The organism is Streptomyces sp. CNH189 (assembly GCF_000527195.1).
In genome coordinates this window covers 55,335-110,535 of sequence record NZ_AZUS01000005.1, presented here as the reverse complement: position 1 = coordinate 110,535, position 55,201 = coordinate 55,335, and the positions used below count along the sequence as shown (strand labels likewise).

The 55,201-nt window shown below is 72.5% G+C and carries 57 protein-coding genes and 1 tRNA gene (2 of these 58 only partly in view); 24 read left to right on the top strand and 34 right to left on the bottom strand.

Annotated features, from left to right (window positions below; genetic code table 11):
* Positions 1-402, top strand: partial view of a GNAT family N-acetyltransferase gene (locus B100_RS0109125; RefSeq protein ID WP_024884135.1) — the 3' portion only. It extends 165 nt beyond the left edge of the window; only the last 402 of its 567 coding nucleotides appear in the window; its start codon lies beyond the left edge, outside the window; it ends in the stop codon at positions 400-402.
* Here B100_RS0109125 and B100_RS0109120 read toward each other — a convergent pair.
* The gene (locus B100_RS0109120; RefSeq protein WP_024884134.1) at positions 399-1,811 is read right to left on the bottom strand and encodes a M1 family metallopeptidase; all 1,413 of its coding nucleotides are present in this window, start codon (positions 1,809-1,811) and stop codon (positions 399-401) included. The genes B100_RS0109125 and B100_RS0109120 overlap by 4 nt on opposite strands.
* A gap of 50 nt (positions 1,812-1,861) precedes the next feature.
* Here B100_RS0109120 and B100_RS0109115 point away from each other — a divergent pair, with 50 nt between their 5' ends.
* Positions 1,862-2,362: a hypothetical protein gene (locus tag B100_RS0109115; RefSeq protein WP_024884133.1), complete on the top strand. Its 501-nt coding sequence runs from the start codon at positions 1,862-1,864 to the stop codon at positions 2,360-2,362.
* Between the two features lie 42 nt (positions 2,363-2,404).
* Here the strand turns inward: B100_RS0109115 and B100_RS0109110 are convergent, their stop codons facing one another.
* The gene (locus B100_RS0109110) at positions 2,405-3,082 is read right to left on the bottom strand and encodes a pentapeptide repeat-containing protein (protein ID WP_037722554.1); all 678 of its coding nucleotides are present in this window, start codon (positions 3,080-3,082) and stop codon (positions 2,405-2,407) included.
* Positions 3,083-3,235: 153 nt separating this feature from the next.
* On the opposite strand from B100_RS0109110, the gene B100_RS0109105 reads away from it, so the two are divergent.
* The 3 genes from B100_RS0109105 (at position 3,236) to B100_RS0109095 (ending at position 6,383) form a co-directional block, all read left to right on the top strand.
* Positions 3,236-4,393, top strand: coding sequence for an FAD-dependent oxidoreductase (locus B100_RS0109105; RefSeq protein ID WP_024884131.1), 1,158 nt, complete (start codon positions 3,236-3,238; stop codon positions 4,391-4,393).
* A gap of 64 nt (positions 4,394-4,457) precedes the next feature.
* Positions 4,458-5,432, top strand: a complete 975-nt coding sequence (locus B100_RS0109100; protein ID WP_024884130.1) for a zinc-binding dehydrogenase — start codon at positions 4,458-4,460, stop codon at positions 5,430-5,432.
* 54 nt (positions 5,433-5,486) lie between these two features.
* On the top strand, positions 5,487-6,383 hold the full coding sequence (locus B100_RS0109095; protein WP_486585610.1) for an aminoglycoside phosphotransferase family protein: 897 nt from the start codon (positions 5,487-5,489) through the stop codon (positions 6,381-6,383).
* A 50-nt stretch (positions 6,384-6,433) separates the two neighbouring features.
* On the opposite strand, the gene B100_RS0109090 is transcribed toward B100_RS0109095, so the two are convergent.
* A tRNA-Thr gene (locus B100_RS0109090) sits at positions 6,434-6,510 on the bottom strand.
* Positions 6,511-6,578: 68 nt separating this feature from the next.
* Positions 6,579-6,995, bottom strand: a complete 417-nt coding sequence (locus B100_RS0109085; protein WP_024884128.1) for a DUF3224 domain-containing protein — start codon at positions 6,993-6,995, stop codon at positions 6,579-6,581.
* 93 nt (positions 6,996-7,088) lie between these two features.
* Between B100_RS0109085 and B100_RS0109080 the strand changes: the two genes are divergently transcribed.
* The 4 genes from B100_RS0109080 to B100_RS0109065 all read left to right on the top strand — a co-directional run bounded on the left by B100_RS0109080 (position 7,089) and on the right by B100_RS0109065 (position 11,052).
* Positions 7,089-8,123, top strand: a complete 1,035-nt coding sequence (locus tag B100_RS0109080; RefSeq protein WP_024884127.1) for a WYL domain-containing protein — start codon at positions 7,089-7,091, stop codon at positions 8,121-8,123.
* 136 nt (positions 8,124-8,259) lie between these two features.
* Positions 8,260-9,348 (top strand): sn-glycerol-3-phosphate ABC transporter ATP-binding protein UgpC, encoded by a 1,089-nt coding sequence (locus B100_RS0109075; protein ID WP_024884126.1) that lies wholly within the window; start codon positions 8,260-8,262, stop codon positions 9,346-9,348.
* A 183-nt stretch (positions 9,349-9,531) separates the two neighbouring features.
* Entirely contained in the window at positions 9,532-9,990 is a 459-nt protein-coding gene (locus B100_RS0109070; protein WP_024884125.1) for a hypothetical protein, read from the top strand.
* 330 nt (positions 9,991-10,320) lie between these two features.
* Positions 10,321-11,052, top strand: coding sequence for a nucleotidyltransferase family protein (locus tag B100_RS0109065; protein WP_024884124.1), 732 nt, complete (start codon positions 10,321-10,323; stop codon positions 11,050-11,052).
* Between the two features lie 117 nt (positions 11,053-11,169).
* Here B100_RS0109065 and B100_RS0109060 read toward each other — a convergent pair whose 3' ends face one another.
* The 6 genes from B100_RS0109060 to B100_RS0109035 form a co-directional block, all read right to left on the bottom strand.
* A complete protein-coding gene (locus tag B100_RS0109060) occupies positions 11,170-12,819 on the bottom strand; it encodes a DoxX family membrane protein (RefSeq protein WP_078540770.1) in 1,650 nt (549 codons plus the stop codon).
* Positions 12,820-12,937: 118 nt separating this feature from the next.
* A complete protein-coding gene (gene rlmB, locus B100_RS0109055) occupies positions 12,938-13,879 on the bottom strand; it encodes a 23S rRNA (guanosine(2251)-2'-O)-methyltransferase RlmB (RefSeq protein WP_024884122.1) in 942 nt (313 codons plus the stop codon).
* 149 nt (positions 13,880-14,028) lie between these two features.
* Positions 14,029-15,429, bottom strand: coding sequence for a cysteine--tRNA ligase (gene cysS / locus B100_RS0109050; RefSeq protein WP_024884121.1), 1,401 nt, complete (start codon positions 15,427-15,429; stop codon positions 14,029-14,031).
* A gap of 147 nt (positions 15,430-15,576) precedes the next feature.
* A complete protein-coding gene (gene ispF, locus B100_RS0109045) occupies positions 15,577-16,071 on the bottom strand; it encodes a 2-C-methyl-D-erythritol 2,4-cyclodiphosphate synthase (protein ID WP_024884120.1) in 495 nt (164 codons plus the stop codon).
* Positions 16,061-16,837 (bottom strand): 2-C-methyl-D-erythritol 4-phosphate cytidylyltransferase, encoded by a 777-nt coding sequence (gene ispD, locus B100_RS0109040; RefSeq protein ID WP_024884119.1) that lies wholly within the window; start codon positions 16,835-16,837, stop codon positions 16,061-16,063. The genes ispF and ispD overlap by 11 nt, the downstream gene beginning before the upstream one ends.
* Before the next feature lie 353 nt (positions 16,838-17,190).
* On the bottom strand, positions 17,191-17,673 hold the full coding sequence (locus B100_RS0109035) for a CarD family transcriptional regulator (RefSeq protein WP_003953493.1): 483 nt from the start codon (positions 17,671-17,673) through the stop codon (positions 17,191-17,193).
* Positions 17,674-18,396: 723 nt separating this feature from the next.
* Between B100_RS0109035 and B100_RS0109030 the strand changes: the two genes are divergently transcribed.
* On the top strand, positions 18,397-19,098 hold the full coding sequence (locus tag B100_RS0109030; protein WP_024884118.1) for a copper chaperone PCu(A)C domain-containing protein: 702 nt from the start codon (positions 18,397-18,399) through the stop codon (positions 19,096-19,098).
* An 85-nt stretch (positions 19,099-19,183) separates the two neighbouring features.
* Here B100_RS0109030 and phoP read toward each other — a convergent pair whose 3' ends face one another.
* The gene (phoP, locus tag B100_RS0109025; protein WP_467449331.1) at positions 19,184-19,855 is read right to left on the bottom strand and encodes a two-component system response regulator PhoP; all 672 of its coding nucleotides are present in this window, start codon (positions 19,853-19,855) and stop codon (positions 19,184-19,186) included.
* Positions 19,856-19,860: 5 nt separating this feature from the next.
* On the bottom strand, positions 19,861-21,147 hold the full coding sequence (gene phoR, locus B100_RS0109020) for a two-component system sensor histidine kinase PhoR (RefSeq protein WP_024884116.1): 1,287 nt from the start codon (positions 21,145-21,147) through the stop codon (positions 19,861-19,863).
* A gap of 216 nt (positions 21,148-21,363) precedes the next feature.
* On the opposite strand from phoR, the gene phoU reads away from it, so the two are divergent.
* Both phoU and B100_RS37220 read left to right on the top strand, forming a co-directional pair.
* Positions 21,364-22,065 carry a phosphate signaling complex protein PhoU gene (phoU, locus tag B100_RS0109015; protein ID WP_024884115.1) on the top strand — a complete coding sequence of 234 codons (702 nt, stop codon included), beginning with the start codon at positions 21,364-21,366 and terminating at the stop codon, positions 22,063-22,065.
* Between the two features lie 215 nt (positions 22,066-22,280).
* Positions 22,281-22,436, top strand: a complete 156-nt coding sequence (locus tag B100_RS37220; RefSeq protein ID WP_006133908.1) for a hypothetical protein — start codon at positions 22,281-22,283, stop codon at positions 22,434-22,436.
* Positions 22,437-22,505: 69 nt separating this feature from the next.
* Here B100_RS37220 and B100_RS0109005 read toward each other — a convergent pair whose 3' ends face one another.
* Positions 22,506-23,840, bottom strand: a complete 1,335-nt coding sequence (locus tag B100_RS0109005) for an MFS transporter (RefSeq protein WP_024884114.1) — start codon at positions 23,838-23,840, stop codon at positions 22,506-22,508.
* A 202-nt stretch (positions 23,841-24,042) separates the two neighbouring features.
* On the opposite strand from B100_RS0109005, the gene B100_RS0109000 reads away from it, so the two are divergent.
* Complete coding sequence (locus B100_RS0109000; protein ID WP_024884113.1) at positions 24,043-24,804, top strand: phosphoglyceromutase; 762 nt, start codon at positions 24,043-24,045, stop codon at positions 24,802-24,804.
* A 79-nt stretch (positions 24,805-24,883) separates the two neighbouring features.
* Here the strand turns inward: B100_RS0109000 and B100_RS0108995 are convergent, their stop codons facing one another.
* The 6 genes from B100_RS0108995 to B100_RS0108970 form a co-directional block, all read right to left on the bottom strand.
* Complete coding sequence (locus tag B100_RS0108995; protein WP_024884112.1) at positions 24,884-25,285, bottom strand: DUF6336 family protein; 402 nt, start codon at positions 25,283-25,285, stop codon at positions 24,884-24,886.
* Positions 25,286-25,434: 149 nt separating this feature from the next.
* Positions 25,435-27,285 carry an Ig-like domain repeat protein gene (locus B100_RS0108990; protein ID WP_486585609.1) on the bottom strand — a complete coding sequence of 617 codons (1,851 nt, stop codon included), beginning with the start codon at positions 27,283-27,285 and terminating at the stop codon, positions 25,435-25,437.
* Positions 27,286-27,704: 419 nt separating this feature from the next.
* Positions 27,705-27,956: a hypothetical protein gene (locus tag B100_RS0108985; RefSeq protein WP_024884110.1), complete on the bottom strand. Its 252-nt coding sequence runs from the start codon at positions 27,954-27,956 to the stop codon at positions 27,705-27,707.
* A gap of 227 nt (positions 27,957-28,183) precedes the next feature.
* Positions 28,184-29,182 (bottom strand): type I glyceraldehyde-3-phosphate dehydrogenase, encoded by a 999-nt coding sequence (gene gap / locus B100_RS0108980; protein WP_024884109.1) that lies wholly within the window; start codon positions 29,180-29,182, stop codon positions 28,184-28,186.
* A gap of 114 nt (positions 29,183-29,296) precedes the next feature.
* Positions 29,297-30,250 carry a helix-turn-helix domain-containing protein gene (locus tag B100_RS0108975; RefSeq protein ID WP_024884108.1) on the bottom strand — a complete coding sequence of 318 codons (954 nt, stop codon included), beginning with the start codon at positions 30,248-30,250 and terminating at the stop codon, positions 29,297-29,299.
* Between the two features lie 145 nt (positions 30,251-30,395).
* Positions 30,396-30,818, bottom strand: a complete 423-nt coding sequence (locus B100_RS0108970; protein ID WP_024884107.1) for a DUF2000 domain-containing protein — start codon at positions 30,816-30,818, stop codon at positions 30,396-30,398.
* Between the two features lie 49 nt (positions 30,819-30,867).
* On the opposite strand from B100_RS0108970, the gene B100_RS0108965 reads away from it, so the two are divergent.
* Positions 30,868-31,695: an AraC family transcriptional regulator gene (locus tag B100_RS0108965; RefSeq protein ID WP_051489955.1), complete on the top strand. Its 828-nt coding sequence runs from the start codon at positions 30,868-30,870 to the stop codon at positions 31,693-31,695.
* Positions 31,696-31,746: 51 nt separating this feature from the next.
* Here the strand turns inward: B100_RS0108965 and B100_RS0108960 are convergent, their stop codons facing one another.
* The 3 genes from B100_RS0108960 to mshA form a co-directional block, all read right to left on the bottom strand.
* Positions 31,747-32,553: a hypothetical protein gene (locus tag B100_RS0108960; protein ID WP_024884105.1), complete on the bottom strand. Its 807-nt coding sequence runs from the start codon at positions 32,551-32,553 to the stop codon at positions 31,747-31,749.
* 118 nt (positions 32,554-32,671) lie between these two features.
* A complete protein-coding gene (locus B100_RS0108955) occupies positions 32,672-33,190 on the bottom strand; it encodes a type III secretion system chaperone family protein (RefSeq protein ID WP_024884104.1) in 519 nt (172 codons plus the stop codon).
* A complete protein-coding gene (gene mshA / locus B100_RS0108950) occupies positions 33,183-34,520 on the bottom strand; it encodes a D-inositol-3-phosphate glycosyltransferase (RefSeq protein WP_024884103.1) in 1,338 nt (445 codons plus the stop codon). The genes B100_RS0108955 and mshA overlap by 8 nt, the downstream gene beginning before the upstream one ends.
* Positions 34,521-34,739: 219 nt before the next feature.
* Here mshA and B100_RS0108945 point away from each other — a divergent pair, with 219 nt between their 5' ends.
* The 3 genes from B100_RS0108945 to B100_RS0108935 all read left to right on the top strand — a co-directional run bounded on the left by B100_RS0108945 (position 34,740) and on the right by B100_RS0108935 (position 38,546).
* Entirely contained in the window at positions 34,740-35,561 is an 822-nt protein-coding gene (locus B100_RS0108945) for an SAM-dependent methyltransferase (protein WP_106966970.1), read from the top strand.
* A 205-nt stretch (positions 35,562-35,766) separates the two neighbouring features.
* Positions 35,767-36,891 (top strand): C40 family peptidase, encoded by a 1,125-nt coding sequence (locus B100_RS0108940; RefSeq protein ID WP_024884101.1) that lies wholly within the window; start codon positions 35,767-35,769, stop codon positions 36,889-36,891.
* A gap of 293 nt (positions 36,892-37,184) precedes the next feature.
* A complete protein-coding gene (locus tag B100_RS0108935) occupies positions 37,185-38,546 on the top strand; it encodes a fused response regulator/phosphatase (protein WP_024884100.1) in 1,362 nt (453 codons plus the stop codon).
* A 227-nt stretch (positions 38,547-38,773) separates the two neighbouring features.
* Here the strand turns inward: B100_RS0108935 and B100_RS0108930 are convergent, their stop codons facing one another.
* The 3 genes from B100_RS0108930 to B100_RS0108920 form a co-directional block, all read right to left on the bottom strand.
* Positions 38,774-39,106 (bottom strand): DUF2516 family protein, encoded by a 333-nt coding sequence (locus B100_RS0108930; protein WP_078540800.1) that lies wholly within the window; start codon positions 39,104-39,106, stop codon positions 38,774-38,776.
* Between the two features lie 194 nt (positions 39,107-39,300).
* Complete coding sequence (locus B100_RS0108925) at positions 39,301-39,948, bottom strand: hypothetical protein (RefSeq protein WP_024884098.1); 648 nt, start codon at positions 39,946-39,948, stop codon at positions 39,301-39,303.
* Between the two features lie 77 nt (positions 39,949-40,025).
* A complete protein-coding gene (locus B100_RS0108920; protein WP_024884097.1) occupies positions 40,026-40,535 on the bottom strand; it encodes a helix-turn-helix domain-containing protein in 510 nt (169 codons plus the stop codon).
* A gap of 135 nt (positions 40,536-40,670) precedes the next feature.
* Here B100_RS0108920 and B100_RS0108915 point away from each other — a divergent pair, with 135 nt between their 5' ends.
* The 4 genes from B100_RS0108915 to B100_RS0108900 all read left to right on the top strand — a co-directional run bounded on the left by B100_RS0108915 (position 40,671) and on the right by B100_RS0108900 (position 43,688).
* A complete protein-coding gene (locus B100_RS0108915; protein ID WP_486585608.1) occupies positions 40,671-41,030 on the top strand; it encodes a hypothetical protein in 360 nt (119 codons plus the stop codon).
* A gap of 89 nt (positions 41,031-41,119) precedes the next feature.
* Positions 41,120-42,007 (top strand): GNAT family N-acetyltransferase, encoded by an 888-nt coding sequence (locus tag B100_RS0108910; RefSeq protein ID WP_024884095.1) that lies wholly within the window; start codon positions 41,120-41,122, stop codon positions 42,005-42,007.
* 53 nt (positions 42,008-42,060) lie between these two features.
* On the top strand, positions 42,061-42,990 hold the full coding sequence (locus B100_RS0108905; protein WP_024884094.1) for an aminoglycoside phosphotransferase family protein: 930 nt from the start codon (positions 42,061-42,063) through the stop codon (positions 42,988-42,990).
* 80 nt (positions 42,991-43,070) lie between these two features.
* Positions 43,071-43,688 (top strand): DinB family protein, encoded by a 618-nt coding sequence (locus B100_RS0108900; RefSeq protein WP_024884093.1) that lies wholly within the window; start codon positions 43,071-43,073, stop codon positions 43,686-43,688.
* Positions 43,689-43,701: 13 nt separating this feature from the next.
* Here B100_RS0108900 and B100_RS0108895 read toward each other — a convergent pair whose 3' ends face one another.
* The 4 genes from B100_RS0108895 to B100_RS0108880 form a co-directional block, all read right to left on the bottom strand.
* Entirely contained in the window at positions 43,702-44,538 is an 837-nt protein-coding gene (locus B100_RS0108895) for a carbohydrate ABC transporter permease (RefSeq protein ID WP_024884092.1), read from the bottom strand.
* Positions 44,535-45,602, bottom strand: coding sequence for a carbohydrate ABC transporter permease (locus B100_RS0108890; RefSeq protein ID WP_037722535.1), 1,068 nt, complete (start codon positions 45,600-45,602; stop codon positions 44,535-44,537). The genes B100_RS0108895 and B100_RS0108890 overlap by 4 nt, the downstream gene beginning before the upstream one ends.
* Before the next feature lie 2 nt (positions 45,603-45,604).
* The gene (locus B100_RS0108885; protein WP_024884090.1) at positions 45,605-46,900 is read right to left on the bottom strand and encodes an ABC transporter substrate-binding protein; all 1,296 of its coding nucleotides are present in this window, start codon (positions 46,898-46,900) and stop codon (positions 45,605-45,607) included.
* A 92-nt stretch (positions 46,901-46,992) separates the two neighbouring features.
* Complete coding sequence (locus tag B100_RS0108880; protein WP_024884089.1) at positions 46,993-48,219, bottom strand: aminotransferase class V-fold PLP-dependent enzyme; 1,227 nt, start codon at positions 48,217-48,219, stop codon at positions 46,993-46,995.
* A gap of 225 nt (positions 48,220-48,444) precedes the next feature.
* On the opposite strand from B100_RS0108880, the gene B100_RS0108875 reads away from it, so the two are divergent.
* On the top strand, positions 48,445-49,140 hold the full coding sequence (locus B100_RS0108875; protein ID WP_024884088.1) for a FadR/GntR family transcriptional regulator: 696 nt from the start codon (positions 48,445-48,447) through the stop codon (positions 49,138-49,140).
* 14 nt (positions 49,141-49,154) lie between these two features.
* Here the strand turns inward: B100_RS0108875 and B100_RS0108870 are convergent, their stop codons facing one another.
* Complete coding sequence (locus B100_RS0108870; protein WP_024884087.1) at positions 49,155-51,263, bottom strand: aminoglycoside phosphotransferase family protein; 2,109 nt, start codon at positions 51,261-51,263, stop codon at positions 49,155-49,157.
* A gap of 277 nt (positions 51,264-51,540) precedes the next feature.
* Entirely contained in the window at positions 51,541-52,413 is an 873-nt protein-coding gene (locus B100_RS0108865; RefSeq protein WP_024884086.1) for a winged helix-turn-helix domain-containing protein, read from the bottom strand.
* 171 nt (positions 52,414-52,584) lie between these two features.
* Between B100_RS0108865 and B100_RS0108860 the strand changes: the two genes are divergently transcribed.
* Complete coding sequence (locus tag B100_RS0108860; protein WP_486585607.1) at positions 52,585-52,770, top strand: hypothetical protein; 186 nt, start codon at positions 52,585-52,587, stop codon at positions 52,768-52,770.
* On the opposite strand, the gene B100_RS0108855 is transcribed toward B100_RS0108860, so the two are convergent.
* Together B100_RS0108855 and B100_RS0108850 are read right to left on the bottom strand one after the other, a co-directional pair.
* Positions 52,761-53,486: an HAD-IA family hydrolase gene (locus tag B100_RS0108855; protein WP_024884084.1), complete on the bottom strand. Its 726-nt coding sequence runs from the start codon at positions 53,484-53,486 to the stop codon at positions 52,761-52,763. The two genes, B100_RS0108860 and B100_RS0108855, sit on opposite strands and share 10 nt — an antisense overlap.
* Positions 53,487-53,515: 29 nt before the next feature.
* Complete coding sequence (locus B100_RS0108850) at positions 53,516-54,400, bottom strand: winged helix-turn-helix domain-containing protein (RefSeq protein ID WP_078540765.1); 885 nt, start codon at positions 54,398-54,400, stop codon at positions 53,516-53,518.
* Between the two features lie 203 nt (positions 54,401-54,603).
* Between B100_RS0108850 and B100_RS0108845 the strand changes: the two genes are divergently transcribed.
* Complete coding sequence (locus B100_RS0108845) at positions 54,604-54,792, top strand: hypothetical protein (protein ID WP_024884082.1); 189 nt, start codon at positions 54,604-54,606, stop codon at positions 54,790-54,792.
* 59 nt (positions 54,793-54,851) lie between these two features.
* On the opposite strand, the gene B100_RS0108840 is transcribed toward B100_RS0108845, so the two are convergent.
* On the bottom strand, positions 54,852-55,201 hold the end of the coding sequence (locus B100_RS0108840; protein WP_078540764.1) for a GntR family transcriptional regulator. Its footprint extends 565 nt past the window's final position; only the last 350 of its 915 coding nucleotides appear in the window; the start codon falls outside the window, past its right edge; it ends in the stop codon at positions 54,852-54,854.

The window sequence follows — 55,201 nt, the reverse complement described above, 5'->3', positions numbered from 1 at the left end:
CGGGAGCTGGCCGACCCGCACACGGAAGTCCTGCTCGCCCGCGGCGAGGGGCTCCTCGTAGGGATCGCCGTCACCCTCGCGGTCCACCCCGACCCCGCCGACCCCGATCCGTGGATCGGTCTGCTGATGGTGGACGCGAGCCTGCGGGGCCGGGGCCACGGCCGCCGCCTCGCGGAACTCGTCGAGGACCGCCTGCGCGCGGCCGGCCGTACCGCCGTACGCCTCGCCGTGCTGGACGACAACACCACGGGCCTCGCCTTCTGGACCGCCCTCGGCTACACGGCGGTCGACCACCGCCGGGACCACCGCCTCGGCCGCCCGTGCACGGTCCTGCGCAAACCGCTCACCGCCCCCGCCACGGCACCGGACCCCGCCTCCGGCCCCGCGCCGGGCCCCGCCTAGGACGCGTCCGCCGGCCGCCCGCTCCCGTGCAGCCACTCCTCCCAGACCCGGGAGAAGTCCTTGTCCGGCACCGACTCCTCGACGTACGCCGTGAAGTCGCCGGTGTCCGCGTTGCCGTGCCGGTGTTCCGCCGCCCAGCCGCGCAGCAGCCGGCCGAAGGCGTCGTCACCGGCGGTCCTGCGGACCATGTGCAGGACCATCGCGCCCCGCCAGTAGACGGGGGTGGCGGAGATGTGCGCCGCGTCCGGCGGGTCGGCGGGCGGGAAGGACCACAGCGCCGCGTTGGTCCCCGCGTCCGGGAAGTACGAGCCGGCGTACAGGCGGTCGAAGGTGCGCTGCGCGCTGTCGCCGCCGTGGTCCTCCTCCCACAGCCACTGCGCGTACGTCGCGAACCCCTCGTTGAGCCACATGTCCCGCCAGGTCGCCGGGGTGACGGAGTCGCCGTACCACTGGTGGGCGATCTCGTGGACCAGCAGGGCCGTGTCGGGGGCGCCGGGGAAGACGGGGCGGTTCTGCGTCTCCAGCGCGTACCCGGCGTCCCCCGGGCGTTCGACGATGGCGCCCGTGGAGGAGAACGGGTACGGCCCGAACCGCCGCTGCCCCCACTCCACGACCTCCGGGAGCAGGCCCACCGTCGCGCGGCCGGCCGCCGCCTGCTGCGGGTCGACGGCCGTGAACACCGGCAGCCCGCCGGGCGTCTCCCCTCGGTGGACGTCGTACCGGCCGATCGCCACGGTCGCCAGGTAGCTCGCCATCGGTTCGGCGGTGCGCCAGCGGTACGTCGTGCGGCCGTCCTTCGTCTCCTCACCGGCCGGCTCCCCGTTGGACACCGCCCGCAGCCCTTCCGGGACCGTGACGGCCAGGGCGTACGTGGCCTTGTCGGAGGGGTGGTGGTTGCCCGGGAACCAGGCCGTCGAGCCCACCGGCTGGCCCAGCGCCAGCGCCCCGTCGGCGGTGGGCAGCCAGCCCTCCTGGGAGCCGTCGGGGTCGGTGACGGTCTCAGGGGTGCCGGAGTAGTGGACGACGACCCGGAAGCGGGCGTCCCGGTCGAGTGCGTCGCGCGGCCGGACAGTCAGCTCCTGGCCGTCGCGGCTCCAGCGGGCGGCGGTGTCGTCGACGCTGACGGCGTCGACGTCGAGGCCCTGGAGGTCGAGGTTGAGCGCGGTGAGGTCCTCGGTGGCCCGGGCGTCGATCGCGGCGGTGCCGGTGAGGCGGCGGTCACCGGGGGCGTAGGCGAGGTCGAGGTCGTAGTGGGTGACGTCGTAGCCGCCGTTGCCCGCCTCGGGGAAGTACGGGTCGCCGGCACCGGACCGACCGGCCCCCTCGGGCTCGGAGCCGCTCCCGCACGCGGTCAGTGCCACCGCGAGCAGGGCGGCGGCGACGCTGCGGCGGGGGCGGGCGGTGCGCACGTCGGGATCCTATGGCGGGCGGGGCGCCGGACCGTGACACCATCACCCACGTGCTCGACATCGGTTACGCCCTCTCCAACCGCTTCCCCGACCCTCCGCAGACCGACTACCGCCGCGTGGACGTCCACGCCCTGCGGCACGACCTGTTCTGCGGCGACGTCTACCTCGCCGACACCGAGTCGGACCGAGAGCTGTCCACAGCCTGGGGATGGGTGCCGGTGCTCGACTTCGCGTGGGCGCTGTGCGACATCGTGGAGCGCGTCGACCGGGACCCGGCGGGCTCGCGCGCCTCGCGGCCGCAGCACGCCGAGCTGGACTTCACCGAGTCCACCGACCGGCTGCTGTTCGAACGCCGCTTCGGTTGGGTGGACATCGAGGCGGAATGGCTGCCGGCGTCCGAGCCCCCGCTGACCTTCTCCCACGCCGAACTGCGCCGCGAGGCCCGCGACTTCCTGCACGACCTGCTGGCCGACCTGACCGACCTGCACGACGACCTCGGCGAGAACCCCGCCGTCTGGACCCTCCAGTCCCGCTACCCCCGGCTCCCCTGACGGCCCCGACCCCCGGTGCCCCGGGGCCCCCGGTTGCCTCCCTCATCCCTCCACGGCGATCCCCAGTTCCGCCGCCAGGAAGGGGGCCAGGTCCAGCAGCTGGCCTGTGCTGATCACCGCCCCGGACAGCCGGTCCACCCCGCGCGCGATCTCCAGCGAGGACGCGCGTCTGAGGTCGACGTCCTTCAGCACGGCACCGGAGAGGTCCACGCCCTTCAGCGTGCAGTCGACGAACTCCACGCGCTCCAGCCGGGCCCCGCCGAAGTCCGGCTCCACCAGCACGCAGCCCTCGAAGACCACGTCCTTGAGCACGGCCGCGCGCAGATTCAGGAAGTCGATCTTCCCGCCCCGGACCACGACCCGCTCCAGCGCCGCCCCGTGCAGCTGGGTGCCGCCGAGCCGCGCGTCGGTCAGCTCGACGTCCCGCAGGGTCGCCCGGGAGAGGTCGGTGCCCACCCCTCGGACCCCGCTGAGCACCGAGTCCAGCACCCGCGCCCGGGACAGCCGCGCCTCGTCCAGCGCGCATCCCCGCAGCGCGCAGTCCATGAAGCGGGCCCCTCCCCCGTCCTGGCCGGCGAGGTCCGCGCCGTCGAACTCCAGCCCGTCGTAGTCGCCGTCCGGCTCCAGCCCGCCCCCGTCGTAGCGCTCCAGCGCGGGCAGCCTCAGCTCCGGCCGCCGCGCCGCCCGCACCTTCGCCTCGCCCGCCGCTCCACGCACCATGCCGCCCATGCTGCACCCCGCCACTGACAACCGGCCCGACCTGCGAGAACGGCCCGTGTGTCACATCCGGCGGCCGTCCGGCGTCCTGGATACGCATGCCGGAGCAGGCCCGCCCCGGCACCCGCCCGAGCCCGACCGAGGGAGAACCCAGCCATGCACCACATCACCGTCGTCGGCGGCGGCTTCGCCGGTCTCACCGCGGCCGTCTCCGCCGCCGAGGCGGGCGCCAAGGTCACCCTGTACGAGGCCCACGACACCCTGGGCGGCCGCGCCCGCACCGCCGACGGCCCCTACCGCACCAACGAGGGCCCGCACGCCCTCTACAACGGCGGACCGCACTGGACCTGGCTGCGCCGGCGCGGCCTCCTCGGCCCGCTCGCCCCGCTGCCGCCCCGGGAGGCGGCCCGGCTGCGGCTGCGCCACCGGGGCGCCCTGCGCCGCACCCCGCCGCTCGCGATGCTGAGGCTGTTGCGGCCGGGCCTGCGGGCGCCCGTCGACGCCGACTTCCTCACCTGGGCCACCGGGATGGCCGGTGAGGAGGGCGCGCGGGCCGCCGCGCACTACTCGGCGGTCGCGCTGTTCCACCACGACCCGGGCTCCCTGTCCGCCGCGTTCGTGCACGAGCGGCTGCGCCGGGCCACCAAGCTGCCGCCGGAGGCGCACTACCCACGCGGCGGCTGGGGCGCGCTGATCGACCGGATGGCCGCCCGCGCGTGGAACCTGGGGGTGCGGATCGAGACGCTGTCCCGCGTCGACACCCTGCCCACCGGCGCCCCGGTGGTCGTCGCCACCTCCCTGGAGGCAGCCCGCCGCCTCCTCGGCGACCCCTCGCTGACCTGGCCGAGCGGCCGTACCGTCCTCGTCGACCTGGCGCTGCGCACCCGGCGCGGCGACGCGTTCGCCGTGTCCGACCTCGACGCGCCCGGCTGGCTGGAGCGGTTCACCGCACAGGACCGCACCCTCGCCCCGGCCGGCGAACAACTGATCCAGGGGCAGATCCCCGTCGCCCCGGGCGCGTCGAAGGCCGACGGCACCGCCCGCGCTGAGGAGCTGCTGGACCTGGCGTTCCCGGGCTGGCGGGAGCGGGTCACCTGGCGGCGCGAGGCGCTGGCGGACGGCCGTACCGGAGCCGTCGACCCGCCGGGCACCACCTGGCGCGACCGGCCCGCCGTCGACCGCGGGAACGGAGTCTTCCTCGCCGGTGACCGGGTCGCCGCGCCGGGCGTGCTCTCCGAGGTGTCCTTCTCGAGCGCCCTGACGGCCGTCTCCCTCGCCCTCGGCCGGACGACGCTTGACCTCAAGCGGGCTTGAGGTCACACCGTGGAGGCCACGGCGGCGCACCGGGCGCCCCGCGACCGTCCCCTGGGGGATCACCATGCACGCCGTACGACTGCACACTTTCGGCCCCGCCGAGAACCTCACGTACGAGCGGGTCGAGGACCCGGTGCCGGGCCCGGGCCAGGTCCGCGTCAGCGTCCGGGCGGCCGGGGTGCACCTGCTCGACACGGTCCTGCGCGAGGGCATGCGGGGTCCCGGCCCCGCGCCGGCCGAGCTGCCGACGATCCCCGGCCGTGAGATCGCCGGAGTGGTCGAGGCGCTCGGCCCGGACGCCCCCGCCGACTGGCTCGGCAGGCGGGTCGTCACCCACCTCGGTTTCGCCCCCGGGGGCTACGCCGAGCTGGCGGTCGCCGACGCCGGGCGGCTGCACGAGGTCCCGGAGCACCTGGACTTCGCCGAGGCCGTCGCCATGATCGGCACGGGGCGCACGGCGATGGGGATTCTGCGGTTCGCCGAGCCGGGCCCCGGTGACGTGGTCGCCGTACCGGCCGCCGCGGGAGGCCTCGGCACCCTCCTCGTGCAGTACGCCCGGAACGCGGGCGCGACCGTGATCGGTCTCGCCGGGGGACCGGAGAAGACGGCCCTGGCCGAGAAGGCCGGCGCCTCCCCCGCCGTCGACTACACCGCACCGGACTGGCCCGAGCGGCTGGCGGAGTACCGGGGCGGGCTCACCCTCGTGTACGACGGCGTGGGCGGGGACGTCGCCCGCGCCCTGGTCGGCATGCTGGCGCCGGCAGGGCGGCACCTCGTCTTCGGCTGGTCGTCACAGGGCATCCGCAGCGACAGCCCGTACCTCGTGGAGGGCGTCTCGGTGAACGTCCTCGGCCCCGAGATGATGCGCCGCGCAGGCGGCCCGGACCCGATGCGCACGCTGGAGTCCCGCGCCCTCGCCGAGGCGGCCGAGGGCCGGCTCACGCCCGCCGTGCACCGCTTCCCGCTCGCCCGCGCCGCCGACGCCCACCGCGCCCTGGAGAACCGGGGCACGACCGGCAAGGTCGTCCTGGAGCCGTAGCGGTCATGGGCCGCCCGGGAAACCGGGCGCGCCGGGCCCCCGTACGGCACTACCGTGCCAGGTGTGATCGACATCCCCGCGGAACTCGCCGAGTCCCAGGTCAAGTTCAACAAGGAGGCCGGCCGGGCGTTCATCGCCGCCCTGCCGGACCTCGCCGCCGGCTTCCTGGACCGCTGGGAACTGCGCCTGGCCGGGGCGCCCATGCACGGCGTGAGCGCCCTCGTCCTCCCCGTCGACCGCGCCGACGGCACACCGGCGGTGCTGAAGCTCCAGATCCGCGACCACGAGAGCGAGGGCGAGCCGGTCGCCCTGCGCCTGTGGAACGGCGACGGGGCGGTCCGCCTGCTCGACCACGACGAGCCGACCGGCACCATGCTGCTGGAACGCCTCGACTCGTCCCGGATGCTCGCCCACCGGCCGGACGTGCACGAGGGCGTCCTGGTGATCGCGCGCCTCCTGGCCCACCTCCACACCACCCCGGCTCCCCCGGGCATGCGCCGCCTCGGCGACATCGCCGCGTCCATGCTGCGGCGCACGCCCGCCGTGCTGGAGCGCGTCCCGGACCCCGAGGCCCGCCGCCTCGTGGCCGACTGCGCCGCCGCCGTGCGCGAGGTCGCGGACGAACCGGGCGACCGCCTGCTGCACTGGGACCTGCACGACGAGAACGTCCTCGCCGCCGACCGGGCGCCCTGGCTCGCCATCGACCCCAAACCGCTGGCCGGCGACCCCGGCTTCGACCTGTGGCCCGCCCTGGCCAACAACTTCGACCCCGGTGACGTCCTGTGGCGTTTCGACGCGATGACCGAGGTGCTGGGCCTGGACCGTGCGCGGGCAAGGGCGTGGACGTACGGGCGGGTGCTGCAGAACTGTCTCTGGGAGACCGAGGAAGGCCGCCCCCTGGACGAAGCGGACCTGGAGATCGCCCGCCGCCTGCGCGGCCGTACGGCGTGACGGCGGGGGCGAGAAGCCCGGGCCGGAGAGGGGCCGGCCCGGGGCGTCGCTGGAGCCCCCTGTCGGATTCGAACCGACGACCTGCTGTTTACAAGACAGCTGCTCTGACCATCTGAGCTAAGGAGGCGACGCGCGGCGCGCGCGAAGCGCGGTCCACTGTACACAGTGCCGGTTTCGCCGAGCCACGCACTTGATTCAGGCGCGCGTCACCTCGTGGGCGAAGGTGTACGGCACCTTCGTCTCGCCGTGCCGGTAGGTGAAGCCGCCCGTGCCGCGAAGCCCCGTCAGCTCCCCGGTGCCGGAGCCCTCGACCACCTCGAAGGTGCAGTGCACGGTGCCGTCGCTGTCGAAGCGGCCCCGCTCCTCCAGCACGAAGGTGCCGGCCCGGCCGTCGAGGCGGCCGGTGACGAGCTCCATCCCGGCGAAGGTGCCGGTGGTGCCGGACCCGTAGGCGATCGCGTAGTCGCAGACGGTGGCCCCGGCCTCGATGCCGCCGGTGAAGGTGTTGGTCACCGTGGCGTGCGCGAGCCGGGGGAAGGAGTCCTCCGGGGAGACCGGGCTCTCCTTCCAGTCGGCGAAGGTGAAGTGGCCGGTGGTCTCGGTGACGGGCATGGGTGTTCCCTTCCGCGGTCGGTCGACGTTGCACCTCCCACCTTTCCGGCCGTACCTGACACCTCCTGTCAGGTACGGCCGACAATGGGCCGCATGCGCGCCGACCGGCTCCTCACCCTGCTCCTGCTGCTGCAGAACCGCGGGCGGATGACCGCGCCCGAACTCGCCGCCGAGCTGGAGGTGTCGGTGCGCACCGTCTACCGGGACGTCGAGGCGCTCGGCGCCTCCGGGGTGCCGGTACGCACCGCGCGCGGTCCGCAGGGCGGCTTCCGTCTGGTCGAGGGCTACCGGACACGGCTCACCGGGCTGACCGACGCGGAGGCCGGTTCCCTGGTGCTCGCGGGACTGCCCGGACCGGCCGGGGAGCTGGGACTCGGGGCCGTCCTGGCGAGCGCCCAGCTGAAGGTGGAGGCGGCGCTGCCGGGCGAGTTGGCGGAGCAGGCACGGCGGGTGCGCGAGCGGTTCCACCTGGACGCGCCGGCCTGGTTTCGGGACGCCGACCCGGTGCCGTACCTGGAGGTGGTCGCGCGGGCGGTGTGGGAGCGGCGGGTGCTGCGGACCCGCTACGAACGCTGGCGCGGGGAGGTGCGGCGCGAGGTGCGCCCGCTGGGGCTCGTACTGAAGGGCGGCATCTGGTACCTGATCGCGCTCGCGGACGACGCGGTGCGCAGCTACCGGGTGTCGCGGTTCCGTGAGGTGGCGTATACCGGCGAGGAGTTCACCCGGCCCGCCGGGTTCGACCTGGCCGGGTACTGGGCGGAGACGTCCAGGAGGCTGGAGGCGGCGCTGCGGCAGGACACGGCGCGGCTGCGGCTCTCCCCACGCGGGCGGAAGCTGCTGCCGATGCAGTTCGGGGCGGCGGGGGCGCGGGCGCTCGCGGAGGCGGGGCCGCCGGACGCGGACGGCTGGGTCGAGGTGGAGCTGCCGGTGGAGTCGGAGGCGGTGGCCACGGGTGATCTCCTGCGGCTCGGCGTGGAGGCGGAGGTGCTGGGCCCGCCGGGACTGCGGCGGGCGGTCGCCGCGGCGGTGGCGGTCCTGGCCGACCGGTACGAAGCCGACCGATACGAAGCCGACCGATACGAACAGGATCGAAAGTTATCGCGAAATTCACAGCCCGGAATCTGCTGACAAGCAGGTGAACGCCAGGTACCGTCCTGAGCCAGTTCACTCGTGTGGACCACACCACAACGGAACACCCGTCGTGGCATCACCTTCCTACTCGGATCGTCCGGCACGTTCCTGCCGGTAGAAGGGGACCATTCACATGGCCACTGTCACGTTCGACAAGGCGACCCGGATCTACCCGGGTTCCACCAAGCCCGCCGTCGACGCCCTGGACATCGAGATCGCGGACGGCGAGTTCCTCGTCCTGGTCGGCCCGTCCGGTTGCGGCAAGTCCACCTCGCTCCGCATGCTCGCGGGGCTCGAGGACGTCAACGGCGGCGCCATCCGCATCGGCGACCGCGACGTCACGCACCTGCCGCCGAAGGACCGGGACATCGCCATGGTGTTCCAGAACTACGCGCTCTACCCGCACATGACGGTCGCCGACAACATGGGCTTCGCGCTCAAGATCGCCGGCGTCAACAAGGCGGAGATCCGGCAGAAGGTCGAGGAGGCCGCGAAGATCCTCGACCTGACCGAGTACCTGGACCGCAAGCCGAAGGCGCTCTCCGGTGGTCAGCGCCAGCGTGTGGCGATGGGCCGCGCCATCGTGCGTGAGCCGCAGGTGTTCCTCATGGACGAGCCGCTGTCCAACCTGGACGCCAAGCTCCGTGTGTCCACCCGTACGCAGATCGCGTCGCTCCAGCGCCGCCTGGGCATCACCACCGTCTACGTCACCCACGACCAGGTCGAGGCCCTCACCATGGGCGACCGCGTCGCGGTGCTCAAGGACGGTCTGCTCCAGCAGGTCGACACCCCGCGCAACATGTACGACAGGCCCGCGAACCTCTTCGTCGCCGGCTTCATCGGCTCCCCGGCCATGAACCTGGTCGAGGTCCCGGTCGCCGACGGCGGTGTGAAGTTCGGCAACTCGGTGGTGCCGGTGCAGCGCGACGCGCTCTCCGCGACCAGCGACAAGACCGTCACCGTGGGCGTCCGCCCCGAGCACTTCGACGTCGCCGGCGCCGACTCCGACCAGGGCGTCGCGGTCACCGTGAACGTCGTGGAGGAGCTGGGCTCCGACGCCTTCGTCTACGGCACCGCGCAGATCGGTGGCGAGTCGAAGGACCTCGTGGTCCGCGTCGGCGGCCGTGAGGTGCCGGAGAAGGGCAGCACGCTGCACGTCGTTCCGCGGTCCGGCGAGACCCACGTGTTCTCCACCTCGACGGGTGCGCGCCTGTCCGACTGAGCAGGTTGACGCCGAGGGGCCCCGCAGCGTGCTGCGGGGCCCCTCGCGTTATCGACAAATACCCCGGCAATTCCGGCAATTCGACCCTGTTCGTCAACACGTTGTGCGGAACTTCGCGTTCCCCGTCCCCCGTAACGGTGACGGAATGTTTCACCTCGGCTACCGGACGCTACCCTCACACGCGTGACGCACTCCATGAACCCTCAGACGCGACGCGGCCGGGGCCCCGCCCGCCGGATCGGCCGCTCCCTCGCTCTCGTCCTGCCCGTCGTCCTGGTGCTGTCCGGGACCCTCGCGGTCGCGCGGGTCAACTGGTCGGGGAATCCCGCGACCAGTCCGGTGCTCACCGCCGCGGACACGTCCGCCGTCGGCGCCTCGTCCCGGGCGGCCGCCCGCGCACCCCAGGACGTGCTGCGGGACCAGCTCCTGATGGAGCTCCAGAAGGAGAACCCGGGCGCCGCCCTGACCCAGCTCCAGCAGGCGGTGAACGACCGTCCGTCCCTGGCCGAGCACTGCGCCTCCATCGCGCGTTCGCTGGGCAAGGCCGCGGTCCGCGTCTACGGCCCCACCAAGGCGCAGTCCTACTCCCGCCCGGTCTGCGACACGTCCTTCGCGGCGGGAGTGGTGGCAGCCAACGACTGACCCGCCGCCGCTCCGCGAGCACCACGGGCGCCGCCCGCCGGCGCCGGACGCCCCCGCCCACCGGCTGCCTCACGCCCGCACCCGCCCGGCCACGACCGGCCCACGGCGGGCGGGGCGCTCGCCCGGGCCCACGGCACGGCAGCCCCCGCCTCCGGCGTACAACGGGCCGTCACGTCACGGCGCCGGTCGCCCCACCCGCGACCAGCCCTCCATCCGCGCCCACGGCGGGGGGAAGCCCGGGGCGCCCGGGGTGCGGGCCCGGCGACACCGCCGTCGGCGGGCTCCGGGACCGCCCATGATCTGCGGCCCCCGGCCGCGTAAAGTGCGGGCATGACCGATCCCCGTGCCGTGTCCCGCCCCACGCAAGCCGTAGTCCTGGCAGGCGGCCAGGGCTCCCGGCTCCGTCCGTACACCGACGACCGGCCCAAGCCGATGGTCGAGATCCCCGGCACGGGAACCCCGATCATCGGCCACCAGCTCACCTGGCTCGCCGAGGAGGGCGTCACCGACGTCGTCGTCTCCTGCGGCCACCTCGCCGAGGTGCTGGAGAAGTGGCTGGAGAGCACCGACCTGCCCGTCTCCGTCACGACCGTCGTCGAGACGGAGCCCCTCGGCCGCGGCGGCGGCCTGAAGTACGCCGCCGCCCGCCTCCCGCACCCGGACCGCCCCTGGTTCGCCACCAACGGCGACATCTGGACGCGCTTCTCGCTGCGCGACATGGCCGACTTCCACACCGAGCGGGACGCCGTCGCCACCGTCGCCCTGGCCCGCCCGCGCCTCCCCTGGGGCGCCGTACGCACCGACGGCTTCGGCCTGATCACGGACTTCATCGAGGCCCCGCCGTCGACGTTCGAGATCAACGCGGGCGTCTACGTCTTCTCCCCCGAGTTCGCCGGCCTGCTCCCCGAGCGCGGGGACCACGAGCGCACCACGTTCCCGCACCTCGCACGCGAGCGCAGGCTCGCCGGCTTCACCATCCCGCAGGGCTCCTACTGGCGCGCCATCGACACCGCCAAGGACCTCACCGAGGCCGCCAAGGAGCTCGCCTCGCACGGCCGTTGAGCCACCGAAGCCCGTGAGCCGGTGAGCCGGCGACCCGGTGAGCCGACACCCCTGACACGCCAAGGGGCCCGTACGTCATGACGTACGGGCCCCTTCGTGCTGCTGCCGGGCGTCCGCCTACCCCAGCAGGCCGCCGACCAGCCCCGGCCTGCCGGAGGAACCGTCGCCGTCCCCGCCCGAGCCGTCGCCACCGCTGCCACCGGAGCTGTCACCGCCGCCCGAGGTCGGGCCGGTGGTGGTGGACGGTGCGTCGCCCTCCGGGGAGGACTGCTGCGGCGGGGCCTGCCCGGTGCTGCCCTGGGTCTGGGTGGGAGCCCCCGTCGTGGCGCCCGCGCCCTCGGTGGCGCCGGGGGTGCTGCTGGTCCCGGCCGACGGGCTCGCCGAGTCGGACGTGGCGCCCTGCGTGGGCGAGGTCGACGCGGACGGCGTGCCCTTCTCGTCCTTCTTCCGCTCACCGGACTCCTGCGGCAGCGGCGAGCCGGGCAGCTCGTTGCGCGGCGCCTCGCCGGGCCCCGGCACGACGACCCGGTCGGCGTCCCGGACGGCACCGCCGAGCAGCGCGCCGACCAGCATGCTGAAGCCGCAGACCACGAACGTGACGAGCGCCCCGCGCCGCAGCACGTAGCGCCGCAGGTCCCAGATGTCCGCGCGGGGCCCGAGCCGCCGCCAGGCCCGGCCCGCGAGGCTGCCGTCGACGGAGTACACGGGGGCGCCCGCGATGATCAGGGGCGACCAGGCGGCGAGGAAGATGATGTCGGGCGTCTCGTAGGCGGGGACGCTCTTCCAGCTGACGGTGACCAGCAGCGCCGCCGACAGCAGCGCCCCGGCACCGGCGGCCAGGCGCTGCCAGCAGCCGAGGACGGTCAGGACACCGACGACGACCTGGGCGAAGGCGATGGCCAGCCCGGTGCCGACCGGGTGCGCGAGCGCGAACTGGCGCAGCGGCTCGGCGGCGTCCCACGGGTGCAGGCTGTGCAGCCACTTCACCATGGACCCGCGCGGGCCGCCCTCGAAGTACAGCGGGTCGCAGAGCTTGCTCATCCCGGCGTAGACGGAGATGCCGCCGAGGAAGACGCGCAGCGGGAGCAGGACGACGCCCAGGTTCATCCGACGCCCGGGGTAGTACGCGTGCCGCGCCGGGTCGTCGCCGTGGCGCCGCGCGCGCCGGCCGGTGCCCTCGTGCCGCTCCTCGGCGCCGGGCTCGTCGAAGGCCGCCCCGTCGTCCTCGTCGTAGGCGCTGCCGACCGTGCGCATCGGCGGCAGCAGCGGCCCGTCCGGGTGGCGGCGCTGGGCGCCGACGAACGGGCTCTCCAGCGGCTGGGTGTCGTCGTCGTACGTGCCGTACCCGTCGTGTCGGACGCCCGGCTGGGGGATGACCCGGGTGCCGCCGGAGTCGGTGAGCGGCTCGTCGGCGTGGCGGAGGCCTCCGTGCCGTACGGCCTGGAGCAGCCGGTGGGCGCCGGTGTCGTCGGGGGCGGACCTGCCGCTCCACACGACGGGACGGCGGCGCGGCGCGGCCGGTCCCGCGCCCACGGTGGTGACGACGGGGACCCGGGCGGTGTCCTCGGCGGCACTCAGATGCCGTGCGATCCGCGGTGATTGGGCGTGCCGCGCCGTGACGCCCAGCTGCACGCGGAAGCTGGCGTGATTGACGATGACCTGCGCCGGATCGCTCGGCACCTTCACCATGCTCAGCGCGGGAGCGTCGTCGATTCCCGACGAGCGGTCCCCCGTGGGTGTGCGGGGTGTTCTGGTGTCCACACTCATCTAACCGAGTGACAAGGCGTTAGGACACTGCCTTGACCGGCCAGATGTGTCCGGACCGCGTCAAGCCGGTCCGGACCGTCCGGAATCCTCCATGTGGGTGACGAAGCCGCACATGTGTTCAGCTCCGGCGGCGCGCCGCCTCGTACAGCACGATGCCCGCCGCGACACCGGCGTTGAGGGACTCCGCGCCGCCCGGCATCGGGATCCGCACCCGCACGTCACAGGTCTCGCCGACCAGCCGGGACAGTCCCTTGCCCTCGCTGCCGACCACGACGACGACCGGCCCGTCCAGCACCTCCAGGGCGCTCAGCTCGGCCTCCCCGTCGGCGGCCAGACCGACGACGGTGATCCCGGCCTTCTTGTACGCCTCCAGCGCCCGGGTGAGGTTGGTGGCGCGGGCGACGGGCGTGCGCGCGGCCGCCCCCGCCGACGTCTTCCAGGCACCGGCGGTCATGCCGGCCGCCCGCCGCTCCGGCACGAGCACGCCGTGGCCGCCGAAGGCGGAGACGGAGCGGACGACCGCGCCGAGGTTGCGCGGGTCGGTGACCCCGTCGAGGGCGACGATCAGCGGGTCCTCGCCGTCGTCGTGGGCGTTCGCGACGAGGTCCTCGGGGTGCGCGTACTCGTACGGCGGGACCTGGAGCACCAGGCCCTGGTGGTTCAGGCCGTTGGTCATGCGGTCCAGCTCGGGGCGCGGCGCCTCCATGAGGTTGATGCCGCCGCGCTCGGCCGCGAGCTGGAGCGCCTCGCGCACCCGCTCGTCGTTGTCGATGAACTGCTGGACGTACAGCGTGGAGGCGGGCACGCCCTCGCGCAGCGCCTCGACGACCGGGTTGCGGCCGACGACCAGCTCGGACGTGGAACGGCCGCCGCCGCGCCGCTGCTGGGTGCGGCCCGTGGCGCGCCGGGCCTTCGCCTGGGCGACGCGCTGCTTGGCGTGCCCCTTGCGCATCTCGGCGGGCGGGGTCGGGCCCTTGCCTTCCAGGCCCCGGCGTCGCTGGCCGCCACTGCCGACCTGCGCGCCCTTCTTGCCGGACATGCGGCGGTTGTTCGCGGCCATGAGGTATCCGTCTCCGTGAAGTCGTGTGCGGTGCGTCCCGTCTGTGGGCGCGCCTGCGTGTGTGTCTGTGGGTGTGCCTGTGCAGTGTGCCGCCCGAGGGCCCGGACGGCACACTCGATCTTGCGGGCGCCGGGACCCCGGTGGGGCCGTCAGCGGGGACCGAGGGTCCAGCGCGGACCCTGCGGGCCGTCCTCGATGACGAGCCCGGACTGGTTGAGCTGGTCGCGGATGGCGTCCGCGGTGGGCCAGTCCTTGCGGGCCCGGGCGGCCTCGCGCTGGTCGAGAACCATGCGGACCAGGGTGTCGACGACGCCGTGCAGGTCGTCCCCGCGGCCGCCGTCGCCGGCCCAGTGCGGGTCCAGCGGGTCGAGGCCGAGCACGCCGAGCATGGCGCGGACCTCGGCGAGCCGGGCGACCGCCTCCTCCTTGTCGTCGGCGGCCAGCGCGCTGTTGCCCTGCCGGACGGCGGTGTGCACGACGGCCAGCGCCTGCGGGACGCCCAGGTCGTCGTCCATCGCCTCGGCGAACGCGGGCGGCACCTCGGCGGCGGGCTCGACGACGCCGCCGGCCTTCTCCACCACGCGCTGCACGAAGCCCTCGATCCGCGCGAACGCGGACTCGGCCTCGCGCAGGGCCTCCTCGCTGTACTCGATCATCGAGCGGTAGTGCGGGGTGCCCAGGTAGTAGCGCAGCACGATGGGCCGCCAGCGCTTGACCATCTCGCTGACCAGCACCGAGTTGCCGAGCGACTTCGACATCTTCTCGCCGCTCATGGTGACCCAGGCGTTGTGCACCCAGTACCGGGCGAACTCGTCACCGTAGGCCTGGGCCTGGGCGATCTCGTTCTCGTGGTGCGGGAAGATCAGGTCGAGGCCGCCGCCGTGGATGTCGAAGGCGCTGCCGAGGTACTTGTGCGCCATGGCCGAGCACTCCAGGTGCCAGCCCGGGCGCCCACGGCCCCACGGCGTCTCCCAGCTCGGCTCGCCGGGCTTGGCCGCCTTCCACATGGCGAAGTCGCGCGGGTCCCGCTTGCCGGTCTCGCCGTCGGCCGAGGGCTGGAGCAGGTTGTCGAGCTCCTGGTTGGACAGCTTCAGGTAGTCCGGGAACGAGGTGACGGCGAAGTACACGTTGCCGTCGGCCTCGTAGGCGTGCCCGCGCTCGATCAGGCCGCGCATCATCTCGACCATCTCGGTGATGTGGCCGGTGGCGCGCGGCTCGTAGGTCGGCGGCAGGCAGCCGAGGGCGCGGTAGCCGTCGCTGAAGGCGCGCTCGTTCTCGTAGCCGATGGACCACCAGGGGCGGCCCTGCTCGGCGGACTTGGTGATGATCTTGTCGTCGATGTCGGTGACGTTCCTGACGAACGTCACGTCCAGGCCGCGGTAGGCGAACCAGCGGCGCATGATGTCGAAGTTCAGCCCCGAGCGGATGTGCCCGATGTGGGGTGCCGCCTGCACGGTGGCACCACACAGGTAGATCGAGACGCAACCCGGCCGGAGCGGGGTGAAGTCACGAATCTGCCGGGCGCTGGTGTCGTACAGGCGAATAGTCACGGGTCCAGGGTAGTAGGCCCGGAGGCATGCACGGTGCGCGCCACTTTTTTCGGGGACTTGTGTCACCTGCGGGCCGGTGGGGGCCGATCGCGCCCACGCGGCGGAGCCGCATGTCGACACAGACCCGCGCCCCTGGAGCGAAGACACTCACCCTTGTCTGATCACCAGCGCTGTTGCCACTGCCATCAGGCCCTCGTCGCGGCCGGGGAAGCCCAGGCCGTCCGTGGTGGCGCCGGAGACGGAGACCGGGGCGCCCGCCGCCTCGGAGAGGATCTTCCGGGCCTCCTCCCGCCGCTTGCCGATCTTCGGGCGGGGGCCGACGACCTGGACGGCGATGTTGCCGATGCGGAAGCCGGCCTCCCGGACGATGCGCGCGGCCTCGGTCAGCAGGGTGACGCCCGAGGCGCCGGACCACTCGGGGCGGCTCGTGCCGAAGTGCTGCCCCAGGTCGCCGAGGCCGGCGGCGGAGAACAGGGCGTTGCAGGCGGCGTGCGCGACGACGTCCGCGTCGGAGTGTCCGGCGAGCCCGGGCCCCTCCCCCTCCCACTTCAGTCCGGCGCACCACAGCTCGCGGCCGTCCTCGAAGGCGTGGATGTCGGTGCCGATGCCGACCTGCGGCAGCGGGTACGGCTCAGAAGCCATCGTTGAGCCTCCTGCGGGCCAGGACCGCCTCGGCGAGGACCAGGTCGAGGGGGCGGGTGACCTTGAAGGCCTCCTCGTGCCCCGGGACGGTGACGACGGTCAGGCCGAGCCGCTCGACCATGCCGGCGTCGTCGGTGACGTCGTGCTTCACGGTCTCGTGGGCGCGCACGAGGACGGCCCGGTCGAAGCCCTGCGGGGTCTGCACCGCCCGCAGCAGGGACCGGTCGGGGGTGGCGACCACCGGCTCCGGGTCACCGGGGGCGACGGCCGGCTCGACCTGCTTGACGGTGTCGGCGAGCGGCAGCGCCGGCACCACGGCGGGCGCGCCGTCCCGTACGGCCTCGATGACCGCGTCGACGGTGTCCACCGGGACCAGCGGGCGGGCCGCGTCGTGCACCAGGACGATGTCGTAGCCCTCGGGCAGCGCGTCCAGACCGAGCTTCACCGACTCCTGGCGGCTCTCGCCGCCGGGGACGACGAGAACATCGGTGCGCTCGGGCAGCGCGTGCGCGTCCAGCAGCGACTTGACCTCGTCGGCACCGCCGGGCGGCGCCACCACGACGACCAGGGAGACGGCGCGGGAGTCGGCCATCGCGCGCACCGCGTGGACGAGCATGGGCGTGCCGCCGAGGGCGCGCAGCGCCTTGGGGGCACCGGGTCCGAGCCGCACACCCCGGCCCGCGGCCGGGATGACGGCCGCCGTCCGGGCGGTCGGACGGCCGGATGCGGGGTTCGGCGAGGGCGGCTGGAGCGGATCGTCAGACATGGTTCCTGTCAGGTTTGTGGGCTCGGCCTACGTGGGTATGGCCTGGGCGTGCCCCGCTCCTGGAGCGGGGAAAGTGCCGGGCGTGACGCCTTGACCAGCCCCTTCCGTGACTCTGGTCGAGTCCGACCGCCCGGGCCCGGCACGCCGGGGTGGGGACGTGAGTGATGACACATTCCCCATCACGGCGCACGTGCAGCCTACGTACGGTGTCCGGGTACGAACATGCCGCAGCGCCCGGCAACGTCCAGGGACGTCATCGGGCACCGCGGCATTTCGATGTGCTGAGTGCTCTGAGTGCTGCTCCGACGGCCGGCGTGACGGCACGCGGCGGGCGGAGCCTCGACTCGGAGGACTCAGGAGGCGAGAACCTCGTCGAGGAGGGCCTCGGCCTTGTCCTCGTTGGTGTTCTCGGCGAGCGCCAGCTCGCTGACCAGGATCTGACGCGCCTTCGCGAGCATGCGCTTCTCACCGGCGGAGAGTCCGCGCTCCCGCTCACGGCGCCACAGGTCACGTACGACTTCCGCGACCTTGATGACATCGCCCGAGGCGAGCTTCTCGAGATTTGCCTTGTAACGACGGGACCAGTTCGTGGGCTCCTCGGCGTACGGCGCGCGCAGCACCTCGAAGACCCGGTCCAGCCCGTCCTGACCGACCACATCACGCACGCCGACGAACTCCGCATTGTCCGCTGGCACACGTACCGTCAGGTCACCCTGGGCGACCTTCAGCACCAAGTAGGTCTTGTCCACGCCTTTGATCTGGCGAGTTTCGATTGCCTCGATCAGCGCGGCCCCATGATGGGGATAGACCACGGTGTCGCCAACCTTGAACGTCATGTGACAGGTACCCCTTCCGTGGCTATCCAGGGTAACACGGATACGGCGTCTTCTGAATGGCGTTTTCGCAGGTCAGGGCCATTCTCGGGGCTTGACAACAGCAACAGGAACGTGCTGCGGGCGGCTGGCGGAAGCGGGTATTCGCAGGTCGGAGCGGCTCTCCGGGGCAAGTGAAACGCGCACGTTACACCCATCCGGAGCCCCACACGAGCGGCCGAACTTCCCCATATGTCCGGTTCCGGATGCGCGACTTCCGCTACTCCGTTCGGTGAGCCGAGCCCCTTCCGGTCGATTCCGGAATTGATCACACGGTGTGAGGATCAGCGGCCGGTGATCAATTACCGGGGTCCTCCCCATTCCTTCACCGAAATGCGCGGTCGCGTGAATCAAGCGGCGGTCCGGGACGGAAGTGGCACGTGTTTACCCCCGGGTCAGCCGAGGCTTCCGTGACCGGTGAGGCGGCGCCTCGACAGCGACCGCCGCGCGGGGCGACCGCGACCCGCGCGGCGGCCGGAGGCGCGACGCGTGATCGACCACCCTGACCCGGGTGATCGGGTGACATCGTGCCCGCGGGCACGCCGTGCGGCCCCGACCCGGGTAGGCGTGGGGAGGGCCGGGTGCAGCCGCCTGCGGGCGGCTCGGTAACCTGAGGCCGCTGACAGACCCTTAGGGCGGCTTCACCCGGTCGCCACCGCACGCTCGAGTCAAGGAGTTGCCGCCGCCGTGAGCAGCAGCCTTCGACGCGGCGCCCTCGCCGCCGCCGCCATCGCGTTCTCGATCACCGCGCTCTCCGCGTGCGCGGCCGGCAACAACGCCCAGACGCTGCAGATCCAGCCGGACAACGCGGCGACGACGGTCGGCGACATCCAGGTGCAGAACGCCACCGTCATCACCCAGCCCGACCTGGAGTCGACCGGTCCCGCCGTCGTCTCCGCCACGCTCTTCAACTCGGGCGCCAAGGACCAGACCCTCGAGTCGGTCACCGTCCCCGGCACCGGCAAGACCGCCGAGCTGACCCCCGCCGAAGGCGGCGACCTCGTCGTCCCGGCCGGCGGCCGTCTGATCCTCGGCGGCGAGGGCAACGCCTCCGCCGTCCTGCCCAGCAGCCGCGAGGCCGTCCGGGACGGCAACGCGCAGAAGATCACCTTCACCTTCAGCGAGACCGGCGAGGTCAGCCTGCAGGCGATCGTCTTCCCGGCCGAGCACTTCTTCGAGAGCTGGGGTCCGAGCCAGGCCCCCGCCGCCGGGGCCTCCGCCTCCCCGTCGGCGGAGGACTCCGGTGAGCCGGCCGACGGCGCCACCGGCGAGGCCGAGGGCGACACCGCCGGCGACGAGACCTCCGGCGACGGGTCCACGGAGTCCGGTGCCCCGGCCGGCACCCCCTCCGACGCCGCCTCCGCGAGCCAGGAGACCTCCGGCCACTGAGCGGCCGTACGCGCGCACGACACGTGGAAGGGCGGGACCCGGTCGGGTCCCGCCCTTCCACGTGTCACACGGACGCCGCGGCGGCCTACGGCTCGAACTTGTAGCCCAGCCCCCGCACGGTCACCAGGTAGCGGGGCGCCCCCGGGTCCGGCTCTATCTTGGCGCGCAGGCGCTTGACGTGGACGTCGAGGGTCTTGGTGTCACCCACGTAGTCCGCGCCCCACACCCGGTCGATGAGCTGCATCCGGGTCAGCACCCGCCCGGCGTTGCGCAGCAGCATCTCCAGCAGGTCGAACTCCTTCAGCGGCAGGTCGACCTTGGTGCCGCCGACGGTCACCACGTGCCGGTCGACGTCCATCCGCACGGGGCCGGCCTCCAGGGCCGCCGGGGCGGTCTCCTCGGGCTCGCCGCGGCGGCGCAGCACCGCGCGGATGCGGGCCACCAGCTCACGCGAGGAGAACGGCTTGGTGACGTAGTCGTCGGCGCCTATCTCCAGGCCGACCACCTTGTCGATCTCGCTGTCCTTGGCGGTCACCATGATCACGGGAACGTTGGAGCGGCCGCGCAGCTGGCGGCACACCTCGGTGCCCGGCAGGCCGGGCAGCATCAGGTCGAGGAGGACGAGGTCGGCACCGTTTCGGTCGAACTCGTCGAGTCCGTCGGGCCCGGTGGTCGCCACGGCGACCTCGAAGCCCTCCTTGCGGAGCATGTACGACAGGGCGTCGGAGAAGGACTCCTCGTCCTCGACGACGAGCACTCGGGTCACGGAAGGACCTCCGGGGAGGGAAGCGTTTCGTACGCGGATGGATCGGACGCGTGGGGGGAGGGGTGGGACGTCCCCGCGGCCTCGCCGTCGAGGGCCTCGGTGTCGTCCCGCTCGGACGGCCGCCGGCCGCGGGGCGCACGCGCCTCGGGCAGCCGCAGGGTGAAGGTGGAGCCCTGGCCCTCGGCGCTCCACACCGTGACTTCCCCGCCGTGCGAGGCGGCCACGTGTTTCACGATCGCGAGGCCCAGCCCCGTGCCGCCGGTGGCACGGGAGCGGGCGGGGTCGACGCGGTAGAAGCGCTCGAAGACACGCTCCTTGTCCTTGTCGGAGATGCCGATGCCCTGGTCGGTCACGGCTATCTCGATCAGGTCCCCGCCGGGCTGCGCGACCGAACGGACCGCGATGCCCACGCGGGTGCGGGCGGGTGAGTAGTTGACCGCGTTCTCGACGAGGTTGCCGAGCGCGGCGGCGAGCTTCCCCCGGTTGCCCCAGACTCGCAGGTCGGCGGCGCCGGCGGCGGCCATGGTGATCTCCTTGGTGCCCGCCGCGTGCCGGCAGCGGTCGATGGCCTCGGCGACCAGTTCGTCGACCCGGACCGGTTCGGCGTCCTCCAGCGGGTCGTCGTTCTGCACCCGGGAGAGGTCGATGAGCTCCTGCACCAGGTTGGTCAGCCGGGTCGCCTCGATCTGCATGCGCCCGGCGAACCGCTGCACGGCCTCCGGGTCGTCGGAGGCGTCCATCACGGCCTCGGACAGCAGCGACAGCGCGCCGACCGGGGTCTTGAGCTCATGGCTGACGTTGGCGACGAAGTCCCGCCGGACCGCCTCGATACGGCGGGCCTCGGTGAGGTCCTCCACCAGCAGCAGCACCAGCCGGGAGCCGAGCGGCGCCACCCGCGCGGACACCGCGAGGGCCTCGCCGCGCCCGGTGCCCCGGCGCGGCAGGTCCAGTTCGACCTGCCGTATCTCGCCGTCCCGCCGGGTGTCCCGGGCCATCTTCAGCATCGGCTCCACGGCGAGCTTGCCGCCCCGAACCAGTCCGAGGGCGTACGCGGCGGAGCTGGCCTTCACCACGCCGTCGGCCTCGTCGAGGACCACGGCGGACGAGCGCAGCACGGACAGCACGGTGTCGACCCCCGGCGGAAGGACCGCGTCCGTGTGCAGGGAGGTGCGCGTGGGGCGGCGCTGTTCGCGTTCGCTGACGCGGAACGCCAGCATGGCGATGACACCGGTGAGCAGCCCGGCGATCGCTGCCGCTGCGGCGACCGCCGCGTTCACGTCCATGCGTCCAGGTTAGGCATGGCGCGAGCGGTACCCACAGCGGTCGGCGGGCGACCTCGGACACTCGTCGCCCAGAGTTCACCTACAGGCCAGGGCCGGTTCACGCGAGGTGACGGAACCGGACGCGTGGCGGACGGAACGTGGGAGCGTGGGTGGGACCCCAGGCCCTCGGAGCCCGGACCCGGACAGCCCGGACACAGACGCACGAGAGGAATTCCGATGCGGGACGCGTACCACGAGGAACTGGATTCGATCGGCGACGGTCTGGTGGAGATGGCCCGGCTGGTCGGATCGGCGATCGGACGCGCCACGACCGCCATCCTCGACGCCGATCTGAAGCTGGCGGAGAGCGTGATCGAGGCCGACCAGAAGGTCGACGAGCTGCAGCACGACCTGGAGGCGCGGGCCATCGCCCTGCTGGCCCGGCAGCAGCCGGTGGCGACCGACCTGCGGATCGTGGTCACCTCGCTGCGGATGTCGGCGGACTTGGAGCGCTCGGGCGACCTCGCCCAACACGTGGCGAAGCTGGCCCGGCTGCGCTACCCGGAGCGCGGGGTGCCGCGGGACCTGCACGCCACGATCCTGGAGATGGGCCAGCTCGCCCAGCGTCTGATGGCGAAGGCGGCCGAGGTGATCATCACCAAGGACGTCGACCTGGCGCTCCAGCTGGAGCAGGACGACGACGCGATGGACCTGCTGCACCGCACCCTCTTCCAGCACCTGATGGACGACCGCTGGAAGCACGGCATCGAGACGGCGGTCGACGTCACCCTGCTCGGCCGCTACTACGAGCGGTTCGCGGACCACGCGGTGTCCGTGGCGAAGCGGGTGGTGTACCTGGTCACCGGCGAGCACGCGGACGAGATCCAGGCGGACCTGCAGCCGGAGATCACACCGGTGCCGAGGGGAGAGGCCGGCTGAGGTCACGCCGCGGGTGGATCCGCGGGCGGGGTGGCCCGGAGGCGTGAGCGGTGGGGGGCGCGGGCGGTGGGGGCGCGGGTGGTGGCCGGGGGCGCGACCGACGGCCGGGGGCGCGGGTGAGCTTCCGCCGCCCCCGATGCGCCGTTGATGCGCCCGACGGGCTGGGCGTGCAATGGGGAGAGGTGTGCGCAGGCCCCAGCCCCGAGGAGGGACCCATGGCCGAATCCCCCGGCACGACGCCCGACCCCACGCAGGAGCGCGAGACCGAGCAACCCGCCGAGGTCAGGAACCTCACCCTGATCGCGGCCTGCGGCTGCGGTTCGGGGTGCGGTTGCGGGTGCCAGTCGGGCAGCCCGTGCCAGTGCGGCTGAGTCAGTCCGTACGAGGGCCCCGGCGCCGGTGACGGCTGCCGGGGCCTTCGGCGTTCGGGGAGAGGGGGGTCAGGAGGCGCTGCTCTCCGGGACCGTACGGGTGGCCGCGTCCGTGGACCGCTTCACGGTGCCAGCCGGCTGCCGCACCCGTTCGGTGCGTTCGGTGCGTTCAGTGCCTTCGGCGCGCTCGGCGCCCGTCTCGTCCGGCAGCCCGCGCATCAGCAGCCCGTACCCGAGACCGGCCACCGTCCCGACGACGGCGCACGTGCCCCACAGCCACGCGGCACCCCAGCGGTCGATGACGAACCCGGACATCAGCGGGGCGACGAGCGAGGCCACCGCCCAGGACATGGTGTACATGCCCTGGTAGCGCCCGCGTCCGTGCACCGGGGAGAGCCGTACGACGAGCCCGGTCTGGGTGGGGGCGTTGACGATCTCGGCCAGCGTCCACACGCAGACGGTGAGGGCGAAGACGCCGACCGACCCGGCGAAGGCGGTGAGCCCGAAGCCGTACCCGGCCAGCAGCGAGGACGCGATCAGCAGCCGTCGCGGGTCGCGGTGCTCGATGAACCGCGTGACGGGGAGTTGCAGGACGACGATCAGCACACCGTTGACGGCGATGGCCATGCCGAAGTCGGCGGGGGTGAACCCGGCCTCGCCCATGGCGACCGGCAGTCCCAGGTAGCCCTGCTGGAAGACGAGGGCGATGAGGAAGGACAGCCCGACGACGCCCATGTACCGGCCGTCGCGCAGCACCGTCCCCAGGGAGACGGCATCCTCCGACCCGTCGGGGCCGGCGGGCTGCTTCTCCGGCCGGGACTCCGGCAGCTTCATGAAGACGAGCACGGCGCAGACCAGCGTCATCCCCGCCTCGATCAGGAACCCGGCGAGGTAGCTGACCTCGGCGATGAACCCGGCTCCCGCGGAGGAGATCGCGAAGCCGAGGTTGATGGCCCAGTAGTTGAGGGAGAAGGCCCGGATACGGTCCTCCGGCCGCACGATGTCCGCCATCATCGCCTGCACCGCAGGCCGGGAGGCGTTGGCCGCCATGCCGACGAGGAAGGCGACGCCCGCGATGGCGACGGGGTGGTGCACGAAGCCGAGCAGGGCGACGGACAGGGCGGTCGCGGTCTGGGCGACGAGCAGGGTGGGCCGGCGCCCGAGCCGGTCGGTCATGACGCCCGCGACGAGGGACGAGATGACGCCGCCCAGGCCGTGGAGCGCGACGACGAGACCGGCGTAGGAGGCGGAGTAGCCGCGGTCGAGGGTGAGGTAGAGCGCCATGAAGGTGGCGACGAAGGCACCGAGCCGGTTGACCAGGGTGCTGGTCCACAACCACCAGAACGCGCTGGGAAGCCCCGAGACGGACTCGCGTACGGCCCGTCTGACTCCGGTGACTGACATGTGTGGCCCCCAAGGCGCCCGGGCCGGCCCGGGATGACGTGTGAACGGTGTGAGCGATGCTGGCGATGTAAGCGGCTGGAGCAGCGAGCACAACTTACGAAGACGGGGCGCGCGGGGGCCACTCAATTAACAGATCCCGTCAACCGTCCGCCAGGCGGGCAGGGCGCGCGGGGCGTGTCGGGCGTCGATTACGCTCGGACACATGGCCGACGCACCGTACAAGCTGATCCTCCTCCGCCACGGCGAGAGCGAGTGGAACGAGAAGAACCTGTTCACCGGCTGGGTGGACGTCAACCTCACCCCGAAGGGCGAGAAGGAGGCGACGCGCGGCGGCGAGCTGCTCAAGGACGCCGGCCTGCTGCCCGACGTGCTCCACACCTCCCTCCAGAAGCGCGCGATCCGCACGGCGCAGCTCGCGCTGGAGGCCGCGGACCGCCTGTGGATCCCGGTCAGCCGCAGCTGGCGCCTGAACGAGCGTCACTACGGCGCCCTCCAGGGCAAGGACAAGGCGCAGACGCTCGCGGAGTTCGGCGAGGAGCAGTTCATGCTCTGGCGCCGCTCCTACGACACCCCGCCGCCCGCCCTGGCCAACGACGCCGAGTACTCCCAGTTCTCGGACCCGCGCTACGCGACCCTCCCGCCGGAGCTGCGTCCGCAGACGGAGTGCCTGAAGGACGTCGTCGTCCGGATGCTGCCGTACTGGTTCGACTCGATCGTCCCGGACCTGCTCACCGGCCGCACGGTCCTCGTCGCCGCCCACGGCAACAGCCTGCGCGCGCTGGTCAAGCACCTGGACGGCATCTCGGACGCCGACATCGCGGGCCTGAACATCCCGACGGGCATCCCCCTCTCTTACGAGCTCGACGCCGACTTCAAGCCGGTCACCCCGGGCGGCACGTACCTCGACCCGGACGCGGCGGCTGCGGCGATCGAGGCGGTCAAGAACCAGGGCAAGAAGAAGTAAGGGCCCACGCGTAAGCCCCCTTCCTTGCGGGAGGGGGCTTTCTCTCATGCCCTGGGTCGTCCACGGGCCGGAGCCAGTTCTAGCTGTACAACCAGCTGTCGTAAGGCACGGCGTCCACGAGGTGGTACAGCCCGAAAGCGGCAGCCCCAAGGACGAGGAGACACAACCCGGAGCGCAGGAACACCGGGCCGATGACCGTGACCGAGGCAGCCTGCGTGGTGATGGTGCCCCAGTCCCGCAGGCGTCGGATGTCTTCCGCGCTGAACCACCAGAAGCTGGCACCGATCACAAGGAAGAAGGCGCCGAAGAATCCCAGAGCACTCACGACGGCCAGGAATTCTTTTCGCTCGCTGTGGCCACTGATGCTCAAGGCCGCCGCTACGAGCGGCACCGCGCCCAACAGGCCGAAGACAGCCCCTCGCCGCGCGACGTCGCCCGGCCGTAGTCGCGGCAGCTTCACGCCGTCTTGATCCAAAGCCATGGCCAGCACCCTAGTGGGCCGCCCCGACGCACTGCGGGGAGGTCTCACGAGGTCGCCTGGACCTCGATGGTCGGATCGAACTCGATGATGGACCACCACCTCCGCCGACTGAGGCCGTGCCGGTGACGCACGGCCTCAGCCGGCCCAGCTCACTTCGTGAACGTGAAGTACTTCCAGGCGCCGTGGGTCGTCGAGTTGACGGAGTCGCCCGAGGAGCCGTTGATGTACGACGAGCGGATGCGGGCGCGGATGCCCGACTCGCCCGGGGCCTCCAGGCGTACGACCGACTTGCCCTTGCTGTTCAGGGCGAAGTACTCCGCGGCCGTGCTGCGCCAGGCGCCCGCGTACCAGACCTGGAGCTGGAGGCGCTGGGCGCGGCCCTTGTAGTAGCTCATGGTCGTGGTGAACACGGGGTCGGTGTTCTTGCGGAAGTAGTGGTACTTCGTGGAGCCGATCTTGCCCGTCCTGTAGTGCTTGGAGACGCCGGTGGAGACGCTCACCCTGGCGTAGCCCGTGGACTTCACCGTCTTCGCGGCGTAGCGGGCGTCGCCGGCGAAGACCGCGCTGACGGTGGTGTCGCGGCCCATGGTGACGGTCGCCGACAGGTTGCCCTTGGAGTTGACCTTGCCGGTCCTCAGCAGCCTCTTCGGCTTGTCGGCGCCGAAGGGGTCCGCGTAGATCGAGACGGTGCGGTTCTTGTACGTGGTGCCGAGGTGCGCGGTGAAGGTGACCTTCTTGCCGTACGCGTACACCTTGCCGTTGTTGTTCAGGGTCAGCGAGGTCGCCTTGCGCGAGACCTCCACGGCGGCCGCGCCGGAGGCCGGGGCGTGCGTGGCGTCGCCCGCCCAGGCGACCCTGTAGGTGACCTTGCCGCCGGCCGGCGGGGTGTCCGTGAAGGAGAAGGTGCCGTCCGCCTTCGTCCTCGCGGCGGTCAGCGCCTTGCCCTTGGGCGACTCGACGTCGGTGCGCGTCACCGTCAGGGCGGTCCCGGCGGGCGGGAGCGTCTTGGAGGTGAGCTTGCCGGTGACGGTGAGCTTCTTGGCCCGCTCCGACTTCGCCGGGGCCGACACCTTGAGGGCGGGCACCTCCTTGGTCGGGTCGGTCAGGGCGCGCAGGGTGTGGGTGCCGTAGGTGTTGACCGAGACGGCGAAGACCCGGCTGGCGTCCGGCGCCCAGGCCAGGGCCCCGTCCACGAGAGTGTCGGCGCCGCTGCTGTTGCCCGTGTTGGGGAAGTCGTACTCCCGCACCGGCACCGGGTCGCCCGGGCGGTGGATGTGCACGTCGGGGTCGTACCAGGAGAAGCTGCCACCCGCGATGCTGCCGTCGGGCGCGATGCGCACGGCGTTCGGGTAGGCCTCGATGGGGTAGCCCGGCTGCTCGGTGAGGTCGGTGGCCGAGTAGGCGCCGAGGCTGTAACCGTAGCCCTGGCCCCAGGAGGTGAGGATCTGCTTGCCGTCCGGCGTCAGGTCCAGCTGCTTCACGCCGCTGCCCACGAACGTCGTGGCGCGCAGGGCGGCTCCGTCGGCGGAGACGTCGTAGACCGCGACGTAGCTGCTGTCACCGGCCACCAGGGTGCCCGGGACGGCGGGGTCGGACGCCAGGATGGTGCTCGCGCCGTAGAAGCCGGCGTCGCCCTTCTGGCCGAGGTGTACGACGGGCTCGGGACCGGAGACGTCCAGCGAGCCGAAGTCCGCGCCGTGGGCGAACCAGACGCGGCCGTCCACCACCTCCAGGTCGCCGGGCGCCGCGCCCAGCGGGTAACTCGCCGTCTGTGTGTACGTGGTGGTGTCGACCGAGACGATCCGGTCGTCCTTCGTCACGGCGGCGTACACCTGGCCGCCGTCGTCGGACACGGCGAGGCCGGACACCCCGGACAGGCCCGTGAGTGTGGCCCTGACGGTGCCGTTGTAGTCGGTGACGACGATCTTTCCGCCGGTCGGGTCGGAGACGTAGACCCGCTGGTGTGCCCCGTCGACGACCATGTCGCCGACCGAAGTCACCGGAAGAACCTTCGCGGAGTCGGCCGCCGCCGGTGCCGACGTGCCCCCCACCAGAGCCGCGGAACCGAGGACGACCGCGAGTGCCGTCGCGGTCGCGATGCTGCGCCTGCGCACAGTGATGTGCCCCCAAGGAAGAAGTCCGGTGGTCGCCGGACATGAGGATGAAAGAGGCCGCGCGTCCCCCCTCACCCGAACGGGTGTTGGACGCTGCCTCGGCGCAGCGTATGGCATGCGACGGACAATCGAGGAACGGAATATCGCGCGCATCGCGCGCGGGCTCCGTGAGCCTCGGGTGAGGGGGCCGACCGGCCATGTCATCCGCACGCGGCGGGTGTTGGGAATTTCCGGGTGACCGAGGAGCCGCAGCACGTGACCCGCGTGACGCCGAGCCGGGGTGGGCCGAACTCCGGGACCGCCGCTCAGGCGCGGTCGCGACGGGCGCGGAGGTGGCGGGTGCCGAGGGCGGTCAGGGCGGCGAGGGTGAGGAGGCCGGTGGCCAGGTTCACCACGAGGGGGGCCTGGGCGACGGACGCGACGAGGTTCGCCACGCCGCTGACGGCCACGACGGCCCAGAGGGCCGTGTGGGTGGCGGAGGTGTCGGTCGCCTTGGGCTGGACGGTCGTCATGTCGGCTGCTCCCGGGTCGAGTTCGCGGATCCGTTCCGCGTTCACCACGCTAGGGAGCGGGGGGTCCGGCGTCGCGCCGGGAAGCACCCCTGTTCGCGGTACAGCAGGCTGTACCTGACGCGTGTGCCATGGGTGCGGCACCGGCGTTCCGGCGACGACCGCCTCAGTACCGCCTGCCGACGCACACGGGCGTGCCCCCTGCTCACGGACACCGTGGACAGGGGGCACGTACGCGATAGAGGGTCGGCCCTCCGTGCTCGGCGGGCCGGCGCTCAGCCTCGCGCCAGCAGCTCCAGGGTGTCGATCACCCGGTTCGAGAAGCCCCACTCGTTGTCGTACCAGGCGACCACCTTGACGTGGCGGCCGTCGACGCGGGTGAGGGCCGAGTCGAAGATGGAGGAGGCGGGGTTGCCGGTGATGTCCGACGACACCAGCGGGTCCTCCGAGTACTCGAGGACGCCGGCCAGCGGGCCCTCCGCGGCGGTGCGGTACGCGGCGAGCACCTCGTCGCGGGTGACGTCACGGGCGACCGTCGTGTTGAGCTCGACGATCGACCCGACCGGCACCGGTACGCGGATCGAGTCGCCCGACAGCTTGCCGTCGAGGTTCGGCAGCACCAGGCCGATCGCCTTGGCGGCACCGGTCGTGGTGGGCACGATGTTCACTCCGGCGGCACGGGCGCGGCGCGGGTCGCGGTGCGGGCCGTCCTGGAGGTTCTGCTCCTGCGTGTAGGCGTGCACGGTCGTCATGAACCCGTGCTCGATGCCGGCGAGGTCGTCGAGGACCGCGGCCAGCGGCGCGAGCGCGTTGGTGGTGCAGGAGGCGTTCGAGACGATCGTGTGCACGTCCGGGTCGTACGCGTCGGTGTTCACGCCGTACGCGAGCGTGACGTCGGCGCCGTCCGAGGGCGCGCTGACCAGGACCTTCCGCGCGCCGGCGTCGAGGTGTGCGCGGGCGGCCTTGGCCGACGTGAAGCGGCCGGTGGCCTCCAGGACCAGGTCGACGTCCAGGTCGGCCCACGGCAGCTGCGCCGGCTCGCGCTCGGCCAGCACCTTGATCCGGTGGCCGTCGACGACGAGGGTGTCGCCGTCCACGGTCACCGGGCGCCCGAGGCGGCCGGCGGTGCTGTCGAAGGCGAGCAGCCGGGCGAGGGCGGCCGGCTCGGTCAGGTCGTTGACGGCGACGACCTCCAGGCCGCTGTCGCGCTCCAGCAGTGCGCGCAGCACATTGCGTCCGATGCGGCCGAATCCGTTGATGGCGATGCGAGTCATGAGTGGTGTCCCTTCCTCTCACCACCCAGGCTCGCGCGCCGCCGACGCCGCTGACAGTGGCGGGAACGCCATGGTTCACAAGTATCCCGCCAGGCCCGGCGGAGGGCCTCGCTACTACCCCCGCGTGAACGTGCGCCGGTACTCGCTCGGGGTGGTGCCGAGGATGCGCTGGAAGTGCAGCCGCAGGTTGGCGCCGGTGCCGAGCCCGGTGTCGGCGGCGATCTGCTCGACGCTGCGCTGCGAGCGCTCCAGCAGTTCGCGGGCCAGGTCGACGCGGGCGCGCATCACCCACTGCATCGGTGTGTAGCCGGTCTCCTCGACGAACCGCCGGGAGAAGGTGCGTGGCGAGACGCCCGCCTCCTTGGCCAGCACGTCCAGAGTGAGCGGGTCGCCGAGCCGGTGCAGTGCCCACTCCCGGGTGGCGGCGAACCGCTCGCCCAGCGGCTCGGGCACGCTGCGCGGCACGTACTGGGCCTGGCCGCCGCTGCGGTAGGGCGCCGCCACCAGCCGGCGGGCCGCGTGGTTGGACGCGGCCACGCCGAGGTCGCCGCGCAGGATGTGCAGGCACAGGTCGATGCCGGAGGCGGCGCCCGCCGAGGTGAGCACGCTGCCCTCGTCGACGAACAGCACGTTCTCGTCGACCCGGACGCGCGGGTGCCGGGCCTTGAGGGCGCGTGTGTAGTGCCAGTGCGTGGTGGCGCGCCGCCCGTCGAGCAGGCCGGTGGCGGCGAGCGCGAAGGCGCCGGTGGAGATGGCGGCGAGCCGCGCGCCCCGCTCGTGGGCGGCGATCAGCGCCTCGACGACGGCGCGCGGCGGGTCCTCCCGGTCCGGGAACCGGTACCCGGGCACGAAGACGACGTCGGCCCACTCCAGCGCGTCCAGGCCGTGGGAGACGGCGTACGCGAGACCGTCGCCGCCGGCCACCAGGCCGGGCGCCGCCCCGCACACCCGCACCTCGTACGGCATGCTCGCGCGGGTCGTGAAGACCTGCGCGGGGATCCCGACGTCGAGCGGCTTCGCGCCCTCCAGCACCAGGACGGCGACGCGATGCAGACGGGGGGCGGGCACGGAAAAAGCGTACGCGGACGGCCTGGACCTCGGCGCCCGCGCACGGACCCGCACGCGCACACGGACGCGTCCGTGCGAGGACATCCGCGCGCACGGGTGCCTCCGCGGGCGGATGCCGCACGGGTGCCTCCGCGGGCGGACGTCCTCACGGATGCATCCGCGCCCCCTTCAGCGTCTTGTCCACCGCGTTGCGCGGGCCGTGGACGGCCAGGCCGACCAGGTCCAGGTCGGTGGTGCGGACGGCGCGGACGGCCGCGCGGTTGGCGTCGTCGTGGCCGGTGGCGAAGAGGTCGGAGGTGAAGACCGCGCGCGGCAAGGCGCGGGAGAGGGCGCGTTCGTGGGCCGCCCTCAGGACCTCCTTGGTGCCCTGGAAGACCAGCACCGGCTGGCGGAACATCGGCAGGTAGCCGACGCCGTCCGCGTCCTCGTACGGCTCGCCGATCAGCTCGGGGACCTGGGTGCCCAGGCCGCTGACCAGGAACGCGGTGACGTTGAGGCGCTGCCAGGGCTCCAGGTCCTCGCGCAGCAGGACGGCGATCTTCGTGTCGAAACGGGTGCTCGTGCTCATGCCGTGAGACTGCCGCCCGGGTCCGCCCCCGGTCTTGTACGTTGTTTGCATGCCTGCCCCGGCATCCCCGCCCCCGGAACCGGCGCCCGCGAGCGTCTCCGCCTGGCGGCCCTCCGTCCCCGGTGTCGTCGAGGTGTTCCACGCCCGGTTCACCGAGTACGCCTACCCGATGCACGTCCACGACGCCTGGACACTGCTGATCGTCGACTCCGGCGCCGTGCGGTACGACCTCGACCGGCACGAGCACGGCACCCCGCACGACACCGTGTCCCTGCTGCCGCCCCACGTGCCGCACAACGGCGCCCCCGCCACGGCGGACGGGTTCCGCAAGCGGGTGCTGTACCTGGACTCCAGCCGTCTCGGCGACGACCTCATCGGGGCCGCCGTGGACCGGCCCGACCTGCGCGATCCACTGCTGCGCCGGCGGGTCGGCCAGGTGCACGCGGCGCTGGTCCGGCCCGGGGACGAGCTGGAGGCGGAGAGCCGGCTGACGCTGGTCGGGGAACGGCTGCGGGAGCATCTGGAGTCACGGGAGCCGGCCGCGCCCCGCCGCCCCGACCCCGTACTGGCCCGGCGGCTGCGGGAGTTGCTCGACGCGCGGGTGCCCGACGGGCTCACCCTGGCGGAGGCGGGCGCCGAGCTGTCGGCCCATCCCGCCCATCTGGTACGGGCGTTCAGCACCGCGTACGGCATCCCGCCGCACCAGTACCTGACGTCCAGACGGGTCGGGCGGGCGCGGCGGCTGCTGCTGGAGGGGTGGCCGCCGGGCGACGTCGCGGCCGCCGCCGGGTTCTACGACCAGGCCCACCTGACCCGGCACTTCCGCCGGCTGGTGGGGGTCACGCCGGGGCGGTACAGGAGCGCGGAACGCCCATGAGAAAGCGCGCCGTCGGGGGTCCGCACGCGCGAACCCCCGACGGCGTACGCGTCACCTCACGTCGACGTGGTCCGCCGCCGACGTCGCCCCGCCGGTCGTGGTCGTCTGGCCGAACATCCAGCGCCAGTAGCCGTCCGCGGTCGCCTTCACCGTGCTCTTCAGGGACCCGGTGGAGCTCGCCCGCACCGTCTTGACCGCCTTCCAGGTGGTGGTGCCCGCCTTGCGGAACTCGAGCCGGGCCGCCTTGCCTCCGTAGACGGAGTAGGCGCGCTTCGCCCAGTCGGCGCGCGTCAGCTTGCCCGTGACGGTGAGCGTCCTGTTCTTGACCACCGGCTCGGGCGAGGCGTTGACCGTGGCCCGGGCGGCCCGCTTGACCTGGAGGGTGGCCGAGCTGTTCAGGTACCCGTGCTTGGTCTTGCCCTTCACGTCCAGGAGGGCGACGAACGCCGGCTTCCACGTCGTGGCGTCCGCGGCCGAGTCGAGGTTCTCGCGGGGCCGGATGCGCAGCGTCCCCTCGCAGTTAGCGGCGCGCGAGCCGTCCTCGTTGCACGTGATCATGTCGTGGAGGAAGACCTGGTTGCCCGGGCCCTCGTAGGCCTTGACCGCCGTCGTGCCGTGGTACATGAACGGCATGGCCGACGCGGTGCTGATGGTGTGCCCGGCGGGCCAGGTCACCCGGAAGCTGATCGTCGGGTACTTCGTCTCGGTGGTGCCCACCACGATGGGCTTGCCCTTGTTCACGACCACCTTCGACACCTTGATGCCGGTGTCGGCGGCCTGGGCGGGCTGAGCGGTCAGCGCCCCGAGGACGATCGTTCCGCCGAGCACCGCCGCCAGGGCGGATCTGCCAGTGCGCATGCACGTCCTCTTCATGCATGGGACCCCTGTGTCCGGGGCCCGGATCGCGGCAGGCTAGCAGCCCGCTTCCGCACGCCAGTTCGGACCCCGCCGTCATGCGGTCACACAACGCGCGGAGTCAGCCCTTCGAGGGCCGCTCCAGCAGATGCGTGAACGCGTCCAGATTGCGGGTCGACTCACCGCGTGACACCCGCCATTCGTACTCCTTGCGGATCGCGGAGGCGAAGCCCAGCTCCAGCAGGGTGTTGAAGCTGCCGTCGGCGGCCTCGAGCACCTGGCCGAGCAGCCGGTCGACCTCCTCCGGAGTGACCGCGGGCAGCGGCAGCCGGCCGCTGACGTAGATGTCGCCGAGCGGGTCGACGGCGTAACTCACGCCGAACAGCTTGAGGTTGCGCTCCAGGAGCCAGCGGTGGACGCCGGACTCGTTCTCGTCGGGGTGGCGGATGACGAAGGCGTTGAGGGACAGCGTGTGCCGGCCGACGATCAGGGAGACCGTCGTGGACAGTTTGCGGGTGCCGGGGAGTTTCACCACGAAGGTGCCGGAGGCGGGGCTCTCCCACTCCAGCTCGGCGTCCTTCAGCACGCCCTCGATGACCTGTGCCGCCCGCTGCTCTGCTTGCGCCGCCTTGTCAGCCATGGTGGGAGCGTACGTGACGGCGGTGGGCCTGGGTCGCGGCCGTGTAGACGTCGGCCGTGGCGGCGGCCGCCGCGTCCCAGCCGAAGGACTGGGCGTGCCGGGCGGCGGCCTCGCCCATCCGGGCGGCGAGCTCCGGCCGGTCGGCGAGGTCCTCCAGCACGCGCGCGTACGCGGCCGGGTCGTGGCCCCGGACGAGGAAGCCGGTGTCTCCGTCCCGCACGGCGACCGGGAGGCCGCCCACCGCGGCGGCGAGCACCGGGGTGCCGGACGCCTGGGCCTCTATGGCGACCAGGCCGAACGACTCGCTGTACGACGGCATGACCAGCACGGACGCCGCGCGGAACCAGTCCGCGAGCTGCTCCTGCCCGACCGGCGGGTGGAAGTGGACCACGTCGGCGACGCCGAGCCGCGCGGCGAGCTTCTGCAGTCCCTCCGGCTTGGCGAGGCCGCTGCCGCTGGGGCCGCCCACCACGGGCACGCAGATGCGGGAGCGCAGCTCGGGCCGCTCGGCGAGCAGCACGGCCACCGCGCGCAGCAGCACGTCGGGGGCCTTGAGGGGCTGGATCCGGCCGGCGAACAGCGGGATCAGCGCGTCCGGGGGCAGGCCCAGGCGGGCGCGCGCGGCGGCGCGGCCGTCCGCGGGGCGGAAGCGGCCGAGATTCACGCCGGGGTGGACGACGGCGACCTTGCCGGGGTCGGCCGCGTAGTGCTCGACGAGTTCGCCGGCCTCCTCGGCGGTGTTGGCGATCAGCCGGTCGGCGGCGGCGACGATCTGCGTCTCGCCGATGACCCGGGCGGCGGGCTCGGGGGTGTCGCCGTCGGCGAGGTTGGCGTTCTTGACCTTGGCCATGGTGTGCATGGCGTGCACCAGGGGGACGCCCCAGCGCTGGGCGGCCAGCCAGCCGACGTGGCCGGAGAGCCAGTAGTGCGAGTGGACCAGGTCGTAGTGGCCGGGGCGGTGGCCGGCCCACGCCTGCATCACGCCGTGGGTGAAGGCGCACAGCTGGGCGGGCAGGTCCTCCTTGGCGAGGCCCTCGTAGGGGCCCGCGTCGACGTGCCGGACGAGGACGCCTGGGGCGAGGTCGACGACGGGTGGCAGGGCGGCCGTGGTCGCCCGGGTGAAGATCTCCACCTCGATGTTGATCGCGGCCAGGCGCTGGGCGAGCTCCACGATGTAGACGTTCATGCCGCCGGCGTCGCCGGTGCCCGGCTGGTGCAGCGGTGAGGTGTGCACGGAGAGCATCGCCACGCGGCGTGGCCTGCGGTGCAGCCGCAGCCGCGACGGGGTGGCGGGGGAGCGCCGCCCGAGCCTCGCGATGTACTGGCTCACGTGGCGTTCCTCCTCGCTGCGTGCACGGCTGGAAGAGGGCGTGGATCCCTCGGGGACGTCAACATCGGAACGCTGCGTTCCCATTTCCGCGCGGCGCCGTCGAGGGCGGTCTTTACCGAATCATTGCCTTGAGTAGCTCAACCGTTCGACTGTGCGCTGCGTGGCCGTGCGGCGCACGCGCCGCGATCCGGGGGCGGGTACCCCCGTACCCTCGTCCTCATGACACCGCGCCCCGCCTCCGCCCCCCTGGGCACGGTGACGCGCGGCACAACCAACCCGAACCGGCTGCGCCGCATGGACCGCTGGATCGCCGCCGCGCACGGCGCCGAACTGCGCCGGGCGGCCGACCCGCTCGCCGTCGACCTCGGCTACGGCGCCGCGCCCTGGACCGCGGTCGAGCTGCTGCACCGGCTGCGCACCGCGGCACCCCGCACCCGGGTGGCGGGCGTCGAGATCGACCCGGCCCGGGTCGCCTCCGCCCGGCCCTACGAGCGGGAAGGGCTGGTGTTCCTGCGCGGGGGCTTCGAGATCCCGGTGCCGGGCAGCCCGGTGCTGGTCCGCGCGGCCAACGTGCTGCGCCAGTACGACGAGGGGGAGGTCGCCGGCGTGTGGCGGCGGCTGTGCGCGCGGCTCGCCCCGGCCGACCCGGCGACCGGCTCGCGCGGGGGGCTGCTGGTCGAGGGGACCTGTGACGAGATCGGGCGCCGGCACGTGTGGGTCACGCTCGGCCCGGAGGGGCCGCGCACGGTCACCTTCGCGACCCGGCTGGGCTCCCTGGACCGCCCCTCCGACCTGGCGGAACGCCTGCCCAAGGTGCTCATCCACCGCAACGTCCCGGGCGAGCCGGTGCACGCCTTCCTGCGCGACTTCGACCGCGCCTGGGCGGCCGCCGCGCCCTACGCCGCCTACGGCGCGCGCCAGCGCTGGATCCGGACCGTGCGGGACCTCACGGCCGACTGGCCGGTGACGGACGGGCCGGCGCGGTGGCGTCAGGGCGAAGTCACCGTGCGCTGGGAGGCGTTGGCGCCCAGGGACTGGTGACGGCCCCGGCAGACCGGCCCGCACCCCCTCCGACCGGGAACGATTCCCCACGGCCGTACGTCACACGGGCGGGATGACCGTCGTACGGGGACCACCGTGACGGAAGGGGTGTTATCCACACCCTCTGTCGTTTCGCGCGCCGACATGGCAGCATCCACCCGGCAGCGGAAAGTTACTGACGATTAACCAGGCGGGGGTGGCACGCATGGGGGCGGGCAAACGCGGGGTGCTGACGGCGGCCGTGACCGTGGTGTGCGCGGTGACCGTACTGGCCGCGCCCGGTACGGCGTTCGCGGCCCCCACTCCCCCACCGGACCCGGGCGCGACCGCGAGCGTCACCGTGGTCACCAGCGACCAGGAACTCGAGGCGGTCCGCAAGAAGCTCGAGAAGCTGTACCGCGCGGCCGCCAAGGCCACCGACGAGTACAACGCCGCCGAGGAGAAGGCCAAGCTGCAGACCGCCCAGGTCGTCCGGCTGGCGAAAAGAATCGTCGAGGGCCGGGAGAAGCTCGCCGACCTCAAGGACCGCGCGGGTGCCGCGGCAGCCGCCCAGTACCGGGGCGGCGGACTGCCGCCCGAGGCGCACCTGGTGCTGAGCGACGACCCGCAGGACTTCCTCGACGGCGCGGGACGGGTCCGCCAGGGCGAGCACGCCGCCAAGGGCCTGATCGTGGAAATGACCCGCACCCAGCAGGACTTGGAGCAGTACACCGAGGACGCCCGGGTGCAGATGCGGAAGCTGGAGGCGGGCCGCAAGGCCAAGGCCGCGGCGCAGAAGCGCATCGAGAAGCAGATCGAGGCGGCCGAGAAGCTGGAGGCCGAGCTCGAGCAGGAGGAGAAGGAGCGCCTGGCCCGGCTGGAGCTGCGGGCCGCCGCCCGGGCCCAGGCCGGCTGGCTGAGCTCCGGCGTCCTCGACGACATCACGGCCAGGGCGACCGCGCAGGGCCGCAAGGCCGTGGCGTACGCCACGGCGCAGATCGGCAAGCCGTACCAGTGGGGCGCGGAGGGTCCGAACACCTTCGACTGCTCCGGACTCACCTCGCAGGCCTGGCTGTCGGCGGGGAGGGCCATCCCGCGCACGTCGCAGCAGCAGTGGCAGCAGCTGACGCGCGTCGGCATCAAGGACATGCGGCCCGGCGACCTCATCATCTACTGGGACGACGCGAGCCACGTCGGCATGTACGTGGGCGACGGGACGATGGTGCACGCGCCCCGTCCCGGGCGGACGGTGACGCTCGCCGGGGCCGGTTCGATGCCGATCCTGGGCGTCGTACGTCCCGATCCGGCCACCGACCGGGACGGAGGGCCGCGGGTCCCAACGGCCCCGTGACACCGGCCACGTGACCCATCGCACGTGGATCATGCGGCCGAACCCCCGCAGACGTGACGTTCGTCATCCCCGCGGCGTCTTCAGCCTGTCCAACTGCGGTAGCAAACGCGGCATATGACAGCGGCTGTTGGCCGGGCGGCGTGGTTCACACCATTCCGCTGCGGCGCGGTCACCCGCTATGGTCCCCGTTCGAAGGGGCATCCCCTGCCCGTGCACGAACGTGAAGGCGGGGAACAGGACCGAGATCCGTCGCCCCCGCCATGCCCTCGGGGGGAGGGAAGGAACCCGGAACCATGCCCGCACCCGTACCGCGGCAGAGAGCGATCCCGGCCGCGGAAAGTGGTCAGGCGCCGGCCGCCGCACAGAACGAGTCCGCACTGGAGTTGCCCGAGAACCGGACGGCGGCCCCCCGTGCGGCCACCCCGTCCGACGACGCCCCGGCCCGGACCGGCACCACGCCGGACAAGGCCGAGACGACCACCCACACCAGCCTGACGCTGCTGCTCATCGAGAACGACCCGGGCGGCTCGCCCGTCGTGCCGGACCTGGTCGACCAGTCCGGCCGGCCGATGCGCGTCCGCACCGCCCGCAACCTCACCGAGGCCGAGCGGCTGCTGACCGACGACGTCCACTGCATCCTGCTGGACCTGGCGCTGCCCGCGCCGGGCCACGCCGCCGACGACGACGAGCTCGCCGTGCTCCGGCACGTCCTGGAGCTCGCGCCCCGGCACGCCGTCCTCGCCCTCACCGGCGCGGACGACACCGAGCGCGGCGCGGAGGCGGTGCGCGTCGGCGCGCAGGACTACCTGGTCCGCGACGAGCTGGACGGCCGGCTGCTGAGCCGCGCCATCCGCTACGCGGTGGAGCGCAAGCGGTCCGACTCCGCCGAGCGGCGGCTCGCCGAGGGCCGGCTGCGCGCCCAGGAGAACCGCCGGCTGGAGCGCGGCCTGCTCCCCACGCCGCTGCTGGACGGCTCCCCGCTGCGCTTCGCCGCCCGCTACCGCCCCGGCCGCTCGCGCGCCCTGCTCGGCGGCGACTTCTACGACGTGGTCCGCACGCCCGACGGCACGGTGCACGCCATGATCGGTGACGTCTGCGGGCACGGCCCGGACGAGGCCGCCCTCGGCGTGGAGCTGCGCATCGCCTGGCGGGCGCTGACCCTGGCCGGGCTGTGCGGGGACCAGCTGCTCAGCACGCTGCAGCAGGTGCTGGAGCACGAACGCCCGGACGACGAGATCTTCGCGACGCTGTGCACGGTGGACATCGCGCCGGACGGCCGCCGGGCGGGCCTGTGCCTGGCCGGACACCCGTCCCCGCTGCTGGCCAGGCCGGGCATGCCCGCGCGGCTGCTGCCGTACGACAACAACGGCCCGGCGCTCGGGCTGCTGCCGGGCGCCCGCTGGCCGCGGATGCAGGTGGAGCTGGGCGCCGAGTGGAGCCTGATGCTCTACACCGACGGCCTGATCGAGGGCCGCGTCGGCGACACGGGCGAGCGGCTCGGCCAGGACGGCATGGTCGAGATGATCCGCCGCCGGCTGACCGAGGGCCTGAGCGGCGAGGAGCTGCTGCGGACCGCCGTGAACGAGGTCCGGGACCTCAACGGCGGGGAGCTGACGGACGACGTGGCGGTGCTGCTGCTGGACCGGACGCGCTGAGCGGCGCCGGGGGCCGCCTCGGACGCCCGCGCGGTCTCGCGCCCGCGCGGCTGGGGTTCCGGGGCGGCCGCGGGCCGTCCTGAACCGTTCGCGCGGTTCCCCGCGCCCCCTGAGGGCGCGACGGCGACCGCGCCCCGAAGGGGCGGGGGTCTGCGCGAGAAAGCACGACGCACCCGCAGATACGACTCAGAGGCGCCCACCCGTGAACCCGGCGTGCCGGGTTCCGGTCAGCGGCCGCCGTTGTACGGGCCGTAGGGTCCGTCGCTGCTGGAGCCCCGGCGGGAGCGTCCGCCGCCCGGCAGACCGCGCAGCGCCGGGCGCACGTCGACCATGTACACGATCGTCGCGATGAGGCCGATGATCGGCAGGAACGACAGGATGTTGAAGATCAGGTTCACCACGAAGGCGATGCCCAGGATGATCAGCCAGAACGGCTTGGTCTTCTTGTCCGCCGCGCGGTAGGCGTCCTCACGGCGGATGGCGGCGTCGATCAGCGCGAAACCGCTGAACACGATCAGAGCCATGCTCAACAGCCACATGAAATTGGCGAAGCCCTGCATCAGCACTACGTCCACCACCCGTACTCGGCTCGTCCACCACGCCGTCGTCACGCACCGCGCCGCTCACGCGCTGCGCCGTCTTCCGCCGTCACCGTACCCGCATCCGCCGGTCGGCTACCCGGACAAACGGACCGGGCACCGCGTAAGTGCCCGGCCCGTGCGCCTTCGTCCCGGTCACGTCGTCCGCGTGCGGCTCACTTCGCGGGCGGAGTCGTCTTCTTCGCCGTGGGCTTGCGGGCCGCCGGAGCCTTCTTGGCGGCGGGCTTCCCGGGGGCCGGGGCCTCCGCGGCGGCGGGCGCGTCCTTCTTGGCCTCCGCCGGGGCGGGGGCGGGGGCGGTCGCGGGCTTGGCCGGGGCCGGGGCCGGACGGGTCGCGGGCTTCGGCTCGACCGGCGGCTCGACGGCCACGGCGATGTCCTCGATGCCCTCGGCGGCTTCGCCGCGCCAGGTCTTCACGGCCTGCTCGCCCTGCTCGGCGAGCTTCTCGTAGGCCTCGCGGGCCTTGACCGCGTACTCGGCGGCGACGCCCACGCTGCGCAGCGCGAGGTCCTGGGCGCTCTCGCCGAGCTTCTTCAGGTCGGTGTCCAGCGAGCCGAACAGCTCGTTGGCCTTGGTCTGCAGGGTCTCCTGCGTCTCGCGGACCCGGACGGTCACCCGCTCCTGGACGGCCTTGGGGTCGGTACCGCGGACGGCCTCGATGCGGGCCGGGGCCTCGGTGCGCAGCTGCTCCACCAGAGCCGGCACCTTCCTGGCCTGCTGCAGCGCCAGGTCGGCGGTGCCGGCGGCGAAGTAGAGCGGCTTCGGGTCGCTGAAGGTCTTGCGCAGGTCGTCGGTGATGGCCATGGTGATGGTTCTCCCGGATGTCGTTTCGGCTGAGGGTCTGTGTGGTCCGCGGTGGGTGGCCGGTGCCCTGGTCCGGCTCAGCCGGCCGTCCGCCGCGGGTCGCTGTCGTCGCCGACGGCTGCCCCGCCGCCGTGGCGCACGGCGGCTTCGCCGCCCTTGCTGGTGGAGGCTGCCGCACTCGGCTCGGAACCCGGATCGGGCCCGGTGGGAACCGCCTCCCCGTCCTCTTCGGTGCCCCCGAATCCGTTCTCCTTGCGGAAGGACTCGTAGATCTGCAGGAGCACCTGCTTCTGGCGCTCGTTCAGCGTCGGGTCGGCGAGGATGACGGCGCGCGTCTCGACCTCGTCCCGGTCGCGCTCGGCGTCGAGGATGCCGGCGCGCACGTACAGGGTCTCAGCGGAGATGCGCAGCGCCTTGGCGACCTGCTGGAGCACCTCCGCGCTGGGCTTGCGCAGCCCGCGCTCGATCTGGCTCAGGTACGGATTGGACACCCCGGCGGCGTCGGCGAGCTGCCGCAGCGACAGCTGCGCGTTGCGCCGCTGCTCGCGCAGATACTCACCGAGACCACCGACGTTCAGGGATGCCATGCCTCCCACCATGACGCACCCTGCTAACAATTGCAAGCACCCTGCTTGCAAGAGTGCGCTACCGCCGGCGCGGGGGGGCCTGGACGCACGCTTCGGCGTCGAGAAGGATCAGGAGGCGTGAAGCCGCCCTCCGAGATGGCTGAACGTGAGTACTTCGCCTCCCTCGGCGCGCGTCCCAGCATGTTCGTCGGCACGGGATCGTTCCTCATGGCGGCCGCGTTCCTGACCGGCCGCGACGAGCACGCCCGCGAGCGTGGCGGGCGTGGCCTCACCGGCTGGCACGAGTGGCTCGTCGCCCGGAGCGGAGGCGAGGGTGAGGGCGAGACCCAGGGCAGGGGCGAGGGCGAACAGTCCTGGCCCACCGCGGTCCTGCGAATCGCCCTGCCCGACGGCTGGGAAAGCATTCTGAGCCTGCCACCCGACGACGAACGGCACGCCCTCACGGTCCTGTTCGAGCTCCTCGACGAGTTCATGGCCGAGCGGGAGTCGGCCTGACCGAACCTGACCGAAGCGGCGGGGCGGGGCGGGCCACGCGCAGCGCCCCGGCGATTCCGGCGGGGCCGGTTCGTCCGGGAGGATGCGGCATGCGACCCGACGACTGGCACCTCACCGACGACGTCGAGGACTTCCTCACCCGGGCCGGAGGCTTCCTGCGCTCGCGGCCCGCCCTCCACAACACCGCGCTGACGGACATCGAGACGCTGCGGGCGCCCGGCGCCGGGGCCTTGGTCCTCGGCCGGCTGGAGGCGGACGGCGAGGTCCGTGCGGTCTGCTACCTCACCCCGCGCGGCCGTCTGGGCCTCACCCCGCTCTCCGCCGAACGGGCCGACGTGCTCGCCGCCCGTCTGGCGGGCCTCGGTCACTCCCCCACCCAGGTCGTCGCGGACCACGACACCGCCGGCGCCTTCGCCGCGTCGTGGCAGTGGCACAGCGGCGCCGCGCCGACACCGTTCTGGCGGACGCACCTCTACCGTCTCGGCACGCTCACCCCTCCGCGGCCGCTCCCGCGGGGGCGCGGGCGCCGCGCGGGAGCGGGCGACCATGAGCACGTGGTGCGGTGGTGCCGTGAGTTCTGCGTCGAGGTCGGTGAACGGCCCTCCCTCGAGCTGATCGACGCCGGCAGGTGGGGCGCGTCGCGCTTCGGGGACCGGCACTTCACGTTCTGGGAGACCCCGGACGGCACGCCCGTCTCCCTGGCGGCCGTGACCCCGGTCGTCGGCGGCATGGTCCGGGTGGACCCCGTCTACACCCCCGCCCGCCACAGGGGACGGGGCTACGCGGGTGCCGTGACGGTCGAGGTGAGCCGGGCGGCGCTGAGCGCGGGCGCCACGGACGTCGTCCTGTTCGCCGACCCGGCCAACCCCACCAGCAACGCCCTCTACCGGCGCATCGGCTACGTCCACCTCGCCGATTTCGCCGGACACCGGTTCGCGTACGGCGGGCCGGACGCCGGGCGGGGGCGGACCTCCTAGGGGCGGGGAAAAAGCGCTGGCTTCCGGCTCGGTACGGCGTCGAGACTTCCCCGGTGACGCTTCACGAGAACGAGATCCCCGTCGACGAGGCGCTCGTCCGGTCACTGCTGCGGGCACAGCGGCCGGAGTGGGCCGGCCTGCCCCTGGCTCCCGCGGGCGCGGGCACGGACAACACGATGTACCGGCTGGGCGACGACCTGCTGGTGCGTCTGCCGCGGACGGCGGACGGCGCACCGTCCCTGCGGAAGGAGCAGGAGTGGCTGCCCCGGCTGGCGCCCCACCTGCCGTGTCCGGTCCCCGAGCCCGTCCACGCCGGGACACCGACCGACGCCTGCCCGGTGCCCTGGTCGGTCCACCGCTGGATCGACGGTGAGGAGCCCGGCCCGGGCACCGTCCGGGACTGGGCGGCCTTCGGTGCCGACCTGGCGGCGGTCGTACGGGCCCTCCACCGCGTCGACCTGATGGGCGCGACGCGGGCGGACGGTCTCTCCTGGTACCGGGGCGGAAGCCTGGTCCCGTGCGACGAGTGGGTCGGCACGAGCCTGGACGCCTGCCGGACCCTCCCGGGGCTGGACCTCGACATCGACACGCTGGAGCGGCTGTGGCTGGCGGCGCTCGACCTGCCCGAGCCCTCGGGGCCCCACGTGTGGCTGCACGGTGACCTCAGGCCGGCCAACCTCCTGGCCCGGGACGGCGCGCTCCACGCGGTGATCGACTTCGGCGCCCTCTCGGTCGGCCACCCCGACGCCGAGCACGCCCCCGTCTGGGACCTCCCGCCCGAGGCCCGCCGGGCCTACTGGGACACCCTGTCCCTCGACGACCTCACCTGGCTCCGCGCCCGCGCCTGGGCCATCGCGGTGGGCGTCGCCGGGATCCCGTACTACCGGCACACGTTCCCGGCCTTCGCCGCGGAGTGCCGCAGCCGCCTCCAAGCGATCCTCACGGACGCGGCGACGCGCCGAGCGGACGCCTCGGCGGGCTGAGCGGACGCCTCGGCGCGCTGAGCGGACGCAGTCGACCCGATCACGCGGACGGTGGCCGCCATGGGCGACAAACTGGACCCATGACACTCGCCGATGCCGCCAAGGCCGACCTGCACCGCTATCTCCAGGAGGCCCGGGACGCGCTGGTGTGGAAGCTGGACGGGCTGACGGAGTACGACGCGCGGCGGCCGATGACGCCGACCGGGACCAATCTGCTCGGGCTGGTGAAGCACGCGGCCGGTGTGGAGCTCGGGTACCTCGGTGACACCTTCGGGCGGCCGTCGGGCGAGCCGCTCCCCTGGCTCGCGGAGGGGGCGGAGCCCAACGACGACATGTGGGCCACCGCCGACGAGACGCGCGCCGACGTCGTCGGGCTGTACCGCCGGGCCTGGGCGCACGCGGACGCCACGATCGGCGCCCTGCCGCTGGACACCACCGGCCGGGTGCCGTGGTGGCCGGACGACAGGGCCGAACTGACCCTGCACCACGCGGTGGTCCGCGTGATCGCCGACACCCAGCGGCACGCCGGCCACGCCGACATCCTGCGCGAGCTCATGGACGGCGCGGCGGGCGAGCGGGCCGGGCGCAACAGCCTGCCGTCGTCGGACCCGGCCTGGTGGAAGGCCTACCGCGCCCGTCTGGAGCGGGCCGCCGGGGACGCCGCCGGGCCCGGGGGCGGGCACGACGGCACCCCGTGAGCCGGCGCCCGGCTCACCCCTTCACCGCGCCCGCCGTGAGCCCCTGCACGATGTGACGGCTGGCGAAGGCGAACAGCACCATCGTCGGGAGGATCGTCAGCACCGCCGCCGCGGACATCGAACCCCAGTCGATGTTGAAGCTGGAGATGAAGCCGTTCAGCGCCGTCGGCACCGTCTTGTTCTCGTCGCTGTTCATCAGCGTCACCGACAGGAACAACTCGTTCCAGCAGTTGACGAAGTTGAAGATGAACGCGGCGACGATCCCCGGGCGCATCACCGGCAGCAGCACCCGGACCAGCGCCCCGAGCCGCGACAGGCCGTCGATCATCGCGGCCTCCTCCAGCGCGTCCGGGATGTTCTCGAAGAAGCCGCGGAGCATCACCGTGCAGAAGGGGATGCACACCGCGATGTAGACGAGCATCAACCCAAGGCGGTTGTCGACCAGTCGGAGGTCGGTCATCAGCAGGTACAGCGGACCCAGCGCGATGAACGACGGGATCATCTGCGTGACCAGGGCCGCCATCAGCAGCGCCGACTTGCTGCGGAACTCGAAGCGAGCGAGGACGTACGCCGAGAGCGTCGAGATGGCGGTGGCCACCGCGCCCGCGACGGTCGCCACGACCAGGCTGTTCACCAGGTACGTGCCGAAGTCCGCCTTGCCGAAGAGACCCTGGTAGTTCTCCAGGGAGAACCGCTCGGGCCAGTAGGCGATCGGGAAGGAGAAGATGTCGCCCGGGTCCTTGAGGGACGTGACGACGATCCAGTAGAGCGGGAAGAGGGAGAAGACGAGCCAGAGGCCGAGGAACGTGAACTTGGTGGCCCGGCCGGCCGTGGTTTCCTTGCCGATCACGCCCGCACCCCTCGCTTCCCGAACGTGCCGAGCTTCCCAGGCCCTGTGCCGCCTCGGCGTCCCGCCCCGCGCTCCCGCGTCGCCAGCAGGAAGAACACGGCGAACACCAGCAGGACCGCGACGACGATCAGGCCGAGCGCGGACGCCTTGCCGTAGTCACCCTGCTGCGTGATCTTGATCATCCAGGTGGTCACGATGTGCGTCTCGTTGTTCGGCCCGCCCCCGGTCATGCCGAAGATCAGGTCGGGGAAGTTGAAGATCCAGATGACCCGCAGCAGCACCGTGAGGGCCAGCGTCACCCGGATGTAGGGGATGGTGATCTGGAACAGCGTCCGGGCCTTGCCCGCGCCGTCCAGCGCCGCCGCCTCGTACAGCTCGTCGGGGATCGACTGCAGCGCGGCCAGGATCATGATCGCGAAGAAGGTGACCCCGTACCAGATGTTGGCGACCAGTACGGCGGTCATCGCGGTGTCCGGGTCGGCCAGCCAGGCGATCGGCTCGTCGATCAGCCCGGCCCGCTGCAGCAGGTCGTTGACGACACCGAACTCGCTGTTGAACATCCAGCGGAACAGGATGCCGATGAGGAACCCGGAGATCGCCCACGGGAAGAAGATCAGCGCCTGGTAGAGCCCGCGGAACCGGAACCGGCGGCGCAGCCACAGCGCGAGCGCGAACCCGATCACCAGCTGCGGCACGATCGAACCGACCACCCACAGCGCGGTGTTGCTCAACACCGTCCCCCACACGGGGTCGGTGAAGACCTCCCGGAAGTTCTTGATCCCCACCCAGGAGGTGTCCGTGAGGTCGGTCAGGTTCCAGTTCCGGAAGGCCATCTGGCTGCCGGCGATCATCGGGTAGTACGTGAACAGCGCCACGAAGACCGCCGCCGGCGCCATGAAGGCGGCGATGACCAGGCCGCGCCGGGTGGTGAACTCCCGCCTGCGGCGTCCTCCCGCGCCTCTTCGCCGGGGCGGGCCGCCCTCCTTGCGGACGGAGGGCGCCATCGGCGCGCCGGACGCCGGCGTGGACGTGCCGGAGGTACCGGACGTGGACGTACCGGACATCGTCACTTCTTCCACTTCTCGGTCCAGTACGCGTCCCAGCCGGCCAGCAGGTCCTTCGGCGTCAGCTTGCCGAGGATCATCTTCTGCACGTCCGTGTCGGCCCGCTGCTGCCACTCCGTCCACCACGCGACACCGCGCGGCTGGGTGACGACCAGGTACTTGTCCGGGTTCTCCGTCATGGTGACGTAGCTGGCCCACGGGCCGGTGCGGTAGAAGTCGTCGTCGGCCGCCGACTTCAGGATCGGCACCAGGCTGTTCTCCTTGCTGAAGCGCGTGGACGCCTCACCCTCGGAGAGGAACCGCACCAGCTTCACGGCCTCGGCCTTGTGCTTGCTGCCCTCCGCGACGCCCCATCCGGCGGTCGCCAGCGGCTGCACCGTCTTACCGCTGGGCCCCGCCATCAGGGGCGCGGTGCTCCACTGGTTCTCGTCGATCGACTTCGACTCCGAGACGGTGGCGATGACCTCGGGGTCCTGGAGCAGGAACGCGGTCGAGCCGTTGGTGAAGCCCTCCACCATCTCCGGGTAGCCCCAGGCCACGGACGACTTCGGCGACGCCTTCCGGAACAGCTTCAGGTACGTCTCCATCGCGTCCAGCGCCTCAGGCGCCGAGAAGATGGTCTCGCCGTTCTTCAGCAGGTAGCCGTTGGCGGGGTCGATGTCGTCGGCGACGTACGCCTCGATGGCGGCGGTCGCGTTGCTGTGCGCGTTGGCCGCGCCGCGGAAGGCGTAGCCGTAGCGGCGCGAGGACGGGTCGTGGATCTCGGACGCCTGCTCCAGCAGCTCGTCCCAGGTGGCCGGGGGCTTGTCGAAGCCGGCCTCCTTGATCAGGTCGGTGCGGTGGAAGAGGCTCAGCCCGTAGAAGCCGTACGGGACGAAGTACGTGCGGTGCTCGGCGTCCTCGGCGGCCGCGACAGCGTTGTCGGTGAGCGCGTCCCAGCCCTTCCAGCCGGTCAGGTCCTTCTTCATGTCGTACAGCCAGCCGTTGTTCGACCAGGGTCCGACGGTGATGTCGCGCACCTCGAGGACGTCCACGCCGCTGCCCGACTGCAGCATCTGCTGGAGCTTCTGGTCGGCCTGCTCGGTGGGCGGCGAGACCAGGTTGACCTTGACCTTCGGGTTCTGCTTCTGGAAGTCGGCTATCAGGTCCTCGAGCAGGTCGGTGCGGGCGGGGTTGGTCAGGCTCTCCACCATGTTGAGGGTGACCGTTCCGCTCTCACCGGGGCTCATCGTGGAGCAGCCGGTCAGGACCATCGCGGCGGCGGTGCCGAGCGCGAGAGCTGCCGTCCTTCTTCTCATCGTGCTGACCTCTTCCTTCGGTGAACGGGGGGACGGGACGCGGGGCCTTGCGTGGGGGAAGGGGCGTGCGGAGGGGTGTGCGGGGTGGCCGGTCAGGTGCGCGCGGCGCGGGCCCACTCGCCGAGCACGGGAACGCACCGCTCGGCGAAGTACTCGTAGTCCTCGGCGGTGTTGTAGACGTGCGCGGACAGCCGTACGTAGCCGACGCCGTCGAAGGCGGTGAACGCGGCCTCGACGCCCAGCTCGGCGGCCACCCGGTCGCGCAGGGCGTCCGCGGCGATCCGGCTGTCGGCGAGACCGTCCGGCAGCCGCACCAGCCGCATGCCGGGCACCGGCATGCCGACGTCCACGAGGGCGTCCACACCGGTCAGTTCGGCGACGGCCGCGCCCACGACGCGCTCCGCGTAGCCCGCCAGTCCGTCCATGTGGCGGCGGGCGGCGTCCCAGCCCCAGGTGCGGTCGACGAAATCCAACGCGGCCTGCGTGGCCAGGTAGTTGGTCGCGTCGACCGTGCCCTGCTGGTCGAAGCGGTCCGGGTACGGGTCCGGCGCGCCCCAGGAGTCGATCAGCGGGTGGAGACTGTCCCGCAGCGGGCCGCGGGCCACCAGCCCCGCGGTGCCGCGCGGGGCGCAAGCCCATTTGTGCAGGTTGCCCGCCCAGAAGTCGCAGGTCAGCCCGTCGAGGGGGGCGGCGAGCAGTCCGGGCGCGTGAGCGCCGTCGACGAGCAGCGGGACACCGCGCCGCGCCGCCTCCGCGCCGATCAGCTCCACCGGCAGCCGGCGGGCGGTGGCCGAGGTGATCTGGTCGACGACCAGGAGGTCGGTGGCGTCGCCCACTTCGGCCATGACGGCCTCGTACGCCTGCTGCTCGTCCGCGCCCAGCGGGACGTGCGCGGTGCGCACCCGGCCGCCCCAGCGGCGGGCGAGGCGTTCGGCGCCCATCGTCACGGCGCCGTAGCCGTGGTCGGTGACGACGATCTCGCCGCCCGCCCGGCGCTCCAGGGAGGCGTACACGACGCTCACCCCAGCGCTGGCGTTGGGCACCAGGGCGAGGTCGCCCGCGTCCACTCCGAGGAAGGCCGCGAGGCCGGCGCGGGCCGCCGCGAGCCGCCCCGGCAGCTCGGGGAACCACACCACCGGCGCCCGCTCCATCTCCGCCCGCAGCTCGTTCTGCCGCTCCTGGGCGACCAGCGGAACGGCGCCGAAGGACCCGTGGTTGAGATGGCGCAGGGCGGGATCCAGCGACCACGCCTGAGCCGCCGGCCGGCCGTCGGACAGCAGCAGGGGGCGCGGGGCGGTGCTGACGTCGGTCTCGCTCACATGACTCCCATCCGCGAGGGACATCAGACCCTCGGGCAACCCGAAGGCCAAGACGTATGATGACTCGGGATGTTGGCATGGCGTTTTCGGCCATGACAAGACCCGTGAACGCCTAGAAATCAGATGACTCAGAAATGTTTCATCAAAGACATCTGATCTCTCGGCCCGCTACAGTGCACTCGGGCGGGGGCGCGCCGGACGCGGCCCGTCAAGGGGAGGCATCGGATGTCGGCAGTCGACAAGGCGTTCCACGGCCTGCGGCACATGATCGCCACGGGGCGGCTCGGCGCCGGGGAGCGGATACCGCCCGAGGCGGACCTCTGTGAGGAACTCGGTGTCTCCCGGGGCTCGTTGCGCGAGGCGGTGCGCATGCTCGCGGCGCTCGGCGTGATCGAGCCGCGTCACGGCTCGGGCACCTACGTCTCGCAACTGCGCCCCGAGGACCTCATCGGCAGCCTCTCCCTGACCCTGCAACTACTGCCGCTGCCGGGACTGTTGGAGGTCTACGAGATCCGCCGGGTGCTGGAGGCGCACGTCGCGGCGAAGGCCGCCGCCCGCGCCACCCCCGAGACGGTCGAGAGGCTGTTCTCCCTCATCGAGGCGATGGAGGCCACGGAGGATCCCGCCGAGGCGTCCGACCTCGACCACCGCTTCCACGCGGAGATCGCCCGCGCGGGCGGCAACCCCACGCTGGCCTCCCTGCTCGCGGTGTTCCGCGCCCGCTCCCGCAAGTACCAGGTGTTCACCCTCCCCGAAGGTCCCGAACTGCGCCGCAGGAGCGACGCCGACCACCGCGTCCTGGCCACCGCGATCGCCGACCGCGACCCCGGCCAGGCCGCCGGCGCGGCGGAGGCTCACGTCGCCCAGACGGAACGGTGGCTGCGGGCACTGATGCCGCCGGTGGAGGACGACGAGGTCTGACCCGCCGCCGAGCCTCAGATCAGGGCGCGGAGCAGGTACGGGTTCGCCGTGGCGCGGACCGGGAGGCCGAGGGCGCCGTTGGCCACCGCCAGCGTGACCGCGTACGAGGCCACCGCGCGGCGGACGTTGGGGGCGTCGAGGCTCGCTCCCGTGACGATCCGATCGAGGTCGATGTACGCGGAGCGGACGGTCTCCAGCCGGCGGTAGACCTGCCAGTCCTCGCGCCAGTCGCGCGTGTACGCGGACGGCAGCACGCGTTCCCAGCGGCGGAACATGCGGGCGCGGATCTCCGGGCGGGTCGGCGTGAGGTGCATGTGCCGGACCAGGTCGTACAGGGGATCGCCGATCAGGGCCATCTCCCAGTCGATGATGGTCAGCCACCCTGAGCCGTCCCGGCGCACCAGGTTCCACGGGTTGAGGTCGCCGTGCAGCAGGGAGGGCTCCCGGTGGCTGACCTCCTGCCGGGACAGGATCTGGTTCAGCCGTACGGCGTCCGGGAGGCCCAGCTGCCGGGCGAGCTGCTGCGTCTCCTTGGGCAGTTCGCCGACCAGGCGGACCAGCTCGTCCTTGAGCCAGCGGTGGAAGCCGGGTTCGCCCGCCGTCGGGTCGAGGTGCGTGTAGTCCACCCGGGTCAGCGCGCACAGCTGGTCCACCAGCCCGTCCGCCTCGTGCGGCAGCAGGCCGTTCACGGGGTGGTCCGGGGGGCCGTCCACATCCTGCGGGCCCACGTAGGTGTGGATGGCGAAGGTGTCGTCCGGATAGGTCTCGCCCAGCGCCAGGGCCCGGGGCGCGTGCACGGCGACCCGGGCCTCCTCGATGCCGCGCAGCACGGCGTGCTCGCTGAGGAAGTGCGGCTCGCGACGGGTGACGTCGGGCAGCCTGCGCCGTACGACGACGGGGTGGTCCACGCCCGGGACGCGCACCACGGTGTTGAGGTGGGCGGTGCCCTTGAACACCAGGCGGGCGGGGGCCGCCCCCTCCACGGACAGCGCGGCCAGCACGGCGGCCTCGCGGAAGTCCTCCGGTAACGGCAGGCGCGGGTCGGGCTTCCAGCCGAACGTCTGGCCGCCGTGCCCGCCGTGTCCGCCCCGGCGCGAGGTCAGCCAGCGGAACAGGGCGCGCTCGATCTCCCGGGGCCCGGGCACGTTCCGCAGGTGGAGCGGGCCCGCCGCCGCCTGCAGCGCCCGGTTCACCTCCGCCGTCGCCTCGTCCAGGGTCTTCTGGGAGAACGCCTGCTCCAGGGACTGCGCGGCCCGCATCACGTCCGGGAAGACCGACTGCGCGCGCTCGAAGTCGAGGTAGTGCTGCAGGTCCTTGGCCAGCCCGTTCACCGCGGCGGGCCGGATCCCGCGCATGGCCCCCTCCCAGGCGGCGATCACCTCCGGCCACTGGTGCTCCGGGTAGCGCATGCGCACCAGGTGGGTCGCCAGGTCGTGGAGGGGGTCGCCGTAGGTCGCCAGCTCCCAGTCGACGCAGATCAGCGGGAGCGAGCCGCCGTAGGAGACGATCACGTTGTCCCGGTGCAGGTCGGCGTGGAGCAGGCTGAACGGCCGCCGGGCCATGACGGGGGTCCGCCCGGCGAGCCGCACCAGGGCGTCCTCCGGGATGCCCAGCGCCGCGAACAGCCCACCGAACACGGTCCAATTGGGCCGACGGATCTGCCGGTCCGCGAGGTCCGCGAGGGTGCGCAGGAATCCCTGGCTGTCGGTGTCGTTGCGGGGCCAGCAGGCAGGCAGGGGCGGCAGACTGCTGCGCCGCACCTGGGCCATCTGGGCGAGCAGCCCGGTGAGCGCCCGGATGATCAGTGTGTCGAGCGGTTTGTCGTTGCCGCAGACGCTGGAGAGGGGCACGCCCTCCACATAGCTGTGGACGGCGAACCCCGGCCCCTTGGCCAGGCACTGCGGCACATGCGGCAGGACGCCCTTGACCGCTCCGAGGATCTCGTCCTCGTTCTCCCAGGTCCTGATCACCACCGGCAGCGCCTCCGCCCGGCGGACGCGCACCGTCACCGACGTCCCGGGCTCCCGGCCCAGCAGGCGCGCCTCCGCCTCACGCAGCTCCAGCACGAAGTTCTGGTTGTGGTGGCCGCTGCTGATCGCCCCGCACCGGGTGGCGTGCTCCATGAAACCGCGGAGCCGGTCGTCCGGCGTGGTGGGCACCCCGAGGACCGGTCGGGGAAGGGGTGGTGCGCCCACTGGCCGCTCCGTGAGGTACGAGGGAGTCCACAACTGACGGTAGGCATGCCGCCTCCGCTTCCGCATGCCGGAAAGGCATGCGCCGGACAGGGTGTCACCCGTGTGCCCGAATCGCGGAAGCCCGTCCCAGTGGCGGATGTGCTCCCTGGTACGAACGGGGGGAGAGCGATGCTCGATCGGTGGCCGGAATGCTACAGCACGGCGGTCACTCCGAGAGGAGGTTCCAGACCGAGTCGAACCACTGCTGCATGCTGTCCACGAACACGGCTCCCGGAGCGGCGGAATCCCCCGGATCCTTCACGTGATGGGTGAGCGTGGCGCCCAGTCCCAGCACGTCCAGCGCGGTCACCACCTCGCCGCGCTCCAGCTCCAGCGGCCGCTCGATGATCTCGTACATGCCGTGCAGCACCTCGACCGCGTTGAACAGGTACAGCTTGAAGGTCGGGGTGAGCGGGGTGTGCCGGATCCGGACGTCGACGGACGGGACCAGCCGCTCGGTCTGCAGGTCCCTGAGCGCCCCCACCAGGGAGGTGGTGTGCGACTCGGTGATGATCCGCAGCCGCTCCCGCAGCCGGGGGTCGTCCCGGTCGTCCTTGACCCTCGGATACGGCAGCGGCAGCGACGGGTCCGGCAGGAGCATACGGAGAGTGATGTGCTGGGGCGAGATGAAGCCACCGCGGATGCGCTCCGACTGGAGCCGGATGTGGGCGTCCAGCGATTCCGAGGTCAGCGTGTAGACGTCGAGCGTGACCTCGGGCTGCTCGAAGGCCTCGCTGATGAAGGGGGCCAGCGTCACCTGGCCGTGCAGCCGGGTCGCCTTGGGCGCCGAGGACTGGATGCGCTGCGTCTTGACCACCCGCGAGCCGCTGCCCCGACGGGACTGGATCCAGCCCTCGCTCACCAGGTCCCGCAGCGCCCGCTGCACCGTGTCACGGGAGACACCCAGCTCCACGGCGAGGGCCCGCTGCGCCGGCAGGAACGAGCCGAGGGGATAGACGTGGCCTATCCGCGCGCGCAGCTCGTCGGCGACCCGCTGGGCCTCCCGCCCGCCGCCTGCCTCACCTTGCCGTCCGGCCACGCCCGGAACGTACCGCCTTCGGTCCACCGGCAAACCAACCGTCCACAACTCCCGCGTCGCACATGACCGTTGGTTAAGGGATCAACCGGGCCGGGCAGACACCCTTCAGGCCAACCAGTCCAATTGGACGGAGAGTTGAGCGCTGACGGAAAGTGGAAGGGAGATGGTCGGATGATGGCCCGGCTCGAACTGCTCTCGGCGCTCGGCGAGCTGTCGCTGAGCCTGCTCACCGAGGACCGCCTGGGCCTGGCCGGCCTAATCCTGCTGTTCCTCGTCGGTGTGGGGGTGCGCGCCCGCCGTGAAGGGCTCGCCGTCGGGGCGGCGGTGCTGCTCACCGTGCTGATGATTCAGGCCTGACGCGGCTCCCGCACCGCCTTCAGCACCGGCTCCAGCGAGTCGACGACCGTCCTGGCCCCCGCGTCCCGCAACAGCTTCCCCTTGCGCTCGTTGCGGGCGTAGCCGAGGAACGGGACACCGGCGGCCCGGGCGGCCTGGAAGTCGGAGGGGGTGTCGCCGATCATCAGAGCGGTCGACGGGGCGGCGCCCATCGCGTTGAGGGCGCGGTTGATGCAGTGCGGGTGCGGCTTGAGGTACCGCAGTTCCTGGGTCCGGCCGTAGATGTGGGGGGCGAAGCAGGACAGCAGGCCGCGCGTGCCGAGGTACTCGCGCGCCACCTGAGGGGAGTTGTTGGTGGCGACGGCCAGTCGGGCGCCCACCGCGGTCCAGGTGCGGACCAGCGGATCGGCGTACGGCGTGGGCATCGCGGAGACGGTGGCCTTCAGCTCCTCCTTGGTGAGCCGCTCCTCGAGCTCCTCGACCAGGTCGCTGCCGGGGTGCCTGCCGTCCACGGCACGCAGGACGGCGTGCGGGTCGAGGGACTCACGTTCGGTCTCGTTGAGCAGGCCGTGCAGCCCCTGCCCCTCCAGCCACTCCACCAGGTCCCGCGCCACGCGTTCCGCGGAGTGGCCCGCGAACAGGCGGCAGACGGGGCCGTCGAAGTCCCACAGCACGACTCGGGCACCTTCGATCAGGTTCCGCAGGTCGTCCGGTTCCGTCCCGGTCTCGGCTGTCACCGCTTCAGTCTGCTGCGTCTCAGAAGTCACTAGGAGAGTGTCAGGTCCGTCGTGATGGTTTCCCAGAGGGCGTCGAACCACTTCTGGGATTCCTCCACGAACGCCTGGTCCCGCCGGCCGGCCCGCTTGGCGAAGGAGAAGAGGAGGGAGGCGGAGCCCAGGGCGTCGTACATCTCCAGGGTCCGGCTCTCCCACTCCTCCTCGCGCCGGGTCAGCATGTAGTAGCCGATCAGCGCCTCCTCGCCGTTGAGCAGGTACAGCTTCACCGGCGGGGTGAAGGGCAGCGCCCGGAACGACACCCGCACGTCGATGCCGTGCGTGGCGCGCAGCGCCTGCAGGTTGTGCTGGAGCACGCGGGCCTGGGAGTTGCGCTGGGCCAGCCAGCGTTCGTGCACCGGGTCCTCGTCGCCCGCGTCGCGGCCGTCGACCGGCACCGGGAAGGCGAGGTTGATCCGGCGGGACGGCAGCATGATGCGGACGTCGATCGCCTCGGGGCGGATGCGGCCCTCGTGGATCTGCCGGACCGGCTCGCCGACCGCCAGCATGAAGCTCTCGGCGGTCAGGCACACCGCGTCGACCCGCACCCGGGCGGTGGAAAAGGCGTCCGTCAGCCGGGGCGCGAGGCCCACCATGGTCGGCTGCGGCTCCTCCCGCGCGGGGGCCGGGGCGGCGATCCGCGGCGGGCTGCCCTTGCTGACGTTGCTCAGCAGGCCGTCGTCCTGGAGGGCGCGCAACGCCTGGCGGACGGTGCCGCGCTCCACGCCGAACTCCTCGGCCAGCTCGGCCTGCGTGGGCAGGCGGTCGCCGGCCTTGAGCTCACCCCCGCGGATACGTTCCCGCAGGATGTCGGCGATCTCCTGGGCCGAGAGCTTGCTGCTGCCGTTCACTGACACGTTCTCCTGGGCCACGACCAAACGCTACAACTTTGGCCCATCTATGGGGAGTTGTTTGAAAGTTGTTTTGGAGTAGGAACCAAGTGGGGACAACATAGATGGAGTTGGTTGCCAACTTGGTGAAGTTGGCGGAGGTTTCGGTTCCGTTCATCTCACCGCCGCAGGCCGCCACACCGCCACCGCACCTCCGCCCCGTCCCACCGTTGGCCCGAAGGGGGAACACCATGCCCGTCATCGCCCTGATCTCCGCCGTGGTCGTCGTCACCGTCGAGCAGCTCGTGCAGTGGAGGTACGGCGCCGCCGGCCTCCTCGGGCTGCTGCTGGTCATCGTCGGCATCCACGCCAGGCGGCCCGGCGTCAGCTCGGCCGGAGCGGTGCTGCTCGCGCTGCTCGTGGCCCGCCCCGCCCTGTGACCGGGCCGCCCGGCACAGTGCCCGGCCGGCCCGCCCCGCCCCGAACCCCGTGGGAGACGTCAGTCCGTGAGCTCCAGCTCCGAACTGATCGTCTCCCACAGTGCGTTGAACCACAGGTGGGACTGTTCCACGAAGCTCGTGTCCCGCAGGCCGGTCCCCTGCTCGAAGGCGAACAGCATCGACCGTATGCCCTGCGCGTCGTACGTCTCCAGGCTCTCCTGGCCGATCTGCGCCTCGCTGCGGGTCACCGTGTAGTAGGCGAACAGCGCCTCCTCGCCGTTGAGCAGGTACAGCTTCACCGGCGGGGTGAAGGGCAGCGCCCGGAAGGACACCCGCACGTCGATGCCGTGGGTGGCGCGCAGGCCCAGCAGGTTGTGGCGGAGCACCTGGCCCTGGGCGTTGCGCTGGG

Coding starts and splice junctions, on each gene's coding strand:
- B100_RS0109110 (WP_037722554.1), bottom strand. CDS start 3,082: ATGGTGCGTGGAGCGGCGGGCGAGGCGAAGGTGCGGGCGGCGCGGCGG.
- B100_RS0109105 (WP_024884131.1), top strand. CDS start 3,236: ATGCACCACATCACCGTCGTCGGCGGCGGCTTCGCCGGTCTCACCGCG.
- B100_RS0109100 (WP_024884130.1), top strand. CDS start 4,458: ATGCACGCCGTACGACTGCACACTTTCGGCCCCGCCGAGAACCTCACG.
- B100_RS0109085 (WP_024884128.1), bottom strand. CDS start 6,995: ATGCCCGTCACCGAGACCACCGGCCACTTCACCTTCGCCGACTGGAAG.
- B100_RS0109080 (WP_024884127.1), top strand. CDS start 7,089: ATGCGCGCCGACCGGCTCCTCACCCTGCTCCTGCTGCTGCAGAACCGC.
- B100_RS0109075 (WP_024884126.1), top strand. CDS start 8,260: ATGGCCACTGTCACGTTCGACAAGGCGACCCGGATCTACCCGGGTTCC.
- B100_RS0109065 (WP_024884124.1), top strand. CDS start 10,321: ATGACCGATCCCCGTGCCGTGTCCCGCCCCACGCAAGCCGTAGTCCTG.
- B100_RS0109060 (WP_078540770.1), bottom strand. CDS start 12,819: ATGAGTGTGGACACCAGAACACCCCGCACACCCACGGGGGACCGCTCG.
- rlmB (WP_024884122.1), bottom strand. CDS start 13,879: ATGGCCGCGAACAACCGCCGCATGTCCGGCAAGAAGGGCGCGCAGGTC.
- ispF (WP_024884120.1), bottom strand. CDS start 16,071: ATGGCTTCTGAGCCGTACCCGCTGCCGCAGGTCGGCATCGGCACCGAC.
- ispD (WP_024884119.1), bottom strand. CDS start 16,837: ATGTCTGACGATCCGCTCCAGCCGCCCTCGCCGAACCCCGCATCCGGC.
- B100_RS0109035 (WP_003953493.1), bottom strand. CDS start 17,673: ATGACGTTCAAGGTTGGCGACACCGTGGTCTATCCCCATCATGGGGCC.
- phoR (WP_024884116.1), bottom strand. CDS start 21,147: ATGGACGTGAACGCGGCGGTCGCCGCAGCGGCAGCGATCGCCGGGCTG.
- phoU (WP_024884115.1), top strand. CDS start 21,364: ATGCGGGACGCGTACCACGAGGAACTGGATTCGATCGGCGACGGTCTG.
- B100_RS37220 (WP_006133908.1), top strand. CDS start 22,281: ATGGCCGAATCCCCCGGCACGACGCCCGACCCCACGCAGGAGCGCGAG.
- B100_RS0109005 (WP_024884114.1), bottom strand. CDS start 23,840: ATGTCAGTCACCGGAGTCAGACGGGCCGTACGCGAGTCCGTCTCGGGG.
- B100_RS0109000 (WP_024884113.1), top strand. CDS start 24,043: ATGGCCGACGCACCGTACAAGCTGATCCTCCTCCGCCACGGCGAGAGC.
- B100_RS0108995 (WP_024884112.1), bottom strand. CDS start 25,285: ATGGCTTTGGATCAAGACGGCGTGAAGCTGCCGCGACTACGGCCGGGC.
- gap (WP_024884109.1), bottom strand. CDS start 29,182: ATGACTCGCATCGCCATCAACGGATTCGGCCGCATCGGACGCAATGTG.
- B100_RS0108970 (WP_024884107.1), bottom strand. CDS start 30,818: ATGAGCACGAGCACCCGTTTCGACACGAAGATCGCCGTCCTGCTGCGC.
- B100_RS0108965 (WP_051489955.1), top strand. CDS start 30,868: ATGCCTGCCCCGGCATCCCCGCCCCCGGAACCGGCGCCCGCGAGCGTC.
- B100_RS0108960 (WP_024884105.1), bottom strand. CDS start 32,553: ATGCGCACTGGCAGATCCGCCCTGGCGGCGGTGCTCGGCGGAACGATC.
- B100_RS0108955 (WP_024884104.1), bottom strand. CDS start 33,190: ATGGCTGACAAGGCGGCGCAAGCAGAGCAGCGGGCGGCACAGGTCATC.
- B100_RS0108945 (WP_106966970.1), top strand. CDS start 34,740: ATGACACCGCGCCCCGCCTCCGCCCCCCTGGGCACGGTGACGCGCGGC.
- B100_RS0108940 (WP_024884101.1), top strand. CDS start 35,767: ATGGGGGCGGGCAAACGCGGGGTGCTGACGGCGGCCGTGACCGTGGTG.
- B100_RS0108935 (WP_024884100.1), top strand. CDS start 37,185: ATGCCCGCACCCGTACCGCGGCAGAGAGCGATCCCGGCCGCGGAAAGT.
- B100_RS0108930 (WP_078540800.1), bottom strand. CDS start 39,106: ATGCAGGGCTTCGCCAATTTCATGTGGCTGTTGAGCATGGCTCTGATC.
- B100_RS0108925 (WP_024884098.1), bottom strand. CDS start 39,948: ATGGCCATCACCGACGACCTGCGCAAGACCTTCAGCGACCCGAAGCCG.
- B100_RS0108920 (WP_024884097.1), bottom strand. CDS start 40,535: ATGGCATCCCTGAACGTCGGTGGTCTCGGTGAGTATCTGCGCGAGCAG.
- B100_RS0108915 (WP_486585608.1), top strand. CDS start 40,671: ATGGCTGAACGTGAGTACTTCGCCTCCCTCGGCGCGCGTCCCAGCATG.
- B100_RS0108910 (WP_024884095.1), top strand. CDS start 41,120: ATGCGACCCGACGACTGGCACCTCACCGACGACGTCGAGGACTTCCTC.
- B100_RS0108900 (WP_024884093.1), top strand. CDS start 43,071: ATGACACTCGCCGATGCCGCCAAGGCCGACCTGCACCGCTATCTCCAG.
- B100_RS0108890 (WP_037722535.1), bottom strand. CDS start 45,602: ATGTCCGGTACGTCCACGTCCGGTACCTCCGGCACGTCCACGCCGGCG.
- B100_RS0108885 (WP_024884090.1), bottom strand. CDS start 46,900: ATGAGAAGAAGGACGGCAGCTCTCGCGCTCGGCACCGCCGCCGCGATG.
- B100_RS0108875 (WP_024884088.1), top strand. CDS start 48,445: ATGTCGGCAGTCGACAAGGCGTTCCACGGCCTGCGGCACATGATCGCC.
- B100_RS0108870 (WP_024884087.1), bottom strand. CDS start 51,263: ATGGAGCACGCCACCCGGTGCGGGGCGATCAGCAGCGGCCACCACAAC.
- B100_RS0108860 (WP_486585607.1), top strand. CDS start 52,585: ATGATGGCCCGGCTCGAACTGCTCTCGGCGCTCGGCGAGCTGTCGCTG.
- B100_RS0108845 (WP_024884082.1), top strand. CDS start 54,604: ATGCCCGTCATCGCCCTGATCTCCGCCGTGGTCGTCGTCACCGTCGAG.